Raw genomic sequence first — 57,671 nt, 5'->3', positions numbered from 1 at the left:
ATTTGTTCGGCTGGTGCATAACCAATAGTATAAAGTACAGTAGCTTGTCTTGCTAAACTGGTTTGCGTTACTTGTTTTGCTCCACCAAAGTCAATTAATACCAGTTTTCCATCAACTTTGCGACGAATAATATTTTCTGGTTTAATATCGCGGTGAATTACGTTATGAGAATGAATAAAGTTTAAAACTGGCAATAAATCGGTTAAAATTCCTCTAATTGCTGATTCGTCAAAAGTAGTAGAATTCACTTCCTCTAAAAGAGTTTGACCTTCAATAAATTCCTGCACTAAATATAAACTTGAACCTTGTTCAAAGAAAGCCAATAATCTGGGTATTTGCCAATGATTTTCTCCCAAATCGTACAAGCGGAATGCTTCTTCTCGAAATAATTTAGCTGCTTTAGCTCTTGCTGCACTTCCCTGTACTTGAGGAAAAAATTGCTTGATAACGCAAGGTGCATCCAATCTATCTACATCAACCGCAGCATAAGTTTTACTAAAACCACCTTCTCCTAATAAATTTGATACCCGATAACGGTTTCTCAAAAATTTACCAAAATTGCTGACTCCGCAACTGATACAATGTTTATTTCCCTCTACATTGAAGGGATTTGAGCAATTAGGTTCTTGGCAAATTAACACAATACTTAGGAAATGGGGAATGGGGAATGGGGAATGGGGAATGGGGAGTAGGAAATACCTATAATTAAAATCGGGATTTACAGTTTATTCTCAGATGGTTCTTCCTCTGTTACCCTCTTTGGAATTTGGTAATTTTTATGAAAAAACCGATACTTTGTTAGTAGTGCGAGCGTCCCGCTCGCTTATGCTTATTATGAATTGGTAGCGTCTTTTTTGCTGTTAGTGACGAGCAAGTTCGGTTCGCATTCCTTTAATCAATAAAAATTAATCAAATACACTCAGGAATGGCCGCAAGTGTCACAAAACTCGGATGGTGCCGTACACTCACCGTCTTATTACTAGGTTGATAATTAGTCTGTGTACTAGCACCCTACAAGAAAAATATGCCTTTTTGCTAAGTCCTAACACTATTAAATATCTTACCTTTGTTGAACGAATGGTTGATGATAAATAATGTGCAAGATTTAATGATTTACGCTTAACTATTCCCGGTCGCGATCGCCAGACAGCAAACGCAGCATCTATATAAAATCGAACCAGTTTCTATTAGTAAAAATATTGGTATTTAAAATTGGTATTTAAATATGATGAATCTGACAAAATTAAAAGTACAGCTATATATCAAATAAATATACTTTCAACACAAAATATTATAGTGAACCGTCGGCTTGTGTCAACAGTATTCGGAGATGGGTTTCGGGGATAGAAAGGGAGTAGGGAGTAAGTATAAAAATAATTTTGGTTGACTAATTACTTAATCCAAAATCCAAAATCTAAAATAATTTAGGCTGTATTCTTAAGATATGACCAACAACCGTGGAAAAGTCTATCTTGTGGGTGCTGGACCCGGAGATATAGAATATCTAACTGTGAAGGCTTATAGACTGCTGGCTCAAGCTGGAGTGTTAGTTTATGATGCTTTGGTTTCGGAGCAAATGCTAGAGTTGGTACCGGATGATTGTTTAAAAGTTTATGTTGGTAAACGTGGGGGTTTACCGAGTACTGCTCAAGAAGAAATTAATCATTTATTGATAAAATACTGCCAACAGGGTAAGCTTGTTATTCGGCTAAAATCTGGCGATCCTTTCATATTTGGTCGCTGTATTTCCGAAATTAAAGCCTTAAGCGCTGCTGGTTGCAATTTTGAAGCTGTTCCGGGGATTTCTTCGGCAATAGCTGCTCCAATGCTAGCAGGAATTCCTCTGACGGACGCTGTGATGAGTAGATGCTTCGCTGTATTTAGCGCTCATCAACCATCCGATCTCGATTGGGAAGCGCTTTCAAGGTTAGATACCCTAGTAATCTTAATGGGTGGACAACATCTCTCAGAGATTATACACCAATTAATGAAATATGGAAAAAATAAATTTACAACCATGACTCCGATCGCGATTATTCGTAAAGCCGGTACAGCCCAACAACAAGTATGGACTGGTACGCTTTCCACAATCGTAGAACAAGTAAAAACCGTGCGTTTATCACCCGCTGTAATTGTAATTGGCGAAGTGGTAAGATATGCCGGATTTTCTGAGAATATGTAGTTACAGGCTTACCGATTATCTTACGCTTTGGACTTTAAATCCATGACAGCTAATACATCATCCCAAATTTCTGCAACAATATCTCCGACTCTTCCTTTGAGTGGAAAAACTGTTCTGATTACTCGTTCGGTAGGACAATCGAGTCAATTTGCTCGGCTGATTGCAGATGCAGGTGCGAATGCAATAGAAATGGCTGCATTAGAAATTTGTCCCCCTTCAAGCTGGGACGCTTTAGATAATGCGATCGCAAATTTAGCGGAATTTGACTGGTTAATTTTTACGAGTAGCAACGGGATCAGTTACTTTTTTGAACGGTTAATGTTATTGGGTAAAGATGCTCGTACTTTAGCTAATCTGAAAATTGCTGTTGTTGGCGAGAAAACGGCAAAAATACTTGAAAATCATAACTTAAAACCTGACTTTATTCCGCCCAATTTTATTGCCGATTCTTTAATAGAACATTTTCCCGAACAGCTTGCTGGTCAAAAGATTTTATTTCCTAGGGTTGAAACTGGTGGAAGGGAAAATTTAGTTGAGGAATTTCAAAATCAAGGAGCAGAAATTACCGAAGTAGCAGCTTACCAATCTTGTTGTCCTGATAGTATTCCTCCTTCTGCTGAGTTAGCTTTGCAAAGTGGAACTGTTGATGTAATTGCTTTTGCTAGTTCCAAAACGGTGAAGTTTTTTACTCAATTAGCACAAAAAGTTTTTTCAGATAATTCCCAAGACAATCAATCATCTGTAGTATCAAGTTATCTCGAAGAAGTTTGTATTGCTTCTATCGGTCCTCAAACATCGATCGCTTGTCAAACTTATTTCGGAAGGGTGGATGTTGAAGCTTCAGAATACACCTTGGACGGTTTAACTCAAGCAATTATCGATTGGGCAACTAATTTAAGGTAATTGGAAATTGTTGATGGATAATAGATTATTACAAATCAACCAACATTCCTAATTTTCTCTAATTCATGAAACGTATAATTGGATTAACTGGTGGTATAGCGACAGGTAAAACAACTGTCGCTAATTATTTAGCTGATGCTTATGGTTTACCGATATTAGATGCAGATATTTACGCTAGAGAAGCTGTTGCGGTGAATTCGTCGCTATTACAGCAAATAGTCAAACGTTACGGAGACAAAATTTTACTTGCTGATGGCAGCCTCAACCGCGAAAAATTAGCTGAAATAATATTTAGTCAGCAACAAGAACGCTTATGGATAGATAGCTTGATTCATCCTTACGTCGGCGATCGCCTTTCTGTAGAAACAAAAAATATATCAGCAAAAACTCTAGTCTTAGTTGTGCCTTTATTATTTGAAGCAGATATGACAGACTTGGTAACAGAAATTTGGGTAGTAAGCTGTTCCGAACAACAGCAGTTAGAAAGATTGATGCAGCGAAATCAATTAACCCTCGAACAAGCACAAGCCAGAATTAGCAGTCAAATGCCTTTAAGTGAAAAAATCCACAAGGCTAACATTGTTTTAGATAATAGTTCAAGTTTAGAAACATTATTACAGCAAATTGATATTGCCATATTTCATCAGTGAGCAGTTGTTAACTGTTTCACCAATTCTGCGTGTTCTGGTGAATTTAAACCTTGTTGTAAAACATCGAGAACTTGTTTCATCTCTCCTACAAGTAGTGCTTCTTTAGCCAACCATAAACCAGGAAATACCTTACTTTTAATTACTCCAGCCGCGTCAGCTTCTAATGATACATATTCACCATCTTGTAAATAAAACCAATCAAGTTTGTTTTCAAAAACCTGCCAAACAATATATTCTAAAACTCCATTACGACGGTAAGCATTTTTCTTATCATGTAAATCATTAGATGCACTGCTAGCAGCTACTTCAGCAACTAACTCCGGCGCACCTTCAATGTAATCATCTTCACTAATTCGTGCTTGTCCGCCCAATTTTTCATCTATTAACAATACAACATCGGGTTGAGGTTCGTTATCCAAATCTAAACGGACTGTAGAATTATCGCCTAAAATTAAACCTGGAATCGTAACTTTATAAGTTCCCAGCCAAAGAATCAAGTTTCCATGAGGTTCCCCATGACTTCTTATACGTAAAGGTGATGCCATATAAACAATTCCTTCAATTAATTCCGCCTTCTTATTATCAGGCATTGCGGTATATCGTCGTTCAAATTCATGGCGAGTAAGTTTATCTCCACTTTCCAAAAGTGGAATTTTAGTTACATTCTTTCTCACAGAAATAGTCATTTTTAGTTACCAGTTATTAATTATTAATTCCTAACTCCTAACTCCCCCCATCACCCCATCACCCCATCACCCCATCTCCCTACCCAGCTTCCCCTCCTACTACTACATCTTTGATCCTCAAACTTGGGCCACCGCAACCTACAGGTAAACCGTTTTGTCCACCTTTACCACAACCACCAGATTCGTCCCAGTAAAAATCATCACCGATCGCTTCAATATCTTTCAAAGTTTGGAAAACGTTACCAGAAAGAGTCACATCTTTGACGGGTTCGGCAATTTCACCGTTTCTAATCATCCATGCTTCTCCAGCACCAAAAGTAAACATTTCCCCGTTGGTCATACCACCCAACCAGTTTTTTGCGTAAACTCCTTCTTTGATTCCAGAAAACAAGTCTTTTACGGGCGTTTTTCCTCTTTCGATCCAGGTGTTAGTCATCCGCACGATGGGGGAATAGTGATAATTAAGACAGCGGCAATTTCCGGTAGGGGTTTCGTCTAATTTGCCTGCGGTTTCGCGAGAATGTAAGCGTCCGACTAAAACTCCGTCTTTAATTAATTGAGTAGTAGTAGCTGGGGTACCTTCGTCATCGTAATAATAGCTACCGCGATGTCCAGTGGGTGCAGCACCATCAAAAATCTGCAAGTCTTCGGGCCCAAACCTTCTTCCTAGAGTCATTACTTCTAATAAATCTGGATTTTCATAAGCCATATCCGCTTCAGAAAGATGTCCGAAAGCTTCGTGAACGAATAAGCCGGTAAGAATCGGGTCAATGACTACGGTGTAAGTATTACCTTTGACAGGAGGTAACGACAAAGCAGCGATCGCTCTACTGGCTGCGCTGGTAACTTGTTCGTCTAAACTAGTTAAATCTTCAAAAGCTTTACGGGAACCTGTAGTTTCTCTACCAGTTTGTACGGTTTCACCATGTCTAGCAGTCGCAGCGAAACGCATTTCCATATCTACCCATGACTGTTCGATCAGCGTTCCTTCGGAAGTCGCAATGATGACTTTTTGAGCGCTATCACCATAACGCAACGAGGTTGTAGTAATGCGATGGTCTACACTTTTGATTAAATCAGCGTAATTATCGCACAACTGCTTTTTTTGACTCAAAGAGATATTTCTGGGGTCGGTACCCGTCAGCGGTAATTCACATACTGCTTGGATCGGAATGATAGGAGCTAATATAGTTTCCTCATCACCGACAATTCGTGCAGCTGCGATCGCTTCTTCAATACGGTCTTCAATAGTGGCAAGATGATTAAAGCTACTTAAACCCCATCCACCTTTATAACAAGCTCGAACCTGTCCCCCAACAGAAATACATTCGCTCAGCGTCTCTACCTTATCACCGCGTAATAAGATATCAGTTCCTTCCGCTTCCTCAAGCCGAATCATTAAATAATCAACTTTTTGGGAGTAACGAGCGATTAAGTCAATAAGTAAATTTTGAGTGTCAACTGTTAAAGTAGGCATTTTCTGGGAATAGTTAGGAGTTAAGAGTTAAGAACACCGGAGTTATTAATCAGTGTCATCAGTGTCATCCATTTAATCAGTGTTCGGAGTTAAGAATTATGAGTTCAATCTTAATAATTATTCCTAATGTCCCACGCCTCATGCCCAATTCTTAATCAAAAAGCATTTATAATATTTCAATCTTGAAAAATAAAAATTAACTTTTTTATCTTCAATGAGGTCAGTGAGTGAGGTAGTGACAATTGCAAGGAACTATATCTAAGTCAAATTCAAGTTTATCAAATTTATTTACCTTTATTAAACCGATTCTTCCGGTTGCAGGAGTATTCTTTGTTATATGTCTTGTACTAGTATTAAACCGTTATTTTAGCTTTTACGCATCTTTCGATCAAGGTATTTTTAATCAGGTTTTTTGGAATAATCTCCACGGTCGCTTTTTCCAAAGTTCGCTTTCTTCAAGTCTTTCTACTAATGTTGTCCACGCGAATGAAATTCCTACGGTTTATTACCATCGCTTAGGTCAGCATTTTACTCCGGCACTGTTACTTTGGCTACCTATATATGCGTTGTTTCCGAATGCGGCAACTTTGGCGGTGTTGCTGGTAACGTTGATAACGGCTGGGGGTTTGATGCTGTATGTCCTAGCGCGTCAATATTTAGAACCTCGATTAGCGGTGATGATTACTGGTAGCTATTACGCTGCAAATGCTGTGATTGGCCCGACGCTGGGTAATTTCCACGATATCAGTCAGATTCCGCTATTTATTTTTACTTTGCTGCTGGCGATGGAAAAGCGCTGGTGGTGGCTGTTTTGGCTGATGGCTGGATTAATTTTGATGGTGCGAGAAGATGCGGGGGTGGGATTATTTGGGGTTGGGGTTTACATGGTTCTGAGTAAACGCTTTCCTCGTGCTGGATTAGCAGTTTGTACCGTTAGTTTTGGGTATATGTTGCTGCTAACTAATTTAATTATGCCGCTGTTTTCTGAAGATATTTCCAAGCGGTTTATGTTGGAAAGATTCGGACAATATGTTGATGGTGAGGAAGCCACTACCTTAGATATTATTTGGGGAATAGTTAGCAATCCTCTAAGATTATTGATAGAACTTGTAACACCAGTAGACAGAACAATTAAGTATTTACTCGGTCAGTGGCTGCCTTTGGCGTTTATACCTGCGATCGCACCAGCTTCTTGGAGTATCGCCGGATTTCCGTTACTAAAATTGCTTTTAGGTAAGGGTGACTCGGTATTAGCGATTACCATTCGTTATGCATTAAGTGTAGTTCCCGGATTATTTTACGGTGCAATTATTTGGTGGTCAAAACATCCTAAAGCATTTAAACCGTCATTTCGTCGCTTTTGGATCGGTTGTATTTGTCTATCTTTATTGTTTAGCTTTACATCAAACCCAAATCGTACCTTTTACTTTCTCATACCCGATTCAATAAAGCCCTGGGTATATGTATCTCTACCGGAACAGTGGCATCATGTACGCAGCGGAATTCGTCCTTTATTAGCGCAAATCCCCCCAGATGCGAGCGTATCTGCAACCACTTATCTCGTAGCACACCTTTCAAGTCGTCGCGAAATTCTGCGTTTATCGATGTTGGAATTGCGAAACGACCGGCAAGAAGTGGTAAAAATGGATTATCTAATTGCCGATTTATGGCAGTTACAAAAGTATGCACCAGCTTTCCGCAGCGATCGCGAGTCATTAAAAGAATTAATAAATTTAGTTGATCAGATTACGAATAATCAAGAATATGGCATAATCGGCTTCAAAGATGGCGTAATTTTATTAAGAAAAGGCGTAAATTCTGAGAGTGAAGCGGTGAAAGATTGGTTGAGATTTGAGAAAGCACAGATGGGGAGATAATCTAAAATCTAAAATGGTATCAACTGAGTTAGTGAAACAATTACGCAGACTAAATCGCGTAGATAAACTTGAAATTATTCAAATTTTAGCTGCTGAGCTAGCAAACGAGGAAACAGATTTAATCAAATCTGGTGCATTATATCCAGTTTGGTCGCCTTATGATGCGGTAGAAGCTGCAAATATAATGTTAGAGGCTTTAAATACAGAAACTTCCCAAAATAATGAGTAATCCAGCAAGATATTCTTTTGTATCAAGTGATAACAGTTTGGGAGAAGCAAGTTTCAAGCCGTTTTTGCCACTGAGGTTAAACTATAAGGAAAAATCGCACGAAGTTATCGGACTTTTGGATACAGGAGCAATGGTAAATGTTCTTCCCTATCAAATTGGAGTCGAATTAGGAGCGGTTTGGGAAGAACAAACAACGGTGCTTCAGTTATCAGGTAACTTGGCTCAAATTGAAGCAAGAGTGTTAATTTTATCTGCTACAGTTGGACAATTCCCTGATGTTAGATTGGTGTTTGCTTGGACACAAGCTACTCAGATTCCTCTGCTTTTAGGACAAGCTAACTTTTTCATGGAATTTGATATTTGTTTTTATCGTTCTCAAAAGATATTTGAAGTGACTCTAAAAAAGATACTTTAAAAGAAGTACGTTATGACAGAAATATAGAGTTTAGAATTCTGCGACTCTTAATTTATTCTCAATCCCCAATGCCCTATTCCCAATTTATTTTGTCACCAAATTGTTATAACAAGCCAAAATTGAGTATAAATACTCCCGTAAAATTGAGCGATCGCACGTTTAATTATTTTAATTGGTTATAAATTAAACGGCGTTGCACAATTCAACAATGAATTATATTTATTTACATTTTGTATTAAACACGAAACCCATGTAGAGACGTAGCAGTGCTACCTCTCAAACAATGTGAAATCATAACTTCACCCAACTGATTCAGTAACGCCAATTAAACGATATCGTAAATATTTGGGAGTAAAACATGAAAATACTGGTACTAAGTTGGGAGTTTCCACCTCGTATTGTGGGGGGAATTGCCCGTCATGTAGGTGAATTATACCCGGAATTAGTAAAGTTAGGTCATTCGGTTTACTTGATTACACCCGAATTCGGTGAAGCACCACTTTATGAGGAGGTAGAAGGAATCAAAATACATCGGGTACCTGTAGCTCAGAGTCATGACTTTTTCCACTGGATAGTCAATATGAATCAAAGCATGGGAAAACAAGGTGGTAAGTTGATGTCGGAAGAAGGTCAGTTTGATTTAATTCACGCTCATGATTGGTTAGTGGGGGATGCTGCGATCGCGCTTAAGCATACTTTTAAAGTACCTCTAATTGCCACCATTCACGCTACCGAATCGGGACGACACAACGGAATTCACAACCAGACTCAAAGCTACATCCATCGTAAAGAAAACAAACTTGCTTTTGAAGCTTGGAGAGTTATTGTTTGTACCAATTATATGCGTCTGGAAATAGAGCGATCGCTACATAGTCCTTGGGATAAAATCGATGTAATTTATAACGGTATCCGTCCTGAAAAAAAGCAGCATCATCAACAGTTTCATAAGCAAGATTTTCGCCGTCAATTTGCTGAAGATTATGAAAAAATCGTTTATTATGTCGGTCGTATGACCTATGAAAAAGGTATATTTTTATTATTAAATGCCGCACCCAAAGTACTTTTAGAAATGGGAGGTAAAGTCAAGTTTGTGATCATCGGTGGTGGTAATACCGATCGACTTAAAAAGCAAGCTTGGGATTTGGGAATCTGGGATAGATGCTACTTTACCGGCTTTATGGCTGATGAATATTTAGATAAATTTCAAACAATCGCCGACTGTGCGGTTTTCCCCAGCCTTTACGAACCCTTTGGTATAGTTGCATTAGAGAGCTTTGCCGCTGGTGTACCAGTAGTAGTTTCTAATACGGGTGGTTTCCCAGAAGTAGTTCAACATACTAGAACAGGTGTTGTTACCTACGTTAATAATCCCGATTCTTTAGCATGGGGAATTTTAGAAGTATTGAAAAATCACGGTTATTGTCAGTGGTTAAAAGATAATGCTTACGAAGATTTAGAAAAGCGGTTTAATTGGGCGAAAATTGGCAAGCAAACTGAAAGAGTTTATCAGCAGGTTGTTAAAGAGAGGAAGTTGGTTAATTGGTAATTGGTAATTGGTAATTGGGGATGGGGAGACATTCTTAGAGAATGTTTAAAAAGTCTAATTTAATACTGAACCTGGCGGTTGAAACCGCGTCTACACAAGCTAAACCCGCCTTGCGCGGGTTCAAAATTCATCAGTCCACGAAGGTGGACTTTGCCTGTGTAGTAGCGGTTTTAACCGCCGGAAACTTTTAAAACTACTCCCTACTCCCTAACTCCTTTATCGCGTTAATATTATGTTGATAGCTAAAGAAATTTTAATCGTAAACAGCAAACAGTGAAAAATAGATAACTGTTCGCTGGTAAGTAGATAGGCGTAATTAAATATAAGATAAGACCTCACCACGCCACTTGCTACAACGCGGGGAACCCGCGCAACGCAGTGGCTTCTCAATCCCTCTCCTTATTAAGGGAGAGGGAAGCCGGACTAAGGGTAAGGTCTTATATTTCATTTGACCCACTTACTTAACTGTTCACTGATAATTGATAATTGATATTATGTCAGATGCAAAAAATGTTCTTGGAGAACAGCTTCAGGTTTGCTGTACTTCTCCGATGACTGGATATTACCGGAATGGAGTATGCGACACGGGAGCCGGTGATTTCGGCGCACATACTGTTTGTGCGGAAATGACTGAGGAATTTCTCGTCTATACGAAGTCGATGGGAAATGATTTGAGTACTCCAAGACCTATGTATGAGTTTCCTGGTTTAAAAGCTGGGGATAAATGGTGTTTATGTGCTTCTCGCTGGAAGGAAGCGATGGATGATGGAGTTGCACCGAAGGTAGTTTTATCGGCTACTCACGCATCTACATTAGAATATGCTTCTTTGGATGAATTGAAGCAACACGCTGCGGATGTAGATTAGATTTACCGGGACGTAGCAGTGCTACGTCTCTACATTAGTTACATACCGGGTGCGGGATATCAGTCATTTCGCGATCGATTTAGTAAGTTTCGCTTTATTGGGATGGATGTATATTTATTTTCTCTAACTAGAAATAAAAACCCGGCTTTTTCTCAATATAAATACCTAAATAACAATATTTGAGTTTTTATAGTTACGAAGAAATTTAGTTATTATTTTTTGTGATTTGCGATCGCTTAGACAATTTCTGCATCACTTAGGGTGCAAATTTTCGATATGCTTCTAGTGCATCTTGTTTGACTTGTTCTTTGACAATGGGAAACGTGGTGAGGATATATGCAAATTCTGCTTCGGTTAAACCGTAGAGATGAGCGATGATTCCGTCGAGTTCAGCACGGAGTTTTGCGCGATCGCTTTCGTCAGTGACTCCGTTGCTGTGGGATTCTAGTCCAACTTCTTGCGCTAGTTCGTCAAATTCTGGAGTAGTGCAGATGAGTTTGGCTGAGCGATCGACTATTTCAGAGAAGTATTTGTCTCCTTCGGTTAGTCGGGGGATGGGTAACTGTTTAACATAAAACATATTGCAATGTGCGGTTACTTTCTGTCGAATTACAAAATCGCAAGCAAAACTATTCAAAACAGCACAAGCAAATAGTAGTTCATTCTGGTTATTAAATTGTTCTGAGACAATTAGTGTATTACCAGCAAAAACATTAGGTGGAATGATACTAGAAATCATCGTGCGAATGTCTGTATTTCTAGCTACATCTCTAAAGCCAAGACGATAAAATTGATAATCTAATTTCTGATCTTCATCTTGACCATTCCTTCCTAATACAGCTTTCCTTCCTTCTTGTTCATCTACCCAATATCTTGGTTCAGCAAACTTGTGGGTAAACTGATGAACCATCTTACCTTCATAAAGTGGAAATCTTCCTTTTCCTGCTTGCTGTTTAAACAAATGACTATCGCTTGTCATATTGAACTCTTGTCTCAAAGTTAAGTTCCACTTATTTTCAATCTTTTCACCTAGCAATGGAAACTTAGTTAATTTTTTGGCAATGCTAATATCAATCTCATTTTTAAATTCCATTACTGATAAAGAGTCAGGAGAAAGCTTACGCACTAAATCAATATTGATTTTTAAGCTATCTTCTCTAGGGAATCTTTGAAGTTCTTGTACATCATGACGCATGAAAGCTGATGGAAATTCTGTTGTATTTCCACCTTTCGCAAAGGTAAGCACAACAAATTTAAAACGGCTATCAACTTCTTCAAAAATTGTCTTACGATTCTCAAAACAAAATAAACCTGTTATTTTAGTTTGGCTAAACAGCATTTCTCGCAGTTGTTTAGTTCCTAAGTCAGTATAAATACCGCTAGGAATAACAATTCCACATTCACCATTTAGACGTAAAAGATTAAAACACTGTTCAACAAATAAAAAATACAGATTTATTTTTCGTGCTACACTTTTACCATTTATTTCTGAACGTTGGTTTTTGTATTGCTCAGATTTCTTTAAGTAAACACTTACATGAGGATAACTACTGCAATATTCTAGCCAAGCTGTTCGTATTTCTGGGTCTTTTAGTAATTGTTCTCGCTGTTTTTCCCAAGATTTTATATCTAACTTATTTTTCTGAATTAAATTGTCATATTTGTAAAAAAATTCTTTTTCATCTGTTTGAAAGACTTCCCAAGGTGGATTGGTAATAATTGCATCAAATCCACCCCGTTCTAAAATCTTATCGAAATGATATCCCCAGTGAAAAGGCTTTAAAGCTGCAATATCATCAACAGTTAAATCTCGTTTTATCGGTTTACCAGCTAATTGGACTTCTTCATATTTTATTTTGAGCTTTTTACTAAACTCATCCAACAACAAAATATTTAGCTTCTTTTGCGATTCTTTATTAAGGTTATCAATAGATGCACGTAAGTTTAATAGTCTTTGGTCTTGATGTGTTCCATCATCTAAACTAGCAAATTCTTCTTTCCCATGAATAAAAGCGTGTTGCTTATACATTGAGATTGACTTGTTCTTTTCCTCTAAAATCGCTTGGTATGTATAATAGGAACTGGATTGAAATAAACTTAATTGCAAATCAGGATTTTCTTGCTTGTATCCCCGTGCTTTAGCTTTTGCAGTTAACTTAACTTGGTCAAAATTATCTGCATTAACTCCCATTAACCCAATTAATGAATTACCAGCCATAATATTAAAATCAATATTAGGTAAAGGTTCCAATTCATTCACATCATGAGCCGAAGAAACCAACGCTAAGAAAAGACGTAGTTTAGCAATTTCCGTTGCTTCCTCCATGATATCAACACCATAGAGATTATCTGTAACAATCCGCTTTTTAATATAATAAGCTAGGGATTTATGAATATTTTCGAGTTCTTTTAATTCATCCTTTGTATTTGCATCCCCAATTAATTTAATCGAACCGATCGCAGCACTATAAACTTGGATTAAAGTCTTCATCGCTGCAATCAAAAATGCTCCCGAACCGCACGCTGGATCGAGAATCGATAATTTTGGCAGAATCTCTTTAAACAATAAACGGTAAATATTTGGTTCTTTACTTAACAGCAGTTGGTTTATATCTTCAAATTGTTTGTGTTTATCGGAGATTGCTTCATTTACACGGTCTAAAATTAACTTGTGAATAGTGCGATCGCAAAGATATTCCGTAATTTGCGGTCGAGTATAATAAGCACCAAAAGCTTTTTGATTAATATATTTCTCAAAAATGTACCCTAAAACATCGGGGTTTATTTCATCATCTTTCCCTTCCGGTGTGTCATCCAAATTCCAAGAATAACGCGCAAATAATTCTAAAAGTTTTTCAAAAGCTTCGTCAGCAATTGTAATCTTATATTCTTGCTCAATTCTATGTTTTAAAAATAAACCACCATTGAGATACTTAACATTTCCTACTAATGTTTTTACCGAAGGGTCGCGGTCTATTTCTGGCTTTGCAAAAGTATCAAAGAATAAAACCTTGAGAAATTCTTTATAAAATAAGTTTTCCCCACGCTGCTGACTTGCAGTTAATTTATTTTGCAGATATTCAGAATCTCCATTAGGATTTTCGTTACACTTATCAATAAATCCTTTACGCTGAAGAAAATAAACAAACATCAAACGATTGAGAATTACAGAAGTATACCAACGTCTGTCACTTTCGTGATTAATCCCTTTCACATAACCCAAAAATCGCTTGTGTTCTTCTTGAAAGTCTTTATAAAACTGCTTTGTAACTCGCTCAACATCAAAAGCTTTTTGTAATCTCTGAGCAATTTGTACTACTGATATATCATCTTCATGTTCAGTAATATCAATTACTAAAGAACCCAACTTACTTAAAAATAAATCTCCCGGTTGACCTTGTACATACAAATGGTCGCGGATAAATTCTTTATTCCCTTCTCGCTTTACCCAATACCAAAGACTACGAGTACGTGTTTCATCGATAAAAATCAGTAGATTTTCCGCTTTTAATTTCGTAATCTCTTGATGAATCGCAGTACGAACTTTCGCGACTGGAATACTCCCATCTGTTGCTGTCACCTCAAAAACAGCGACACCGGACACCTCAGCGATGCATTTGTATTCAAAATGAGACGCGAAATTTTGCGTCTCTACACCCTCAATTTCTAGCGGGATAGGTTTTCTACGTGTCGGTTGCGACCAACCTAACTCCTCTATAAATAAATCATCGAATTTAAAATCACCTAATAAATCCCGCGTCCGTTGAAAATTGAGTGCCATGATATACTACCCTGTCAAAAAATAAGATAATTTTGTGTAGGAAAAATAAGCATAAAAAATCCGCCCATAGACCGGAGTCTTGGAGCTACAACCCTTGCAAAGCCAAGGTTTAGTTATATAGACGTAATAATACTGTTCCTGTGATAACCTTTAAAGAAACAAAAACGGCTCAGTGTTTTTACTTCCGTATTGATAACGCTGTGTGCGGTTATACACTGGTAGTGCTAGTATATTTCAGGATAAAATTTAGTGGTATAAAAATAACTTTTCCATCTAATTGCGATCGCACTAGTTGATCGCCTTTCAAAAGCTTGAATAGCAAGACATTCGCAGACTTGAGGTAATTACGTAGAAAAATAGACTCGGTAAAATAGAACCTAAGTGTTATAGAAAAATGGCGCAAAAATATTACAATTTATTGTTTTAAAATTAAGTATTATTTCTAGACAGGGAAAAGCGTTTTGGTTGGGGGGTAGTTGTGCGATCGCAAATATTTTGAGGTATATTCAATTTTTAAAAACCTTCTAATAACTTCGCAACTTGTTCGGGTGCTGGAAGCTGATTTTTGAGTTCTTGAGGAACTTTAGATAAAATTTGGTAAGTTGCAACACCGATAGGTTTATTTGATTCTTTCAAAGCATATTCAACAATGGTTTTATTCTTCGATTTACACAGAATAATTCCAATCGATGAATTTTCATCTGGTAACTTTACCTTGTCATCTAAAGCAGCTAAATAAAACTGCATTTTTCCTACATATTCAGGTAGAAACTTACCAATTTTTAACTCTATTGCTATCAAACATTTTAAAAGTCGATGATACAACAAAATATCAATGAAATATTCCTCATCACCAATTTCTAAGCGATATTGACTACCAACAAAAGTAAACATTCCACCCATTTCTTGTAAAAATGGTTCAACTCTTGCTAAAATTGCTTGTTCTAATTGTCGCTCGCTATGCTCATCAGCTAATTCCAAAAAGTCAAAAGTATATTCATCTTTAACTGCAAGTTTAGCTTGGTTCTGAATATCTTCTGAAACTGTTTGCTCAAAGTTATTTTGGTTAAGTAGTGTTTTCTCATAACTTTGATTTTCAATTTGATTAATCAAAACATTTTTTGTCCAGCCAAATTTACGAGTTGCACGAATATAAAATTCTCGTTCTAAACTATCTTTGCATTTTTCCATAATTACCAAATTATGAGTCCAAGCAATTTCTGCCACCAATGGTGACAGTTTTTCATCAGCATGGTACGTTAGATAAAAATCGCGCATTCTCCAGATATTACGAGTAGAAAACCCACTAATACCAGGAAACTCCGTTTGTAAATATGAAGCTAATTGCTCGACAACCGATTTTCCCCAAGTTTCTCCCTCTTGACGGGTAATGATTAACCTACCAATATCCCAATACAAGGCAATTAATTCTTTATTAACTGCTTTCAATGCTTCATATTGTGCTGTCCGAATACGTTGTTTGACTTCAGCTAGCAGTTGTCCGTAATTGCTTGCACCTAATTCAGTCATAGAATCTTTACTTTCCTTCAAATAATCCTAAAGAACAAATAATTTGAGGTTCTCGTTTCTCACTTTCTTCACTGACAATGCACAGTCTATCATCTAACCGCAAAGCTACTACTAATTCCGCCAGTTGTTGACTACTAATACCACTTCGTAAGCGCCGATTTAAATTATCGATCGCAGATTGTCTTAAGGGGTAACGATAAATATCATCTATGGCTTTTAATAACTCTTCCGTAACAAACAAAGTCCCCTTCATTTCCTGCGCGTAACTTTTTAATCGTTCGTAACTGCGGAATCTTGCACCCGATGGTCTACCTAATTGACCACCCATATTTTTTTCTTCTTCAGCTAGTAATTCGGCACCTTTTTTTACTAAATTATGATGTTGTTTATTCTTAGCTATTGCTGGTGTCGATGGATCGCAAGCTGCCATTTTCAAAATAGCTAATAACGACTGAGTAACACTATTACCATCCCGATCGACATAAATTAAAGAATCATTACCTTCAGTCGTTTTCATATACATTAATACCCCCTCCGGTTGTACTGGTTGGGGAGTATGAGAACGAGTTGAATAAACTACATTCGGCATTTCTTCAATAACTTTTTTCAAACCTGGATTATCATCGGTGGCTTTTTTCCAAATTTGAAATGCTTCCGATGTCAAATCAACTTCTGTATCCTCTTCTCCATCCAAAATACCCGATTTCTCATTATATAAATCGAGAATTACCTGTGCGTTATCATCCTCAAAAAATGCTTCGTCGGTTCCTACAACTTCAGAATTTTCCTGTAATCTTTGCTTGAGTCGTCCCCGTAAATTTATAATTCGTTCCACACCCTCCGCAGGAAGAAATGAATAACAAATGATTTTCTCCGCATTTTGTCCTATTCTATCAACCCGTCCAGCCCTTTGAATTAAGCGAATAATTGCCCAAGGTAAATCCCAATTAATGATAATTGCACAATCTTGTAAATTGTGTCCTTCGCTTAAAATATCAGTAGCAACTAAAACACGTAATTCACGATTTTTTAAAACCTGGTTCTGCTTACCATTACTAACAGGACTAAACCTTCCCGTAAGTTCCGTAGGGTCTTTTGATTGTCCCGTGACTCCTGCTATATTAGTAATATTATTTGCTTGTAAGTTATCTGTAATATAGCGTACAGAATCGGCAAATTGAGTGAAAACTAGTACCTTTTGATCGGGGTGTATATTCTGTAATAAATCTACCAAAGCTATCAATTTTTGGTCTTGATTTGGTTTCCATTCACCAACATTTTGCAGCACGTCAATTAAAGCTTTAGCATCATCGAATAAATCTTTCTTCAGCTTTTTGATATCAAATAAACTCGCACGTAACCATTTAAAACGGCGTTGATATCGGGTATTATATTCTTGGTAAATAAACTCTGCTTGTTGACGGAAAGCTTTTTCGGTCAATTTCTCTACTTTATCTTCTAAAGCAGTTTCATCAGCTTCATCTTCAGTTTCCACATCAAATAAACTTGCCGTAACTGAATCAGCATCTTCATCATTATTTCTCGTATCTAATAATTCCGCATCTTGAGTTCCAATGGGAATATCAAATCCTTTTTCTAAAGCGTATAAATAAATAAAGTTACGTAAAATATGACGTTCAATTGATTGAATAAAAGCAAAGCCGCTACTTTCCAAACGTTTAAATAAGTTAGTGCGTGAAAAGCCCATTAACCTCCGTCCACCCCGAAATAAACCATTAAGTTGTCTTTGTTCGGCTTCTGTTGGTGGTTGTTTCGGTTTACCTACATAGTTTCCTAATCCATAACGCGGTAGATTTAATTGATTAATTACTTCAACTACTGCTTGCGAATAAAGGCAAGAATATGGGTCATTAGCAGTATCTAAATTAAACTTTATCGTGCGCGGTAAACGGTTAGGAAAATAGGAACGTTCCTGATTAAAAAACTCTAAATATTTCCGTCCAAATTCATCAGTTTGAGCATAATTATCTTTAATAAACGAACGAGTCCGTCGTACCATATACCGCTTCATTAATTCTCGCCAATCATCGGTATGTTCGCTTTTTTCAAACGCAGCAAGAGACTTTACCGAACATTGATGCTTCCGAATAAATTCTAATTCTCCTAACGAACCACCACCCAATTGATTAATTAAAGCTTCCGGTCTAAATCCTAAATCTTCATCTTCGGGAACAAATAATCTTAATTGAGCAGAAAGGTCAAGATAAGTTTTATTATATGGTGTTGCCGAAAGTAAAATACACTTGCTTTCATTGGCTGTAATATATTCTGCGATCGCACAATATCTTTTACCTTCTCGATTGCGTAAATTATGACTTTCATCAATTAATACAACTCGATAGCGACGTAATTCTGGTAATAAATTTTGAACTTTACTAATCGACATAACTTTGGCATAAAGTCGATAATTATCAACATATTCTTGCCACATTGAAGTTAAATTTTTCGGGCAAATAATCAAGGTTTCAAGTAAACAATCTTCCTGCAATATTTTCGCTAATGCAGTTCCCACCAACGTTTTTCCTAACCCCACCACATCACCCACAATCACACCACCACGTCGAGTTACATGACGTGCTGCTAATTGCACGGCTGCTTTTTGGAAATCAAATAAATTGTTGAATTCACGAGGAATTCGGAACTCAGAAAGTCCTGCGATCGCTTCATGGGATAAATGATAAGCAATCTTCAAATAAATATGATAAGGAGGAATTAATTCTTCCCTGGCCCAACTATTATCAATTATCTCTCCTAATTCTTTAGAAATATCAATACAACCATAATCTTTCCACCTGTCATCAAACCACTTTTGCAACTTATTCGTAGCATCATGATCTAAAATATCAACATTTAATTCCCCTTGTTTTCTCAATCCTGCCAAAGTTAAATTACTACTACCTAAAAACCCAACTATGGGACTATTAGGGTCATGACGATGGACAAGATACAATTTAGCGTGGAGAGGATGAGCTAAGAATAATTTAATAACTAATTTCTGGGTTTTTAATTGACGACTTAAACGACGTAAACCCACTTCATCATCGTTTGTTGGCGCACCGATGGTAAGCTGTTGGCGAAATTCCTGTGCTATCTTCTTCTTTAAACGAATAATAGTGCTATTATCAAGCCTACCAGGAGTTGCACCAAGAGTAAAAGCCGTATGCACCTCATCGCTGGGTAAACCCTGCATTCCCACCAACAAGCGACAGCAAGAAGCTTCCTCACCTACATACTGCTGAATTAAATCATCAAGCTTGCGCCAACCTCTTAGGTTAAAATAACCCACGCAAAAATCAGCCCGATAGGAGACTTTGAGAGTGTCACGCAAAATTGGTAGCAGTTGTAAATCGATGTTGTCAAAGATACGTGGCATGATTTAGCAGCAAGTTGGGAGTTTTGATCCCTATTTATATTGCTCTATGAGTATAAGCTCGCTTGTAAAGCCTTTCAATGCGAACAAATGAACTATAAAGTGCCTGATTTAGCTCGCGCAAGTGGGCTTTGTTAGTGTAGTCCTAAGCAATTAAGCTTGTTCCCTTAAATTTATCGATGCTAGGTTGTAAGCTGATGTGCAGCTATAGCAACCGCCAAGTGGGTTAGGACGTAAAATAGATGAAGAAGTAATTAGTTTCTACATTTATATGGCAAACCCTTACAGTTATGATCTGCGACGAAAAGTAATTGAGGCAATTGAACTCGATGGGATGAAGCGTTGTGAAGCCAGCGAATTGTTTAACATTAGTCGTAATACAATTAATACATGGTTTCAACGTCGAAGAGAAACGGGCGACTATAATGCCAAAGTCAGGGTGGGTCGAGGGAATGGTCATAAAATCACCGACTGGAAGAAATTTCGAGCCTTCGTAGAAACCCACGGGGACAAAACTCAGGTAGAGATGGCTCAACTGTGGGAGGACGAGATTAGCGATCGCACCATCTCACGAGGACTGAAGAAAATCGGATTTACGCGAAAAAAAAGACTTATGGCTATCGCGAAAGAGATGAAGAAAAACGACAAGAGTTCCTCAAAAACCTCGCTACCGTCGAGCCTGAGTTGATTGTGTACGCTGACGAGTCTGGCATGGATGAGCGTGACGATTATGGTTATGGTTATAGTCAGATCGGGGAACGTTTTTATGATTTAAAGTCAGGTCGAAGAACGGGTCGAGTCAATATGATTGCAGCATTATGTTCGACTCAGTTGCTTGCACCGTTTACGATTGAAGGAGCTTGCAACCGTCAAATCTTCGAGACATGGCTAGAAACCTGCTTGATTCCATCATTAAAGCCAGGGCAGAAGCTAGTGATCGACAACGCCACCTTTCACAAAGGTGGGCGCATTGAACAATTAGTGCAGGCTGCTGATTGTGAGGTATTGTATCTGCCACCTTACTCTCCTGATTTGAACAAGATTGAGCGCTGCTGGTCTTGGTTAAAAAGTCGTATCCGAAAGCAACTCAAATACTTCCCTACTTTGCGGGAGGCAATGGAGTACGTCCTGAGCTTAGCGTCCTAAGCAACCTGGCGGTTGCTATAAATTGTACAATGCGTTAGCGAAGCGTGTCCGTAGGACATAACCGTGAAAACATTGTAGTGCGGTAGCGCAGCGTGTCCGTAAGGACATGCATCTTACGATCTTGTCTTATACAAATTAAATGCGTAACAAACAACTTAGTGTCACCCACCATCGGAGTTTTGTGACATTTGCGGCGATTCCTGATACTACGTGCAGCTATTACTCAAACTATTTCATAAGTGATTTCATAATCCTTATTTCTTCTTTTTGTGTCCTGACAATCTCCGTACAGAGATCCTTGATACGCGCATCTGTCAGCGATGCTTGCTGGCATACCAAAATAGCAGCAGCGTGATGTGGAATCATCGAGCGCAAAAATTGTTGGTTTCTTACTCCTGCTTGCGTTCGTACAAGAGTCCAGAACAATAATATCGATGCTGTTCCACCGATGAGAAGTAAGATGTTTAATTTCTTGTTCTTGTACATGGAACCCATTGCTAGCAGCATGATAAGTAGCATCGTCGATACCATCAGTCCTGACATATACACTTGGTTAAGGCTGATAAATAAGTTATCAAACTCGTTAACCCGCGAAAGCATAATGCCTATCATTACAACGTAAGAAATTATCAGTGCAATCAATAGGCTAATATAAGGCTTGTTGTTAGATTTGGATTCCATTTTATATATCTCCTTGTGAGTTTAAATCAGTTAACAGTTATAAACAAATACTATTTCGCCACATTATTGTTGAGGGGTAACACATTCGTAGTGAGAGCATCTTGCTCGCTATTTATAACCAGCGAGCGGGACGTATGTCCTAACGGACACGCTACGCGAATCTGCGCTTACGCACACGCACTACGAGAAACCCTGGAAAACTCATGTAGTTGAGTACTACTCACTATTTATTTGACTGTTTACTGTTCGCTCATAACTGGTAAGTGAAAAGCTTATGCAGCTACAGCAGCAATTTTGCGATATTGTTCTACACTATCGCGACAGGCTTTTGCACATTTCTTGCAATGTTCTGCATCATGCTTTTCGCATTCAGTGGCACAGGCTTCACAAATCTCTGCACAAGCACGCGCTAAGTGAGGAATGTAACGCGAACCACGCACCATATATGTTGCCGCAGTACGACAGATTTCTGCACAATCTAGACAGCTACGAGCGCATTGCACCATCTCTGACATACCCATGCAGGCTTCAGCACAGTGTTCGCATTCCACTACACAACGCATTGCGACATCAAAGCTAGATTGGTATTTTTCGTGAACTAAAAGCATAATTTTATTTCCTGTTTCAACATGGACGTTTACCTATTGATAGGTAATTGTTCCTTTGTTTCGCGTCTATCATTAGAGTTAAATAAAATTTCTGTCAAAAGAAATACTCCTATTTCATGCTGATTTCATATTTGTATGTATTTACGCTTTTATAGGTAATACAGCAATTTTATTCTTATCAAAATCTTGTTATGTTCAAATAAATTAATATTTCAACTATGAAAAATATATTTTAAAGATTAAAAAACATTTACAAAATTTAAATTTACAACCTTTTTTATGCCTCCAAAATCTAATAAAAAAACAAGATGAAGGCATAAGTTATAATCTATTTCTAGGTATTTTGCAGAATTTTCTTAAGCGCGATTAGTGGAGCTAAACGCCTTCGGCAAAACGCCACGAAATACCTGATTTTAAATTGAAAAGTCTTTAGCTACGAAAGCATTTGATATTAGAGTCGCCATAAGTAGGCTGTTAATGTTTAGCAACGTATTCCTCAAATATTTGTTTGAGTTTAGGGGAGCTACTACAGTCAAACCCTAGCTTCTCGGCAGTTTCAAAAGCTTCTTGCGGTGTCATTCCCTGATGTACTGCAATATTCATCAATGTCATTGCTCCGGCTCGCATTCCACTGGCACAATGAATGAGTGCGGGTTTGGGTAGTTGGTCTATTTGTTCTAATATTTGGTCGATAAGCTCATCGTTAACTGTATCTACCTCAAGAGGGATATTGGTGTATTCTAGACCAACGCTTTGGGCTTGTTGTTGTTCATCTTTCAGAAAGCCTTTTTCGTCAGGTGCGCGTAAATTTAATACGGACTTAAAACCTGACTTCGCTGCTTGCTGTAACTGTTCTGGTGTTACTTGTCCAGTTACCGTCACATCATCATTAATTTTTTTTGTGTTTTCCATCTAAACCTACCATTATCTACATTGGATGGTTCATTGGCTGCGCTTGTTAGGGATTAGAGTTTTCTTTCATCCCACCATTTTCTCCCATTCCCTGGTTCATCTGTTCCATCATTTGATTTATCTGTTTCATGTTCCCCATCATTTGTTGATGATGCTGATGCATTTGTTCGGGAGTCATATTTTTCATCATCTGCTGCATTTGTTCGGGAGTCATTTGCGCCATTCTCTGTTGCATTTGTCCCATATTTTCCTGCATTTTTCCCATCTAGACCTCCGGGGTACTCCCGTCACAGCGCAGCTTGACGGTGAGGGGGATAGGAGGGCTGCCCCTCGTGGGGGTCGAACCCCCCGAAATTAGCAAATCGGGGAATGCTGGTTCTCAACATACTTTTTAAGTTCCTCAATGGTTACACCTCCAGAAGATGCGACAAAATAAGCCCCGCTCCAAAATACGGGTTTGAAATATATCCGGTCTAAAACATCAGCAAAATCCTTGCGGATTAACCGACTAGAAACGGTTTTGAGATTGCCAACTAGCTTGCTCACCTCTACATCGGGCGGATAGTTAATCAGCAAATGAACGTGGTCAGGCTCACCGTTAAACTCTTTTAATTGGCTGCGCCACTTAGTACAAGTTGATTCAAATATTTCATGCAGGCGTGAAAGCATTGCTTTGTTGATTACCTTTTTGCGATATTTAGTAACAAGCACCAAGTGAATATTTAAGTCGTAAACAGTACGATAGCCTTTGTTTAAAGTCATGGCGGTAAGTGGTATAATACTTATATGCTACTCACCTACCAGTACAAACTCAATCCCACAAATGACCAAGCGGCAACTATGGCGCTCTGGGGTGAGTTGTTGCGGCGGCACTGGAACTATGCCCTTGGACAAAGGTTGGACTGGTTGCGCCGTACTCGCACGTCAATTGACCGTTGCAGTATAGTAAGTGAGCCAATTGGGGAGATACCAGAAAAAGTAGATTATTACACTCAATCATCGGGGTTAAAAACAACTAAAGAACTGTTTTCGGAATATAAAAGCATCTATGCTGATTGCCAACAGCAGAATTTAATGCGGTTAGACAAAGCATGGAAGAAGTGGCTTGTACCAGATGCCAAAGGCAAGAGGGGAGGCAAGCCGCGCTTTAAAAAACGAGGCGATATTTGCTCATTTACTTTCCCGCGAGTCAACTCTGCAAAAGCAGGAGCGCACTTAAATAGCAACTGCTTAAAGCTTTCAAAAATTGGTGAGATTAATCTAATACTGCACCGTCCTATCCCTGATGGTTTCAGCCTTAAGCAAGCCACAATCATTTGTAAAGCTGACGGCTGGTATGTCAGTTTTGCTTTAGAAGATGCGGCAGTCCCAGAACCGTTGCCCGTAGGTGAAATTAAGAGTAGCTGTGGCATAGATGTAGGGTTAGAGAAGTTTTTAACAACGTCAGACGGACAAAGTATTGAGATACAGACGCACTATCGCTCATGTCAAGCCACTTTAACCCGCGCACACAGACAACTTGCCCGTAAAGAAAAAGGGTCTAATAACTACAAAAAGCAGGCGCTGCTTGTAGCGCTTCATCACCTTCACGTCGCCCGTCAACGTAAAGAATTTCACTATGCTGTCAGTCATTGGCTGGCTCGAACTTATGACTTGATTGGATTTGAAAATTTGAGCATTAAAGGTTTGGCTCGTACCCGACTTGCCAAGTCGATAACGGACGCAGCATGGGGAAGCTTCCTTCAGATATTGCAAGCAGTAGCAGTAAAATGCGGCAAGCATACGGTTGGAATCGACCCCAGAGGGACAAGCATAGAGTGTTCGTCCTGCGGTGAAAGGGTGGAAAAAGACTTGAGCGATAGAGTTCATAGCTGTAGTTGTGGGTTAATTATCGACCGTGACTGGAATAGCGGAATTAATATATTGAATCGAGCTTTAAGGACGGTTGGACTACCGTTTTCTGGCTGTGGAGGTCAAGGGGATACCCAACCGTTGAAGCAGCAAGTCTCATTTGTAAATCTGAGAAGCCCCCGTCAGACCGCTAAAAGCGGTTGACGGTGGGAGTTGTCACTTCTCCCATCATTTCTCGATGCTGCTGGTGCATCTGCTCTGGGTTCATTTGTGTTTTTTGAACGAGAATAGTTGGTTTCTCCTGAGTTGTTTGAGCTTGGGTTGGGATTCCTGTACTCAAGCCAACTATCGTTAAACCCGCAAAAGCTACACTGGCAAGAGTTTTATTGCGTAAATTCATTTTCTTTATTTCCCTGTTAAAGTATTTCTATTAAGGTTACAGTCTCTAGCTGACTATAGAGTCAATTGATTAACGTGAAAAGTATATTAGTAATACTTTCTCTTCACCCTTCGGGTTCAGCAGTTTGCTTATGCCGGGGAACCCTTTCGGCAGTCGCTCATGGGGGAGACCCCCAAGACCGCGCTGCCTCACCACCGCAACTGCTTCACTAATATCATTTTTTCATCCATAAATGAAATCAGAATGAAATTTTGTTAGGTTTTTATAAATTGCAGTTTTAATATTCAGCTTGCGGTTTCGTCTACTTTTGAAAGTTACTTCGTCTTTAAATATCCATGTCTGAAAACAAAAGCGGAGCAAGGTAGTTTCAGCACAAAATTTCGCATCAAATATAAATTAAGATGGAAATGCAGTTCAATAATTTCAACTTACAGCAATGCAAGTTACTTATACAAACGATATCATCATTGCTGGCTTTCATGCTCTTTCTGAGCCACTGCGGATTAAAGTTTTGCAATTGCTTAGAAAACAAGAAATGTGTGTTTGTGACTTGTGCGATATTTTAGGGGTAAGTCAATCTAAGCTATCTTTTCATCTCAAAACTCTTAAAAAAGCTGGTTTAGTTTATGCTCGTCAGGAAGGACGCTGGATTTACTACAGCCTCAACTCGGCTCAGTTCGAGGTTTTAGAGCATTACCTCGCCCAATACCGTCTCATCAACCAAGTATTACCCGCACCTCCTTGTAAAGATTCTTAACAAACATATCAATTTTTTTTGATATGAATTCTAGATTGTGATATCGTTTACTTGATATATCAATTTTTTTTGAAATAATCATGTATATATTCCCTTAAAGCCAATTATGTAAGTAAATACCATGAAAGCAACAGCAAGGAAAATGGCTCTGATGTTGGGGGTATTGGTTTTGACAGCTAGTTGTACCAACACATCTAGCACTTCTAGCAAAACTCAGCCGCAGGAAAAAGCATCTGAGGTTATTAACTCCCAAGCACTTGGGACAATCAAAATTGATGGATCGAGTACGGTATATCCAATTACACAGGCTATAGCTAAAGAATTCCAAGAACAGAATCAAGCAGAAGTAAAAGTAGACGTTTCCGGTACTACAGGTGGCTTTGAAAGATTTTGTAAAGGAGAAACAGATATCAGTAACGCTTCACGTCCGATTCTGAAGCAGGAATTGAAAACCTGTACTGCTAATGGCGTAATATTTACCGAGCTACCTATAGCCTTTGATGCTTTGACTGTAGCGGTGAATCCTCAAAATACATGGGCAAAAGATATCACTATAGAGGAATTAAAGAAAATTTGGGAGCCATCAGCCCAAGGAAAGATTACCAACTGGAAGCAGGTACGTACTTCTTTTCCCGATCGACCATTGAATTTATATGGTGCTGGGGATAAGTCGGGTACTTATGACTACTTTACGGAAGCGGTAGTCGGTAAATCGGGTGATAGTCGCAACGACTATACAGCCAGTGAAGACGATGAGGTTCTAGTTTCTGGTGTCAGTAAAGACCCAAATGCATTAGGTTATTTCGGTTATGCGTATTACGAACAAAACCAAGATAAATTAAAAGCTTTGGGAATAGATAACGGTAAGGGAGCAGTATTACCTTCAAGAGAAACCGTTGAAAAAGTACAATATCAACCACTTTCTCGTCCTCTGTTTATCTATGTAAATATTAAGTCTGCTCAAAAGAAAGCAGGGGTGAGAGACTTTGTAAATTTCTATATCGAAAAAGCGCCGACAGTTGTAAGTTCTGTAGGGTATGTACCTTTATCCAAAGAAGCTTATTACCTAGATAACGTTCAGTTTACTAGAGGCAAAGCGGGAACGGTATTTGAGGGAGAAGCCCGACTGGATTTAACTATCGATGAAGTATTGCGGAAACGAGCCGAGTTTTAACAGTTAACCGTAGATATTTTAGGGTTTACAGATGAGTACGAATAATTCGCAAGCAAGTAAAGCACCAGTTAAAGCTGGGAGCAATCTGAGCTTTTTTGAAAAATATCTCACAGTTTGGGTATTTTTATGCATTATTGCCGGGATTGCGTTGGGAAGAACATTTCCTGGGATAGCAACGGCATTGGATGCTATGAGCGTGTTTCAGGTATCTATTCCTATCGCGGTGTGTTTATTTTTCATGATGTATCCCATCATGGTAAAAATTGACTTCAGCCAAGCTGTTCATGCTATCCGCGCTCCCAAGCCTGTAATTCTCACCTTAGTAATCAACTGGTTGATTAAACCATTTACGATGGTTGCGTTTGCTCAGTTTTTCTTAGGATGGTTATTTCGTCCTTTGATTGAGGGAAGTGAAATAATTCGCGGTAGCGAAGTTGCGCTGTCAAATTCCTACATTGCTGGTGCGATTTTGTTAGGAATTGCCCCTTGTACCGCAATGGTGTTGATGTGGGGATATCTTTCTTACAGCAACCAAGGACATACCTTGGTGATGGTAGCGGTGAATTCTCTGGCTATGCTGTTTTTATACGCACCCTTGGGTAGATGGTTGCTAGCAGCGAACAATTTAGCTGTTCCTTGGCAAACAATCGTGTTATCGGTGCTGATTTACGTGGGATTGCCCTTAGTAGCCGGGATATTCAGCCGTTATTGGATTATGAAAAATAAAGGTAGAGAATGGTTTGAGAGGCGATTTTTAAAGTATCTAACTCCAATTTCTATCACCGCTTTACTGTTAACTTTGGTACTATTGTTTGCATTTAAGGGCGAACTAATTGTTAAAAATCCCTTACACATCTTATTAATCGCCGTACCCCTATTTATCCAAACCAACTTCATCTTCTTAATTACATATGTAGCAGCGCTGAAGCTAGATTTATCTTACGAAGATGCCGCACCAGCAGCTTTAATTGGTGCTAGCAATCACTTTGAAGTTGCTATCGCTACGGCAGTAATGCTATTTGGTTTGAATTCCGGTGCAGCCTTGGCAACAGTAGTAGGGGTTTTGATTGAAGTACCAGTAATGTTGATGCTGGTTGAATTTTGTAAGCGTACTGCTGTTTGGTTTCCACGGGAACCAGAAAAGGCGACTCTACGCGACCCGCGCCCTCCTTTAGTTATACGGATGAATAACGATAGTTCAACGAGGTAAAACGACTGTCAGTCCGAGGATAGGGAGTTGTAAAAGAAACAGGCAAAAACTGGGGATATGAAGTCATTTCTCAAAGAAATTTCCCGCCGAGAAACATTGGCAGAAGCACTAGGAACCTTTATTTTAGTATTCGCTGGAACGGGCGCTGTAATGGTTGATTCCCTTAGTGGAGGTGCTATTAGCCATATTGGAATTAGTTTTGTGTTTGGCTCCGTAGTTGCTGCAATGATTTACTGCTTGGGACATATTAGCGGCGCACACTTTAACCCCGCTGTTACCTTGGCATTTTGGACAAGTGGCTTCTTTCCCAGATATCGAGTTGTTCCGTATATTGTGGCACAATCTATTGGTGCTGTAGCTGCTTCAGCTTTACTGCTAATTAGTTTGGGACGAGTTGCCAATTTAGGGGCAACTATACCCTTAGAAAACAATTGGTCGCAATCTTTTGTCTTAGAGATAATACTGACCTTTATTCTCATGCTGGTAATTTTTGGTTCTGGCTTAGACCGTCGCGCCCATATAGGTTTTGCAGGTTTAGCAATAGGTTTAACTGTAGGCTTGGAAGCAGCTTTTATGGGACCAATTACGGGTGCAAGCATGAATCCGGCTCGTTCTCTTGCTCCAGCGTTAGTAGGAGGAATTTGGCAATATCAGTGGGTATATTGGATTGCGCCAATTATTGGAGCGCAGTTAGCGGTAATAGTGTATTGGTATCTTTCTAACGGGTTTCGGGATGTTAGGTGACTGGTGATGCAAAAAATGTAATTTTTATTGCAAGAAATAGTAATTCCCCCATGACTCATTTATTAATTATTGGTGGCAGCGATGCAGGTATTAGTGCAGCTTTACGAGCGAAGGAATTAGATGCAACGGTTGATGTCACAATTGTTGTAGCTGATAGTTACCCTAATTTCAGTATTTGCGGTATTCCCTTTTATCTGAGTGGTGAAGTACCAGATTGGCGAAATTTAGCACACCGCACATCGGAGGAAATTACTCAAACGGGTATTAATTTATTACTCAACCACAAGGCTTTGAGTATTGATGCCGAACAAAAAAAGGTGAAAGTAGTAAACGCAGAAAATCAAGAAAAATGGTTGACTTACGATAAGTTAATCATTGGTACTGGTGCTGTACCCGTTCAGCCTACTATTGATGGATTAAATTTGCCCGGAGTGTTTTTGTTGCATTCGATGGCTGATAGTTTTGCAGTTTACCAACATTTAACTACTGAACAACCGCAATCGGCAGTAATTATCGGTGATGGATACATCGGTTTAGAAATGGCAGATGCTCTGAATCACCGAAGGATGAGCGTTACTGTAGTGGGACGTTCTCCCAGCGTAATGAGAACAGTTGATGCCAGTATTGGAAATTTGATTGCTGCTAAGTTAGGAAGTCGTAGAGTTGAGGTAGCTAGTAGCGTTGAAGTTAACGCGATTCAACAAGTTGGGCAGCAGTTAGTAGTATCAGGGACTAATAACTTCCATAAAAATACTGACATGGTAATTGTGGCGGTGGGAGTGCGACCATTAACCGATTTAGCTGAATCCGCAGGCTTGAAAACAGGCTTGCGCGGTGCAATTCAAGTTAATCGCAAGATGGAAACAAACGTCCCCAATATTTATGCAGCCGGAGACTGTGTAGAAACTTTGCACCGACTGATAAACGAATATATCTATCTTCCTTTAGGAACTACAGCACATAAACAAGGTCGAATTGCCGGAGAAAACGCGGTTGGTGGCGATCGCCAATTTGCTGGATCGTTAGGAACTCAGGTAGTAAAAATTTTTGACATGGCTGTTTCCCGCACTGGTTTGCGAGACTCGGAAGCCCAGAATGCAGGATTTAAGCCTTTAACTGTTGAATTTGAAACTTGGGACCACAAAGTTTATTACCCAGGAGCAAAGAAATTACACATTCTGGTTACGGGAGATTCCCAAACTGGAAGGCTTTTAGGCGCTCAAATTGCCGGACATTATCAAGGGGAGGTTGCCAAGCGGATTGACATTTTTGCGAGTGCGATATTCCACAACATGAAGGTGGAAGAAATCAGCGAACTCGACCTTAGTTATACACCACCCCTTTCTAGTCCTTGGGACCCCGTACAAATGGCTGCCCAAGCTTGGGTAAAACACCAGTCAAATCAATTCGCAATTACCAATTCGCAATTCGCAATTAAAATCAGTGGGAGCGGGAGAGCCAACTGATTGAAGACCACTAAACTTCGTTTCAGTGGGGGCTTGTAACCCCAAAATTAGGCAATTATCCAATTTGTGCCGGTAGTAGTAATTATCAATTGCGAATTGCGAATTGCGAATTGACAATTGTTTGGTCAAATCGTCTGTAGATTTCCGTTAATTCAATAATTATGACCGATTTCAATCATTCACCCAGAATATTATTTTTATACGGCTCGTTGCGAGAGCGTTCTTACAGTCGGCTTGCAGCAGAAGAAGCAGCCAGAATCATTCAGGGATTTGGTGCAGAAGTTAAGTTTTTTCATCCCCATGACTTACCGATTCGGGGTAGCGTACCTGAATCCCATCCCAAAGTCCAAGAATTACGGGAATTAAGTCAATGGTCAGAAGGTCAAGTTTGGTCATCTCCAGAAATGCACGGTAATCTGACTGGTATTATCAAGAATCAAATTGACTGGATTCCTTTAAATATAGGAGCAGTTAGACCAACTCAAGGAAGAACTTTGGCTGTAATGCAGGTCAGCGGTGGTTCTCAGTCTTTTAATGCCGTAAATTCGATGCGCCTTTTAGGACGTTGGATGCGAATGTTTACCATTCCCAATCAATCTTCCGTTGCTAAAGCTTACCAAGAGTTTAACGAAGACGGAACCATGAAAGATTCGCCTTATCGCGATCGCATTATTGATGTCATGGAAGAATTGTATAAATTTACTTTGCTGTTGCGTTCTGAAGCAGATTATCTGACCAACCGCTACAGCGAACGCAAAGAAGAAGCAATCAAAGCAGGTATCAGTGCGGATACTTGTCTGCCTAAATTTTAGTTTTTTCCACTTAACTGTTCATTAGTCTCACAATAGGTAATACCATGAAAAAAGTGATGTTTGTTTGTAAAAAGAATTCTCGTCGTTCCCAAATGGCGGAAGCATTCGCTCGTACTTTGGGTGAAGGAAAAATAGGCGTTACTAGTTCGGGTTTAGAATCGAGTTTTGTAGACCCCAAAACTGTAGAAATCATGTCTGAAATTGGTATTGATATCAGCAATCAAAAATCCAAACCTTTGAGTGATTTTAATCCAGAAGATTATGATGCCGTAATTTCTTTATGTGGTTGCGGTGTAAATTTACCACCAGAATGGGTGACAAGAGATATATTTGAAGACTGGCAATTAGATGACCCAGAAGGCGGAGATATTGAAACATATCGTCGTATCCGCGAGGAAGTTAAACAACGAGTAATAAAGTTAATTGAAACTTTGAGTTAGTTTCTCACAAGTTAAAAATAAGTGCAGAATGTTAATACTTCCAAATGCAGAAATTAATTGTGAGAAGAATGATAATCATGCTGAGGAGGGAGGGGAAGAGGCTAGGCTGTTGACTCTGTACCTTTTTGGAGGCTAAAAAATCATACACGATTTGTGTTTAAACTTTGGGTCAAAATCCTTATTCCATAAGCTTTATGCTGATTTAAGAGTTGCGTGAACTGAAAACGTGAAAATTCAATTAAAGTTAACAGCTTAGGAAGAGGCTGCCGTCGGCAGCCTCTTCCCTTCATAGGGCGATCTAGAAATAGTAATTCTTTGAAAATACTTCAGGTATTATTTATGCCAGTTATGTAAGTTCTGTTTTCATCTAGTTAGAACAACAGTCGCACACCACCTAATAAAAAAGAGTGTATTTAATTAACACTTTCCCCTTCTTTCCGCACTAAATCATTAGTATTATCAAGCTTGCACGTCCAGGAAGCTGCTAATTTCCGGTCAGATATAACTCCAATTATCGTTCTGGCTTTCTTTTGTCAACTACCCAATAAGTGTGATTCTTAGCAAGGGAATTAGAATATAACCTGAAAAATTTTGTCAGTGCTGAGAATCTTCTTGATTTCATCCTAATTTCATTTTGCAGTGCCACACTAGTAATCAAGTACTGAAAAGACACTAAATACCAAAGGTATTTTATCTAAAAACTATAAATATAATTTCTATTTTCCAGCTAATATTATTGATTAATATGGTCAAATCCTACCGCTCCCAACAATCTACAGCAATTCGTTGCATTTTTGGCACATTCTTGAGCCTATCGTTGCTGGCTCCCCTATCAGTAATGGCACACGCTGGACATGGAGACGAATTTCAAAGCGGAAGCGACGCAGCAGGTACACCTAGTTCAGTACAAGTTGATATCGATACCGCTAATCGATTAGGCATCAAAGTTGAACCTGCAAAAAAGCAACGGTTGGATATAGGAATAAAAACTACAGGACAAATTGAAACTTTACCAGACCAAAGAGTTGAGGTGACTGCACCCCTAACGAGCAAAGTAGTTGAACTACTGGTAAAACCAGGCAGTAAAGTTAAAAAAGGTCAAACTGTAGCGGTAATAGCTTCGCCTGAGTTAGTAGAGTTGCGCGTAGGTTCTCAAGAAAAACAAGCGGATGCACAAGGGGAATTACAGAAAGCACAAGCCGATTTGAAATTAGCCCAAGAAAATCTAGACCGTCAGCAAAAAATATCTGATGCTGAGATAGCACAGACGCGCAGCCAATTAGCAGCAGCAACTGCCCAATATAACCGCGACTTGGCATTAGTAAACCAGCGTGGAGTTCTCAAAGTAGCTCAAGAAAACCTCAAACGGCAGCGGCAAATAGCTGCGGCAAACGTAGCACAAACCACCATAGAAGTAGCAGTGGCTCAAGAACAATATGACCGAGATCGGGAATTAGTTGAAAAAGGTGCGTTGCCGAGACGACAAATGCTAGAATCTCAAGCTAAATTATCCAAAGCAAAAGCAGAACTTGCGAGAGCAAAAAGCAGTCCAGAAGTAGTTCAAGCGGAATCTGAAGTCAAAAAGGCTGAAGTTGACTTGCCACTGCGAGAATTACGAGATTCTCAATCCCGTGTAGCGGAAGTACAAACTCAACTTAAAAGAGCTATTGCCCGTCGAGATGTTTTAGAAGCACAAGCGCAACTCAAACGCGCACAGTCCGATGTCAAAGTTGCAAATTCACGAATCAATTCAAGTAATACTACTTACAACACTAGACTGCAACAGTTGGGAACCACTGCTAATGCTAAAGGGCTAATAACGATAACAGCACCCATTGATGGCATTGTTGCAGACCGCGAAGTTAACATCGGTCAATCTCTCCAAGATGCTGGTGGCAAGCTGATGACAATTATTAATGATAATCAAGTTTTTGCGACAGCGAATATCTATGAAAAAGATTTAGACAAAGTAAAAACTAACCAAAAGGTAATAGTAAAAGTTGCTTCGCTCCCTGACATTACTTTTGCAGGAAAGATTAGCCGCATTGGTTCGGTTGTGGAAGGAGAAACGCGAATTGTACCCGTCCAAGCGGAAATTAATAATCCGAACGGACAACTCAAACCCGGAATGTTTGCTGAATTGGAAGTACTTACAGACAAAACCGAGGCGGATATTTTGGTAATTCCCAATTCTGCGGTTGTAGATGTGAATGGGAAGAAAACAGTTTATGTGCAAAATGGAAATGCTTTCCAGCCTACGGAAGTCAGTTTAGGACAAACAACGGGGAATATGGTCGAAGTTAAGGCTGGTTTATTTGAGGGTGATATGATTGTCACACAGCGTGCGCCGCAGCTTTATGCTCAGTCTTTGCGGGGTGGAAGTGCTAAGGAAAAAGATAAGAAAGCAGGTACTCTTCACACCGAAGTAATGCAGAGTAACAGTAACAGTTTGCCTATACCCTTGTTGTTAATAACAGCAGCGGGAGGCTCGTTAATAACTATTTTAGGTGTTGTGGGTGGGAATTTCTTACGAAATCGTCGAAAGGGTTCCAGTTTTGTAGCAGTTGATGCTGCTTACGAAGAATCTACAAACTTTGAAACTGAAGCGGAGATTTATTTGGACGATCGCGAGCAGGTTGTTCTTGTCTCCGATCAACCAGAAAATAAAATTTAACTAATTCTGGGAAAAGCCGTGGGAATTTGTCAAATTGAGTAAGTAAGTCGGCATAAATAAACAGAAATTAACGCTTCGGGCGGCAAGCCACTCAGAAGTGAGTATCGCACCCCTCTATAATGGGAATATAAAAAGTAGCTTGGCAAAATAGTGAGGGATTTAAATTTGTGACACTCCAAGAATTAGAGCAACAACTTCTTGCCCTCAGTCCCGACGAAAAAGTACAAATCATACAGTTACTTGCTCAAAGTTTGGGTAGCAATTGGCAAGGAATTGAGAAAACACCCAGAGTCTGTGGTGGAGAAGCACGGATTGCAAAAACTCGTATTCCAGTTTGGGTACTACTGGAAGCTCGCCATCTCGGATATAGTGATGCTGACCTTTTAATCAGCTATCCAAGTATTACTGCTAAAGATTTAGCAAATGCTTGGGTGTATGCAAAAGCTCATCCCGATGAAATTGAATTGGCAATCGAGCGTAATGAGGTAGCCTAGTAGATGGCACGTTTCTACGCAGATGAGCAGTTTCCGTTTCCGGTTGTGGAGCATTTACGTAATTCGGGGCATGATGTTTTAACAGTTCGAGAAGCAGGAAAGGCTAACCAAAGCATACCAGATGATCAAGTGTTAGCGTTTGCCGTCAGCCAAGAAAGGGCAATCTTAACTATCAATAGAGATGATTTTATCAGTTTGCATCGTCGTGATGATAAGCATTTCGGCATTATTGTTTGTACCAACAATCGGAATTGGGAGCAGTTTGCAGCACGGATCGATAAGGCTGTAACAGCAGAAGAATCATTACAAGGGAAGCTAATTCGTGTGGTACGTCCGGTTACGTAGTTTATGGCGATCGCAATATCCTAAACCACCAATAAATTAACGCTTCGGGCATCAGCCACTCAGAAGTGAGTATCGCACTTTCCAATCAATTCAACAAATCGCACCCCAAACCCCACAACGAAAAAAACCTAACTGTCATTGCGATCTAAGGAAGCAATCCCAATATCTCTCATCACCAAGAAGTCAATGCGATGGAATTTGTAAAATTGACTACTACCTCACAAAAGAAAATAAATTTCATCTTGATTTCATCTTTGTCGTGGAGATTAGATATAGTGACCAATCGAGAATATTGAAATTTTATCTAATTAACAATGAGAAGTAAATTAATGCGATCGCTCAAATTAGGCTTTATAGTTCTAGCTAGTACAAGTTTATTATTTTTAGGTGCTTGTAGTAATCAAGCTTCTGATAGCAGCAATACAAATGGTAGTACTACTGAAACCGTAAGTAAAACTGATGCTGCAAGTCACAATAGTAAAAGCAACGGTGGACAAGTTGTTGAATCTGGAAAATATCATTTAGAGTTAGTACCTGAAAAAGAAGCTAATGCAACACATTTAGATTTATTCTTGCAAACAGGCGATAAACACGAAACAGTTCCAAATGCTAACGTTACGGCTGATATTCAGTCACCTGATGGAACGCAAAAGACAGTTCCTTTCACTTATGACGCGAGCGGCAAGCACTATACTGCTATGTTAGAAAATGGTGCAGTAGGTCAATACCAAGTAAAAGTTACAGCAGATGTTGGCAGTGAAAAAGTAAACGGTCGGTTTAATTTTAATCAGTAAGTCGATTACTTTCTTCCGGAAGATTACTTGATAATAAAACCGCAGAGACGCAGAGGACGCTGAGTAAGAGGGAAGAAGAGGAATTCGGAATAATTCCGATATGAACGAAAAAGACATAACGTTTTTTAAATAAAATTTGCAACCTGGAGAAAAAATGAAGCGTATTTTAACTGCACTTGCGATTACTTCAATTGCGATTACTGCTGGTTGTGCAAGCAAAGTTTCTAGTAGTCCGACAGTTAATAATAATACTACTGTCGCCGATGTTAATCCTCATGAAGGTCATAACATGGGTGGTTCTATGACTCCTGAAACAAAGGAAAATCCTCATGGGGGTCATGGTGGTCATTCTTCTGATTCTAAATTGGAAGCCGCAAATGCCACAACTAAATTAACTGTTCCGGATAAAATTAATGTTAATACACCTGTAGCTCTAGGGATTGATATCAAAGATCGACAAGGTAAGTCTATTGCTAATTTCGATAAATTCCAAGAAAAATTAATGCATCTGATTGTTGTCAGTGACGACTTTGAGTCTTTCAATCACATTCATCCGACATACAAAGGAAACGGACGCTTTGAGGTTCAAGCCGATTTTCCCAAACCAGGTGGTTATACACTATTTAGTGATTACAAAGTCGCTGGAAAAGCAGAACAAGTTTCAACTTTGACAGTCCAAGTTCCAGGTACAAATCCTAGTAAGCCAAAAATCGATTTAGCAACAAATAAAACCTTTGGTAATACTAAAGCTAACCTCAAATTATCTCAACCTAATATTAAAGCTGGACAAGAAGTACATTTAATTTTTAATTTATTAGATGCTAACAGCAACCAACCACCGAACGATTTACAAAATTACTTAGGAGAAAAAGGACATTTAGTTATCCTGAAACAATCAGCACCGCTAACTGAAGCAAACTATATTCATGCTCATGCATTGAGAGATACTCCCCCTGGTGAGATTCATTTCATCACTAGCTTTCCCCAACCGGGAAAATATAAAATGTGGGGTCAATTCAATCGTAACGGCAAAATTGTTACTGCTGATTATTGGGTAGATGTACAATAACAATCACGCAAAATCTAAATATTAGAAGAAAATCAGCGAAAAATTTCATCGAATTTTCATTTCACAGTGCCAGAATTGGAAAAGAAAGTTTAGTAGTAGCTCATTGTACTTATAGGAGCATCTCATTCAATGCCAACATCTGTAGAGATCAGCTCACAAAAGATAATGTTTATGCGAATCTCCAGCTATTTCCCAACTTCTGCACCAATTCTGAATTTTATTTCTACGTTAACGCTGAGTTTACTTTTACTCAACACTCCAACGTCTGTGTTAGCAGGTGCAGGTCACGACCACGGAAGCGGTGCATTTCAAAGTGGAAGTGAATCAAGCGGGCAAGTGGAAGTAGACGAGCAAACCGCGAAACGCTTGGGAATTAAAGTTGAATCTGTAAAACTTCAGCGTTTAGACATTGGCATTAAAACAACGGGTAAAATCGAAACTTTACCCAGTCAAAAGGTGGAGGTAACAACCCCAATTTCTGGAGCAAAGGTAGCTGAGTTGTTGGTGGAACCAGGTGCAAGGGTAACGAAAGGTCAACCTGTTGCTGTTTTAACTAGCCCTGACTTCGTGAATTTGCGGGTTGAATCCCAAGAGAAATTAGCACAAGGTCAAGCAGATTTACAACAAGCTTTAGCAGATTTAAAGCTAGCTCAACAAAATTATAGTCGCTATCAAAATATCGCGACAGCAGAAATAGCTCAAGCGCAAAGTCAAGTTGCATTTGCTCAAGAAAAATATAATAAAGACAATTTATTAGCTACTAATGGTGCTTTACCGCGTCGCACTGCTTTAGAGTCTCAAACTCAGTTAGCGCAAGCTAAAGCCGAACTCGCTAAAGCCAATCGTCGCGGAGATGTGATTGAAGCGGAAAATCAAGTTCAACGCGCTCAAGCGGCTGTCAAGATAGCAAAAGAGCGGATTAATCTTAGTAATACTACTTATCAAACTCGATTAGCTCAATTAGGAGCTATTGCTAATAAAAAGGGATTGGTTACGGTGACGGCTCCTATTCGCGGTCAAGTTACTGACAGGCAAGTCACTATCGGTCAATCATTTCAAGATGCGGGTAGCAAGTTGATGACCATAGCTAATGACAGCGAGGTTTTTGCTACAGCAAATATTTATGAGAAAGATTTAGATAAAGTAAAAATCGGTCAACCAGTGAATGTAAAGGTTGCTAGCGTACCCAATCAAATTTTTACAGGTAGGATTAAGCGCATTGGTTCCGTAGTAGAAGGAGAAACCCAAGTAGTACCCGTACAAGCTGAAGTTAATAATACCAACGGGCAACTTAAACCAGGAATGTTTGCTGAGTTGGAAGTAGTTACGGATAAGACACCTGGGTTAGTTTTGGCAATTCCTACTTCTGCTGTGGTGGATGTCAATGGCAAAAAAATCATCTACGTCAAAAATGGTAACGCTTTTCAATCTCTTGAAGCTGAATTTGGTCAAACTTCTGGAAATTTAATCGAAGTTACCAGCGGTTTATTTGAGGGGGATGCAGTAGTTACCCAGCGTGCTACGCAACTTTACGCTCAGTCTTTACGGGGTGGTAATAAAAAAGAAGACGAACACTCGGAAGATGAAGGTTCGCAATTGCAAGAAACTAATACTAATAACTTTCCCCTACCTTTATGGTTAATGGCTAGCTTGGGAGGAACTGTAGTTGCTGGTGGTGCTTTTGCAATAGGTATCTGGTCTGGTCGTCGCAGCCAAAACCACATGGTTGCAGCTTATGCTGGAGGGTTGGGTAATGAATTTATTACACCACCGGAGTTAGAAGAAATTCAATATCAAAATCCTAATCAAATTGAAAATAATCATCACGAATCAAAAACTCAAATTAGTCACATAGAATCGGATTCATAAACTGCAATCATGATCGATAACATTCTCAAGTGGTCAATTGTACAACGGTGGCTGGTGGTAATCGGGGCAATGATTGTCATGATGTTAGGAGTTTACAACCTAACTCAAATGCCTTTGGATGTTTTTCCGAACTTTGCTCCACCTCAAGTAGAAATTCAAACCGAAGCACCAGGACTGGCACCTGAAGAGGTAGAATCTTTAGTAACTTTACCAATTGAAAGTGCTGTAAATGGAACTCCTGGTGTAGAAACTGTGCGTTCTTCCTCTGGGGTGGGAATTTCTGTCGTCAGAATTATATTTAATTGGGGAACCGATATTTACCAAGCGCGTCAGTTAGTTACCGAAAGATTGCAGCAAGCGTCGCAAAAACTGCCTGAAAATATTGAGCCACCCCAAATTTCGCCGATTAGTTCCCCCATCGGAACAATACTTACCTATGCTTTTACGATCGATGCGGAAGCAGGGAAAACCAAAACTGACATGATGGATGTAAGGCGGTTTATTGACTTAGTTGTCACCAATCGTCTCCTCGCAGTTCCTGGTATTTCTCAATTAATTACTTATGGGGGAGATATCCGCCAATATCAAGTTTTAGTTGACCCCGCCAAATTGCAAGCTTTTAATGTCTCTTTAGAAGATGTCACCACAGCCGCGAGAAAAGCTAATAATAATGCAGCTGGTGGATTTTTAATTGACCCAGACCAAGAATTATTAATTCGCGGTATCGGTAGAATTACTGCAATTGAAGATTTACAGAAATCAGTTGTTACTGCCCGTGATGGTACTCCTGTATTATTAAGAGATATCGCCGATGTCCAAATTGGTGCAGCACTAAAGCGGGGTGATGGTAGTTTTAATACTCAGCCTGCGGTTGTAGTGTTGATTGATAAACAACCCCAAGCTGATACTCCTACTGTCAGTCGGGCTGTAGAAGCGGCGATGGAAGAACTCAAGCCCAGCTTACCAGCCAATGTGAAGTATACGGTTACTTTTCGCCAGCAAAGCTTTATTGATGATGCTATACAAAATGTTACGAGTTCTCTCAGAGATGGCACGATAATTGTTTCAATTATTTTGCTGATGTTCTTAATGAACTGGCGTACTGCCGTAATTACTCTTAGTGCTATTCCTTTGTCGGTGTTAATTGGGATGATGATTCTCAATTTCTTTGGTCAAGGAATTAATACTATGACCTTGGGAGGATTGGTAGTAGCTATCGGTTCGGTAGTTGACGATTCTATTGTTGATATGGAAAATTGCTACCGAGGATTACAACAAAACCAGCAAGCGGAAAATCCCGTACATCCTTTTCAGGTGGTGTACGACACTTCTGTAGAAGTACGAACCAGCGTAATTTTTTCCACAGTAATTATTGTCGTAGTTTTCGCGCCAATTTTTACTTTAAGTGGAGTCGAAGGTCGGATTTTTGCACCGATGGGTTGGGCATATTTAGTATCAATTTTATCGTCCACTCTAGTTGCAATGACTTTATCTCCGGCATTGTGTGCCATACTGCTAGCCAACCAGAGACTACCAGATGATGAAACTTGGGTAAGTCGTTGGTCGCAAAAATTATACCGTCCGCTGTTGAATTTTTCGATCAAACGTCCCAGTGTGGTGATTTTGACAGCAGTTGCAGCTTTTGTGGCATCAATGCTAATTTTTTCGAGTTTGGGACGAGTGTTTTTGCCGGAATTTCAGGAACGTACTTTAGTAAATTCCATGTTGCTTTACCCCGGTACATCTTTGGAAGTGACCAACCAAGCCGGAAACGCAATTGAATCAGCACTCAAAGATGACCCCCGCATTGCATCAGTGCAAATGCGTTCCGGACGCGCTCCCGGAGATGCGGACGCTGCACCTGTCAACTTAGCGCACCTTGATATCGAGATTAGCGATATAGGGATGAAAGATCGGGAAGCAACAGTAGAAAAAGTTAGGGAAGAATTTGCTAAAATACCCGGTTCAGTAGCGACTATTGGAGGTTTTATTTCTCACCGCATGGATGAAATTTTGTCCGGTGTCAGAAGTGCGATCGCTGTAAAAATATTCGGTTCTGAACTTGAAGAGTTACGCAGCTTGGGGAAAGAAGTAGAAGCTGTCATGAAAGATATTCCTGGTTTGGTAGATTTGCAGCTAGAACCGCAAATACCCATAAAACAGGTGCAAATTCAGTTTGACCGCGATGCTGCGGCTCGTTACGGTATTTCTGTGGGTGATTTATCGGAAATCACCGAAACCGCGCTTAATGGTCGCGTAGTATCCCAGGTATTGGAAAAACAGCAGCTTTTTGATTTGTTGGTGTGGTTAAAACCAGAAGCACGCAACAATTTAGACACCATTAGCAACCTACTTGTCGATACTCCTAACGGACAGAAAATACCTTTAGCAGCAGTCGCAAAAATTGACTACGGAACTGGTCCCAATACCATTAACCGAGAAAACGTTTCCCGTTTAATTGTTGTTTCTGCAAACGTTTCTGGTAGAGATTTGGGTTCTGTGGTGGATGAAATTCGTGCCAAAGTTAAAGCACAAGTACAAGTACCATCTGGCTACTTTATTCAGTATGGCGGACAGTTTGAATCGGAACAACGGGCTTCCCAAAATTTCCTGATATTTGGCAGTTTATCAATGGTTGTAATTGCTGTTTTAATGTATTTCGCTGTTAAATCAGTACCAGCAACCTTGATCATTATGAGTAACTTACCTTTAGCATTGGTTGGAGGAGTTTTGTCTGTAGCTTTGGGTGGTGGTATCCTTTCAGTCGCATCAATGGTCGGATTTATTACTTTGTTTGGTGTCGCGACACGTAACGGTTTACTTTTAGTAGAAAACTATAACAGCAAGTTTGCAATGGGGATGCCTTTACGGGAAGTGATTTCGCGAGGTTCAATTGAAAGACTTGTTGCTATTTTAATGACAGCTTTGACATCTGCATTAGGTATGGTTCCGTTAGTAATTGGGACTGGTGCGGGTAAAGAAATTTTGCAACCTTTAGCGATAGTTGTATTAGGTGGCTTATTTACTTCTACAGCTTTAACTTTGTTGGTACTTCCAGCTTTGTATATTAAATTCGGCAAGTATTTGATACCCAAACAAAAATCATCCGCAGTTCAAGTCAAAATCGCTTCAGAGATTACCGCGAATGATGATTTCAGTCTTCTCAATAATAGTAAAAGGAGATAAGTTTAAAAAATATATAAATTACTACTTTGCGTTCCTCCGCGAATTCCTCCGTGTTCCTTTGCGTTAATAACTTATATTCTTCAAACTGAAAAATCAAGGAGTAAAAACAATGAAATCATTCAAATTAGGTGCGGTTATTCTAGGTAGTATAGGACTAATTTTTTTAGGTGCTTGTAGTAGTAATCAACCAGCAAATTCAGAAGATTCAGCAGCAAGTAAAACGGAACCTGTAGCACAAACAACACCGATTCCAACAGAAACAGTAGCACAAAAAAAAGAAGGCGAACATGGACGTGGTGGTCAAATTATCGAATCGGGTGAATATCATTTAGAATTTGTCGCAGCACCAAGTGAGAATGGAACCAATATCGATTTCTTCTTAGAGAAAGGTGAAAAACACGAAACCGTCAGCGATGCCAAAATAACGGCTCAAGTTCAGTTACCTAGTGGAGAACAAAAAACAATTCCGATCAAATATGAAGCGAGTGAAAACCATTACCACGGTAAACTTTCAGAAACAGCACCTGGAGAATACAAAGTAGCGATTATTTCTGAAGTGAATGGTGAAAAAGTGAATGGTCGCTTTAATTTCAAAAGATAATTCTGTATTAGTTTAGGACTTATACAGAATAAAAGATGCTTAAATAAGAGTTTGGGGTATTTAACTCGTTAGGGAGAAGCTACATTCTTACTAGTTTATTAGTAAGAAAGACTTCTCTTATCTTTTGTACTAAATTAAGTATTAGAATAGTTATATAAAAGTCGAAAATCTTACTTAACATCAATAGGAATCTTGACAATATACTAGTCACTCTTTAATAGGATTAATTGTCAGGAATTAAATATAAATATTAGCAATCATATTCAATAATAAAAATAAATATTCAGTTATCTTAAAATTTCATCGAAATTTCATTTCAGTTTGGCAAACTATTAAATATAACCATGATTCACGAATGCAATTGTAAAAGTGAATTGACTTAATTTATAACTGAGAAAGTGAAATGAAAAAAATATTAATTTCTGCTGCCGCTATCTTAACTATAGCCGTACCAATTGGTAATGCTATTGCACAACCAACAAAAGTAACTAGTAATTTTGCTCGGATTACCAATTTTTCAGAGTTTCCTAAAGGTATTCGCCATATGAGTACTCTTAGACATACCTTAAAAATCACAATTTCTGAACAAAGTAATGGTGTGTCAAAAATTATGATTGAAGCCCCTGATAATATAAAACTAAATGATAATATTGATGTTTCCAACCAATCGGGAGAAAAAATCAATGCTGAGATTAATATTGATGATAAGAAAAAAGCCACATTAACATTTTCCGAACCCGTACCTCCCGGAACAAAGCTGACTATAGAAATGAACAAAGTTAGAAAATTACGTGCCACCAGAGGCGAAATGCTGTATAAAGTGTTTGCAAATTTTGTGGATTCCAATCAAGCAGTACCTGTAGGTATAGCTCGACTGCGCGTTAATTAAGAATTTGACTTATTCAAAAAGGCGATCGCTAGTTATGAAAGTTTTACTGGTAGAAGATGAACCAGATTTGGGTGCATCAATTCAACAGAAATTGAGCAAAGAAAGATATATTGTTGACTGGGTTGCGGATGGAGATGAAGCTTGGAGTTGTTTGCAAGATAACCCGGATAAATACACATTGGCAATCTTTGACTGGTTATTGCCGGGATTATCTGGTTTAGAATTATGCAAGTATTTACGGCTGCGGAACAACCCATTACCCGTACTGATATTAACGGCTAGAGATAGCATGGAAGATAAAGTGACTGGTTTGGATGCAGGTGCGGATGATTACTTGATAAAACCATTTGGGATGGAAGAATTGCTGGCAAGATTGCGGGCTTTACAAAGGCGCGTACCACAGTTTCAGTCCCAGCATTTGGAAGTAGGTAGCATCGTTTTAGATTACGGTAATTTCGCAGTTACTTGTCGGTATCCCAATGGCGAAATCAAGGCAATTACTCTCACAAAAAAGGAGTTTAACTTACTCGAATACTTGATGAAACATCCTGGCGTAATTGTTACTCGCGACCAAATTTTGAATCATTTGTATACATTTGATACGGAACGAGTGAGTAATGTAGTAGCCGCTCAAATGCGGCTTTTGCGACGCAAATTGTCGAAGTATGGTTGGGATAGTTTGATCGAAACTATTCCCTGTATGGGTTATCGCTTTAATCCCGCCAATGCAGATTAGAGTATTTAATAAAACTCGGTGGCGATTGGCAGCTTGGTATGGAGCAGCTATGGGTTTATTTTTGAGCCTGTGCGGTATCGCTATCTACCAAGTAATGATTCGTGCTTACCTGGTTTCTATCGATCGCGAATTGGAAGCTGTGACGGGTACTTTATATAGCGTTATTGAACCGACTTTACAGCAACCCAAACGCTTAGAGCCGATTTTTCAAGTGGTTTTACCCAATTTGTGCGTACCCGACTCCGATTGTTCGACTACTAAAATCCCCAACCATATTCAACGTCTTCATTCTCAACACGGTATTTTTAGTACTTTTTATCAAGATAAAATATATTACGTTCGTTTTATCGATACTTCGGGAAAATTGATTGCTGTAGCTGGCTTTGATCCAGAAGAATTACCTCAGAGCGTACAAACGAAAGGATGGCAAACACTCAAAGACGGGCGAGGAATTCGTTATAGTCAAAAGTCGTTGTCAATGCATACCCAAAATAATCAACTTTGGGGCTATATACAAGTAGGGCGCAGTCTTAAAGAATTAGATAATCGTTTGGCAGCTTTTAAATTGATTTTGGCATTTGGATTTCCAATTACAATACTATTAGTAGGTGGTTCTAGTTGGTGGTTGGCGGGTTTGGCAATGCGTCCGATTAATCGGTCATACAAACAAATGCAGCAGTTTACCTCCGATGTCTCCCATGAATTGCGGACTCCCCTAGCAGCAGTTAATGCCAAGGTAGAAACTGTACTCGAAAGTTCTGAACTGTCCGAACAACAAGCGCGAGATGTTCTAACATCGGTAAAACGTCAAAATCTGCGATTGGTTGAATTAGTGCAAGATTTACTGTTACTTTCCCGACTGGAACAGCAAACTCTCATGCCCAAAAAGCAACCTTGCTCTCTTAATATTTTGATTGAGGATTTAATAGAAGAATTTTCAGCCTTAGCAAATGCATCTTCTTTGCAATTAGAATATTCGATTTTATCTCATCAACCTTTGTACGTTATGGGAGATGAAGACCAACTGTTACGCCTACTTTCTAATTTAATTGCCAATGCCATTCAATACACTCCTACTAGTGGCAATATAAATCTTATTTTGAAAAAAAACAACGGCGATGCAGTTATAGAAGTAATTGATACAGGTATTGGAATTTCACCTCAAGAGCAACAGGTAATTTTTGACCGCTTCTATCGCGTAAATAGTTCTCGCTCTCGTCGTAGTGGTGGTTCGGGTTTGGGATTGGCGATCGCTCAAGTTATTGCTCAAGCGCACGGAGGTAAAATACAGGTACAAAGTCAATTGGGTAAAGGTAGTACTTTTAGCGTTCGTCTACCTTTGAAAGTTATCCCCGCATCACATCTCTGAAGATCTCGTTACTACTGCTTACTATGCTTCAAGGCGAGAGCAATTAGGAGATGAAGACGATCCCGAAGAAGGAGAAGATTTCGAGAACCACGCCCGTCACCGACAACAAATACTGTTGCGGGTTGACAAATCAGCCGTTAGCGTCCAGGTTATTCCGTATTTGGCAATTATTGCCGTAGTTGCTGTCTTGACTCTGCCCAAATCGTTACAGGGACTTCAGCCCATTGATGGTTTGGTAATGGCGATTGTTTATTTCGCCTATTTAGGACAGGCGGTTTTTCACGGTCGTCAGCAAGGTCGAGGGATACAGTGGACTAAAAAAGAAATGTTTTTGAAAAGTCCAATTGCCACTGTTATCTAAGCCAATAAATTATATAAGATTGTTACAACCAGAAATATATTCTCTCGCGAGCTTATAAATGTAGCGGGCGATCGCCACCGTCGGGCGCAACCTGATATTGCAAGAAATTTCATCTTGATTTCATTTTGAGATGCAATACTTATAAATGGAGCATGAAATTACTTGCTACCATTTGTATTTTTCAAAATTAATTCAATTTGATGTTGACTCTCTACCTAACTAGAGAGTTTAAAATTAAGTCGAGTTTTAATCTTAATAAAAAAATTATTATGAGGTTTTATTAATGTTTAAATCTAATTCCAAATTGTTTCTTTCTCTAATCGCGGGTGTTACTATTGCAGGAGTAGCAGGGACATTTTTTTGGTTTGGGGGAGTGGGAAACAATACCCAAACCGTTGCTAGCGACTCAAAAGCAATCGCTATGAACAGCGTGTGGGATAAGGAAACAGAGCCATCATATTCGGGAGTAAAAGAAGTTACGGTTTATCGCAGTCCGAACTGTGGCTGTTGTGGTGAATGGGTGAAACATATGCAAAAGCACGGTTTTAAAATTATAGATATTAAAACCGACAATATGGAAGCAATCAAGCAGAAATATAACGTACCTCAAAACTTAGCATCCTGTCACACCGCAGTTATTGACGGTTACGTGATGGAAGGACATATCCCTGCTGATGATATTAAACGTTTTGTTGCTTCCAAACCCAAGCAAGCAGGATTAGCAGTACCCGCAATGCCTTTAGGAACCCCAGGAATGGAAGCAGCAAAGAAACAACCGTTTGCGATCGCATCTTTTAATAAAGACGGCGAAATCAAGATTTTCAAAGAATATCAAACTTACTAAGAAAGTTAGAAGTAGTAGAGAGCCCCGCACTGCTACGTCTCCATATCTGCACGATTAGCATTGAGAATTTAATCAAATGGTATGAGAAGTTAAATTCAAGAGTAATTAGAAAGGGTCAACAACCCAGGTCTGAAGACACTGGGCTTCTAGCCTAGCCCTCAAGACAATAGTTGACCAGACTAAGTATTTCGCATACTACGTTATTGGCAAGAGTTCAAGACCTACCAAGGAATGCGTAGCTAGTTCCTTGCTCTAGAACCGATTGATTAAATAGGTTTATTGGGTTAAGCCAGTGTCATCGGAAAGTACAGACCAATAACATTGTCGTTCGCGCAGCGTGTCCTCTTAGGACAAGCTAACATTACCCGAAAGGAGGGACTTATGTCCAAAACACTCGTATTAGATACAGAAAAAAGACCATTAGACCCAATACATAGCGCACAAGCGCGACAATTATTGCGAAACAAAAAAGCAGCAATTTTTAGACGTTTCCCGTTCACTATTATTTTGAAAGAATCATACCCAGATTCAGAAGTTTCACCACTGCGATTAAAAGTTGACCCCGGTGCAAAACATACAGGGATTGCATTGGTCAACGATTTGACGGGAGTTGTTGTTTTTGCTGCTGAATTAAAGCATAGAGGCAATAAAATTCGGGATGCAATAATATCCAGAAGACAATTAAGACGTAGTAGACGCGCTAGAAAAACTAGATATCGTCCACATCGATTTTTAAACAGAACTCGATCAGATGGTTGGCTGGCTCCAAGCTTACAGAGTCGAATTGAAAATATTAAAACTTGGGTTGAGAAGTTGCGTAAATTCGCACCAATTCAAGCTATTAGTCAAGAGCTAGTACGCTTTGATATGCAGCTAATGTCTAACCCAGATATTCAAGGCAAAGAATACCAACAAGGCACTTTGGCTGGTTACGAAACCAGAGAATATTTACTTGAAAAGTGGAGTAGACAGTGTGCTTACTGTGACGCTAAAGATGTTCCTTTCCAGATAGAACATATTCATCCAAGAGCTAAAGGAGGTAGTAATTCCATTACAAATCTGGCATTAAGTTGCGAAAAATGTAACACCAAAAAAGGGACTAAAGACGTTAAAGACTTTCTCAAAAAAGACCCTTCCCGATTAGAGAAAATCTTGAAACTTTGCTTACGACCATCTTCTGATGCAGCAGCAGTAAACACAACTCGATGGGCATTGTTTAACGCTTTGAAAGTAACCGGATTACCAGTAGAAACAGGTTCAGGAGGTTTAACAAAGTTTAATCGTAGTCAGCAAAACCTAAATAAAACACACTGGATTGATGCGGCTTGTGTTGGTCAATCAACCCCTATTCTTAACATTAAAGGAGTAAATCCGTTGATAATTACTGCTAACGGTCACGGTTCTAGGCAATCATGCAGGACGGACAAGTTTGGTTTTCCTTCTAGATATGTTCCAAGATTCAAATTTGTCAAAGGTTTTCAAACTGGAGATATTGTAAAAGCCGTTGTGATAACAGGTAAAAAAGTTGGTGAATATATTGGCAGAATTGCAGTCAGGACTTCTGGCAGTTTCAATATCTCGACTAATAATGGATTAGTTCAAGGGATTAGTCACAAATATTGTTCAGCAATTCACAAAAAGGATGGTTATGGTTATACAAACTAAAAAAAACACGGCGATTAAAATCGCTCGTGTCGCTTCCCTAGGAAGGGCTAAAGCCGCTGAGTTTCTCGCTTTCCGGGTGTTTCTTATGAAAAAAATTAATCGCCGTCAGTTTCTCGCTCTAGCTAGTGCAGGTGCTGGTGGTGCTATCGTTACCAGTTGCATGACAAGTAATTCTTCTCAAAGCTCACAAAAAGTTTCGTTAAAAGAGGCAATTGATTTACCCAAATTACACAAAAGTACTAATGGTTTATTATCCGTAAGTTTAGAAGCTAGTTATCGTCCCGTTAAATTGGGAGATAAACAGGCATATCTATTAGCTTACAACGGACAAGTACCCGCGCCGCGCTTGGAAGCTAATCCAGGGGATAAAGTGCAGATTCGTTTTACTAATAACCTTTCAAATCCAACAAATCTACATCAGCACGGACTGCATATTCCACCTACGGGAAATGCCGATAATGTTTTTCTCAATATTAAACCTGGAGAAAGTTTCAACTACGAATTTACCATTCCTAAAAATCATCCGGCTGGTACTTTCTGGTATCATCCCCATCGTCACGGTTTAGTTGCAGACCAATTGTTTGGAGGTTTGGCTGGTTTATTTGTAGTGCGGGGTGATTTGGATGAAATTCCCGAAATTAAAGCATCTATTGAAGAATTTTTGGTATTACAAGATTTCGCTCTCGACGGTGAAGGAAAAATGATTGATTCTTCGGCTCATATGTCGTTGATGTCGGGAAGAGAAGGTAATTTAATCGCAGTTAACGGTAAAACCAACCCCAGTTTTTCAATTCCTGCAAATGGGTTATTACGTTGGAGAATTGTCAATGCTTCACCTTCTCGGTTTTATAAACTTTCTTTAGAAAATCATCCTTTTTATCTGATTGCTACTGATGGAGGTGCATTAGCCGAACCTGTAGAAACAAACGAATTGTTACTTACTCCAGGACAAAGAGTAGAAGTATTAATAAAAGGTGATAAAGAACCCGGACAATATCGCTTGCTCAATTTGCCTTACAATCGCGGTGCAATGGGCATGATGGGTGGTGGTGGTATGATGGGCGGTAGAGGTATGATGGGCGGAAATGATAATAACGACACATCACCAGTTTTAGCAACTCTTAATTACGATTCTCCTGTAGAAACAGTTTCTTTACCAACTAAACTTTTGTCAGTACCAACTTTACCCGAACCCAAACAAGTGCGTAGCTTTACATTTAATCACGGTATGCGTCCGGGTGTGGGTATGGCTTTTCTGATTAACGGTAAGTCTTATGAACATCAGCGAATCGATACGCAAGTTAAGTTAAATACAGTAGAAGATTGGGAAATTGTGAACACGGGGACGATGGATCATCCTTTTCATCTCCATGTAAATCACTTCCAAGTTATTAGTCGTAACGGAACTCCAGAACCTTACCGCGCTTGGAGAGATACAGTTTTAGTACGTAAAGGGGAAACCGTTCGGATTCGGATTCCTTTCCGCGATTTTACAGGCAAAACAGTTTATCACTGTCATATTCTTGACCATGAAGATTTAGGGATGATGGGAAATTTGGAGATTGTAAACTAGTTGTATGTCAAATCATCAAAATCTTACCCGTAACCGTAGTTGGTTAAATTTACCCGAATTAAATATTGCTATTTTTGCATTTCTGCTTAACTTTCTTTGGGAAGTTCAGCAAATGCCATTTTTTCAGCTTTCCGATTTATCTTGTTGGGAAAGAACAAGAAACTGTACTTTAGCTACTTTTGGTGATGTTTTAATTGCACTTACTGGCTTTTGGACTGTGGCATTTTTTTCTAAATCTCGTTACTGGTTTCGTCAGCCAAAATGGTGGCAGTTAAGTATTTTTATTTTAGTGAGTCTTGTAATTACAGTTATTTTTGAAAGACTAGCTACTGGAGTGCTTAACAGATGGGAATACGCTGATATTATGCCGATACTTCCGGTATTAGATACGGGATTAACGCCTATTCTTCAGTGGATAATTATGCCTTTGATAATAGTTTGGTTTGTTAAGAGGCAAGTTTCATAAAGATATTTATTAAACAGTATTTTATATTAGCAATATGATTTAAAAGAGACAAATTACGAATTCTTAAAATAATCTTTTTCATCTATTGGAGGAAATGAAAAAAATAATGTCCTAAGTGAAAAAACTTGAATTTAAAATAACTTTTTATTAGTATACCTGTTACTTAATTGCCGCCTTACCAGTTTGACTTCAGTACCACAATTCCCTAAAATTTGGAATACTCAAATAGAATAAACTTCTATGTTCCTAAGAAATTAAATTGTTGCTCCTCCAAGGATGAAGAGTGTTCCTTTGAAGGAGCAAGTCGTCTATCTGCTTCAACACATCACTCAATTGAGTGTGAGTTACGCACTTTTTTTCTCTCCCTTCGCACAGAAAAGAACAGGACAAATGCTAGGAGGATAAAGGCGATCGCCGAAGCATAGTCTCTTGGCAGCGATAAACCACCATCTTTAATTGGTTTGGTCAGAAAATCTCCAAAGGTGGCTCCGAAGGGTCGCGTAAATATAAATGCGAGCCAAAATAGAAAGACATCGCTCAAATTTGATATATAGTGCAGGGCAATGACAACACCAATGACGCTTCCTGTAACTAGTGCGCCCTGAATATAGCTTAATCCTAAGTTGCTTGTCAGAAAGTCACCAAAAGCCGTTCCTAAACTATTAGAAAACACGATCGCTAGCCAATAGGTGGTTTCTGCGTCTTTCCTAACAATCGGATAAACGCTTAGATCCCGGTCTCGGTAGTACCAGATAGCAAGAACGCTCAAAAGACCAGCTACCAGAATTAGCGACCCCACTGCGTAACCCAGCCCCAGAGATCGATCCATCAGGTCTGAAACTTCAGTTCCGGCTGTGGTTGTAGCGATAATAGCCGCCCAATAAAGGGCTGGACGATATCTGTCGGATTGAATTTGAAAAAACAGCAGAATAGCCAGGATGGCGAACGTTACAGCAAAGGCTACGTAATAACCCAGTCCGAGAGACATTGATATATAGTCACCTGCCGTCTCACCGAGTGTCGTGGCGATGATCTTCATGATCCAGAAGAAAATCGTGACTTTTGCAACTTTATTCATTTTTTTATTAATACTTATTGTCGGTTTTTATACTTTATCTGGACTTACAGCTTTATCGTATAGAAGAAAAGTCAAGAACTTGGCAAGATGGGAATATGAATAATACTTTTTATGTCGTTACTAAATCCGGGTATGCATCTAGATTTTTAAAGGTAGCGCTGCGGAGATATTTACAGGGTTTCGGTTATCAAATAATTTATTAGTTTCACTTTTTTTACTATTCACTCTTAAAGTCTTTAAATTCAACATTAACTGATACAGTAGAGGCAACTTATTTTATTTTTAATATTTTTGATATATTTCATCAGATTCTTTCCAAGTTCTTAACTATTTATATCTACAGTTAAATCATCAAGGAAAAGAAGGACAGATTACATCATGAATACAACAAAAAGAATCGCTTTAGCAGCAGCTTTAGTGACTACTTTAGGATTTGCTGGATTCGCTCGCAACGTGTCTGCAAAACAAACCGAGTCGCCCTCCGTACAAACTAATACTAGTATGACTCAAACTAGTGATGGTGACGGTGAAGCGAACGATGCTACTGAAGCACCTGAAAATAAGCAACAAGTTGGTCAAAGCGTAGCAGTAAATAATAGTGAAAAAACTGAAATAGCTGAAGCCAGCGACGGTGATGGTGAAACAAATGACGATGCAGAAGAAAAACAAGAAGCTGCTAAATATCAATCTTTAGCAAAAATTACTTCTCAACAAGCTCAGCAAGCGGCAGAAACTGCTTTAGGAGGAAAGGCTAAAAAAGTGGAATTAGAAAACGAAGATGGCAATTTAGTTTATAAGGTAGATATTGGAAACAAAGAAGTAATGGTTGATGCGGGTAACGCAAAGATTCTAGAAACCGAAAATCAAAACCAAGAAGCGAACGATGCAGCAGAAGCCAATCGACCTCGCAGCAGTATTCAAGTTCCCGATAATGAAAATCAAAAGCAATAGTCTGTAACTAGAGTCCGTCACAGATAATTTTTCTCACTCACACCAATTAACGGGTCTTGAGATAAGTAATTTATTTATTTCTTGTTCTCAAAACCCTTTCTTAATTCTTGTTTTTATATCCATCTCAGTTTTAACTAACGGTGAAAATCTCTGACATCTTAATATCACGTATCTACAAAGAAATTGATCTGATAATTTCTTATTACGCTCAACATAACTTACCAGCTTTTGTAAAACTCGAAGTTGATAGCTATTCTGAATTTAGTTTGATTACACCATTAGATACGGTATTGATAGCAGTTAATAATCCAAATCAACTGATACAGTATTTTGGCAGGGAAGAGGTAATGTTTAAAAATTTACTCGACCCTTTCACCTTAGCAAATCAATTATCGGAGAAAAAAGCAGATTTCAATAGAGCTTTGCTGAAAGCTAATCCCGGTACTGCAATCGTAGCGATTAAATATTGGACTAATATCCACTGTTGTACACTTTTAGATCCAATATTTGTTCACAAACTATAATCTATATTTCGCTCTCCAACTGTTAGATATAGATAAGAGTTCCTGGCAAGCAAGGCAAGCATCACAGTATTGTTTTGAAAAAATAAAGTAGGAGAAATATATAATATATTATGCAAAAAATATTAAGCAGAGTTCCAGAAGTGACAATTTATTTCTGGATTGTCAAGATTCTAGCAACGACGGTAGGTGAAACTGCGGCAGATTTTCTATCAGTAACCCTGAACCTTGGTTTAACCCTAACATCTTATCTTATGAGCGGTGTATTAGTGATTTTGCTTTTGAATCAGTTTAGGCTTAAGCAGTATGTTCCAGTAAGTTACTGGATTGTAGTCGTTTTTATGAGTATCACTGGCACGCTGATTACTGATAGTTTGGTAGATAATCTTGGAGTTAGCTTAGTAACGACAACTATCGCTTTTAGTGTTGTCTTGCTGGTAGTTTTTGCGCTTTGGTATTCAAAAGAAAAGACATTAGCTATGCACTCCATCAACACAAATAAAAGAGAGCTTTTCTACTGGATGGCTATTTTCTTTACGTTTGCTTTAGGTACGGCAACGGGAGACCTTTTAGCAGAGGCTTTGAAGCTAGGCTATGCACAATCAGCACTAGTATTCGGCAGTTTAATTGCAATAATAACTGCTTGTTATTATTACTTCAAGATGAATGGAGTTTTAGCATTTTGGTTAGCTTACATTTTGACTCGTCCGCTCGGAGCATCTATCGGTGATTTACTATCTCAACCTGCTAAAAATGGTGGCTATGGTTTAGGTACAACCGGAACTAGTATACTTTTTCTTTGTATAATCGTGAGTTTGGTTATTTACTTAAGTTTTAAAAAGAAACCAGCTTCTTAGCGCAATCGTTGCTGCCATATATGCTTTTGTAACTGCTATTGAAGCTATTGGTTTATGGTATGAAAAATCTTGTGCAAAATTGTTAGTATTAGCTTTAGTCGGTATCAGTATACCACCGGAAATTTTTGAGTTAATTAAAAAATTTAGCTTTTTAAAATTAATCGTATTTTTCATAAATTTAACTATACTTTGGTATTTATGGAATCACATTAGCAAACATCGCAAACAAAATATTCATTAAATGAAATCTATTCAAGGTAAGTAGGTAAACGTACAGTAAAATAACTACCAACATTTAATTGACTACTAACAGTAATCGAACCCCCATGATTCTGCACAATTGCTTGAGAAATTGCTAAACCTAAACCAGAACCACCTGACTCATAAGAACGAGCTTGATCGGAACGCCAAAAACGCTCAAAAATTAGCTGTAAATTTTCTGGTGCAATACCTACACCTGTATCTCTAACTATTACTTGAACAAAACAAGCAATCCGCGTAGCTGTAACTTTGACTTTTCCACTAGAATCAGTATAGTAAATCGCATTTTGAATAATATTACCTAACGCTCGACTCAATTGTTTTGCATCTCCAAGCAATAACAAATTATTTTTATTTTCTACTTGTAAATCTATGTTTTTAACTTGTGCTTGAGGTTGATATAATTGGATTAAATTAGATATAATACTAGTCAAATTAACAGTTTTTTGTTCATTATCGGTAACTTTATCAGTGCGGCTTAAAAGCAATAAATCCTCAGTTAACTGAGTCATTTGATTAGTAGCGCTGGCAATAGCGGTAAATTTTTCTCGATCAATATTTCTCATTCCTTGGGGATACTTTAAAGCAACTGCGGTATTACTTTTAATTGCCATTAAAGGATTGCGTAACTCATGACTTGCGTCAGCGGTAAATTGCTTGAGACGTTTAAAACTTTCTTCAATTGGCTGCATTGCTTGACGGTTGAGCCATAATCCCCCAATTCCACTTAAAATTAAAGCGAAAACAACACCAGAAACCAAGCCCAAATCTAATTTTTGGATAGTTTCATTAAATTCTTCTAGAGATTGACTGACTCTGACATAACCAATTTTTTGTTGAATTTGATTATCTAGTATCGGTAAAGTTACTGCTTTAATTCCTCTTTCTTCATCTGTTTGAACGTCTACGATTGTATTTGGATTCAAAGGTAAATTTACGATATATTTACCCTGCTGTTTGAGTAAATTACCTTGCGTATCAAACCACTGTAAACCACCTTTACGAGCAGCCAAATCTCTGACTTGCCAATGTTCATCAATTTCTAATTTTCCGGTTTTTAACTCTGCATCTACAGTCACACCTTGTCCTAAAGCAACAAGCTTATCTGTGAATTGCCGATTAAAACTGCGAACAAAAACAACTCGCACAACAATAGAAAATCCTGCGAGAATAGCTGCAAATACAATTAAGTTAGATAAAAGTAGGCGATCGCGAATTTTTTTAAACATAATTTTCAAGGAATTTATAATACCTAATTCCTGTTTTAATAATCAATTGCATTCAGACGATAACCCATACCATAAACTGTTTCAATCAAATTATCCGAACTCCCTGCGGCTCTAAGTTTACTACGTAAATTAGTAATATGAGTTTTAACTGTTCCTTCTCCAGAACATTTATCAATTTCCCAAAGTTTATCAAGAATCGCCGCACGAGTTAAAACTTGTTGAGGATGACGCAAAAAGTATTCTAAAATTAAGTATTCTTTAGGCGTTAAAATTATCGGATTATCCGCATAAATAACTTCGTTCTTATTGGGTTCGAGTTGCAGTTTCCCGTGAGTTAAAATTGATGATTTAACTTCTGGAGTTCTCCGGGATAAAGCGCGAATACGTGCAGCTAATTCTTCTAATTCAAACGGTTTTATTAGATAATCATCTGCTCCTGCATCGAGTCCAATTACTTTATCGCTGGTAGTATCTTTTGCTGTTAGCATCAAAATCAAAGCATTGGATTTTTTTGCCCGCAATCTTTTGCAAAGACTAATACCATCCAAGCGCGGTAACATCAAATCTAATAATATTAAGTCATACTCAGTTGATTGAGCATAATCCCATCCTTCTATTCCATCAGCAGCAATATCAACTGCATGATGTTGGTGTCTTAAATCCTCAGCTAGCGGTTTAGCTATTCGACTATCATCTTCCACAATTAGGATTTTCATGGTTTCAGCTTTTACCTTCTTGTCAACAAAATCAAGCATATTAGTTTATGGTAAAACAATTTTATAGTGTTGAATTCAGTTTGTTTTTCACAATAAAGCTTAAATGTCAAGAAGTTAGGAAGATTTATATCTACATTTTGTAAATTTTCATAAAATGATCATAAAAATAAAACAAATATGATTTAGAATCCATTCTTTAGCCGCTTCGCATACTTCAGTTTTAATCGAATGTTTTAGTCTCGATAAATTTCATTTTCAACAATAATTTAATTGGAAGGTGAAACAACATGAGCATTAATCACTAAAATGATTTTTTACTGTTTTGGTACAAACTATAAACCAAAAAAACTGTTAGCATTCCGGTAAATATCCAGATGCAAACTATAATTATTGTGATAAATTTGCTGTTTGGTATATTCTCAATTACTTTTGCCTTTTGGCGAGATTCATCCATTACAGTTTTAGGTATTAACTTCAAAAGTAAAAAAATTCCTAACGGTATCAATACCAAATCATCCAAATAACCCAGTATAGGAATTACATCCGGAATCAAATCAATCGGACTAAGTAGATAAGCAACTACACAGATAGCAAGAAATTTAGCATACCAAGGTGTTCTTGGGTCTTTGCTGGCGTAATAAAGAGCAGAGGTTTCTTGTTTAAGCTTTCTAACTCTTTGTTTCCAATTTTGGAATATGCTATTTTTTTTCATCGGTCAAAGAATTATAAGTAAGGATAAATTATTAAAACTCCCATTGCTCTCCATTCCCCTTCAGTCTTTTTTACTGACTAAGTTTTTTTCGCAAACTGATTCCCTACGGAACTTAACGTACAGAAAAATGTAGTTATTCTTACTTCACAATATCAGGTATTACAATGACTACTCTGAACTAATATTTAGATTTCTTAAGCTTTTAATCAGCAAGAGGATAGAGAATTTGATTGACACATTCAGAGGGCTAATTACTTACTATATGACCCAAATGTTAATAATTTTTTATTACCCATTACGAATTACCAATTACCTATCCTCACAGATATGATAAGTTTTAAGCGAACACGATCTCACTTTAGTTTTCATCTTGATTTCATAAATTTATGTCAATCTATTTTTAGAGTGAAGTTTGTTACAGTCAACGAATTACTTTGTTATGAGAGTGTTATTAGTAGAAGACGAACCGGATTTAGGTGCAGCCATTAAGCGAGTTTTACAAGCGCAAAAATATTTAGTTGACTGGGTTATGGATGGAAATGAAGCATGGGGATATTTAGAAGATCGATGGACGGAATATACCATCGGTATTTTTGATTGGCTGCTCCCTGGAATGTCAGGATTGGAACTGTGTAAAAAATTGCGTCAAAATCAAAATGCGATGCCAGTTTTAATGC

54 protein-coding genes (2 of these 54 cut by a window edge) are annotated in these 57,671 nt (G+C 38.6%); 38 read left to right on the top strand and 16 right to left on the bottom strand.

Features of this window, described 5'->3' with window-relative positions; all coding sequences use genetic code 11:
* A protein-coding gene (locus VB797_RS07120; RefSeq protein WP_323236963.1) for a bifunctional serine/threonine-protein kinase/formylglycine-generating enzyme family protein crosses the window boundary here: on the bottom strand, positions 1–641 show its 5' end (the start). Its footprint begins 1,150 nt before the window's first position; only the first 641 of its 1,791 coding nucleotides appear in the window; its start codon is at positions 639–641; the stop codon falls past the left edge of the window.
* An 803-nt stretch (positions 642–1,444) separates the two neighbouring features.
* On the opposite strand from VB797_RS07120, the gene cobA reads away from it, so the two are divergent.
* The 3 genes from cobA (at position 1,445) to coaE (ending at position 3,735) form a co-directional block, all read left to right on the top strand.
* The gene (gene cobA, locus VB797_RS07115) at positions 1,445–2,182 is read left to right on the top strand and encodes a uroporphyrinogen-III C-methyltransferase (protein WP_323236962.1); all 738 of its coding nucleotides are present in this window, start codon (positions 1,445–1,447) and stop codon (positions 2,180–2,182) included.
* A gap of 42 nt (positions 2,183–2,224) precedes the next feature.
* Entirely contained in the window at positions 2,225–3,085 is an 861-nt protein-coding gene (locus tag VB797_RS07110) for a uroporphyrinogen-III synthase (RefSeq protein ID WP_323236961.1), read from the top strand.
* 65 nt (positions 3,086–3,150) lie between these two features.
* Positions 3,151–3,735 carry a dephospho-CoA kinase gene (gene coaE, locus VB797_RS07105; protein WP_323236960.1) on the top strand — a complete coding sequence of 195 codons (585 nt, stop codon included), beginning with the start codon at positions 3,151–3,153 and terminating at the stop codon, positions 3,733–3,735.
* Here the strand turns inward: coaE and VB797_RS07100 are convergent.
* Positions 3,729–4,421: a Uma2 family endonuclease gene (locus VB797_RS07100; protein ID WP_323236959.1), complete on the bottom strand. Its 693-nt coding sequence runs from the start codon at positions 4,419–4,421 to the stop codon at positions 3,729–3,731. The genes coaE and VB797_RS07100 overlap by 7 nt on opposite strands.
* A 79-nt stretch (positions 4,422–4,500) precedes the next feature.
* Positions 4,501–5,898: a TldD/PmbA family protein gene (locus tag VB797_RS07095; protein WP_323236958.1), complete on the bottom strand. Its 1,398-nt coding sequence runs from the start codon at positions 5,896–5,898 to the stop codon at positions 4,501–4,503.
* A gap of 242 nt (positions 5,899–6,140) precedes the next feature.
* Between VB797_RS07095 and VB797_RS07090 the strand changes: the two genes are divergently transcribed.
* The 5 genes from VB797_RS07090 (at position 6,141) to VB797_RS07070 (ending at position 10,831) form a co-directional block, all read left to right on the top strand.
* Positions 6,141–7,775, top strand: coding sequence for a DUF2079 domain-containing protein (locus tag VB797_RS07090; protein WP_416350845.1), 1,635 nt, complete (start codon positions 6,141–6,143; stop codon positions 7,773–7,775).
* A gap of 13 nt (positions 7,776–7,788) precedes the next feature.
* Positions 7,789–8,004, top strand: a complete 216-nt coding sequence (locus tag VB797_RS07085; protein WP_323236957.1) for a hypothetical protein — start codon at positions 7,789–7,791, stop codon at positions 8,002–8,004.
* Complete coding sequence (locus tag VB797_RS07080) at positions 7,997–8,419, top strand: hypothetical protein (RefSeq protein ID WP_323236956.1); 423 nt, start codon at positions 7,997–7,999, stop codon at positions 8,417–8,419. The genes VB797_RS07085 and VB797_RS07080 overlap by 8 nt, the downstream gene beginning before the upstream one ends.
* Before the next feature lie 358 nt (positions 8,420–8,777).
* Positions 8,778–9,965: a glycosyltransferase family 4 protein gene (locus VB797_RS07075; RefSeq protein WP_323236955.1), complete on the top strand. Its 1,188-nt coding sequence runs from the start codon at positions 8,778–8,780 to the stop codon at positions 9,963–9,965.
* A gap of 494 nt (positions 9,966–10,459) precedes the next feature.
* Entirely contained in the window at positions 10,460–10,831 is a 372-nt protein-coding gene (locus tag VB797_RS07070; RefSeq protein ID WP_323236954.1) for a DUF2237 domain-containing protein, read from the top strand.
* 256 nt (positions 10,832–11,087) lie between these two features.
* On the opposite strand, the gene VB797_RS07065 is transcribed toward VB797_RS07070, so the two are convergent.
* From VB797_RS07065 to VB797_RS07055, 3 genes are all read right to left on the bottom strand, one after another.
* Positions 11,088–14,612, bottom strand: coding sequence for an Eco57I restriction-modification methylase domain-containing protein (locus VB797_RS07065; RefSeq protein ID WP_323236953.1), 3,525 nt, complete (start codon positions 14,610–14,612; stop codon positions 11,088–11,090).
* A 513-nt stretch (positions 14,613–15,125) separates the two neighbouring features.
* Positions 15,126–16,142, bottom strand: coding sequence for a PDDEXK nuclease domain-containing protein (locus VB797_RS07060; RefSeq protein ID WP_323236952.1), 1,017 nt, complete (start codon positions 16,140–16,142; stop codon positions 15,126–15,128).
* 7 nt (positions 16,143–16,149) lie between these two features.
* A complete protein-coding gene (locus VB797_RS07055; protein ID WP_323236951.1) occupies positions 16,150–19,536 on the bottom strand; it encodes a helicase-related protein in 3,387 nt (1,128 codons plus the stop codon).
* 268 nt (positions 19,537–19,804) lie between these two features.
* Here VB797_RS07055 and VB797_RS07050 point away from each other — a divergent pair.
* Positions 19,805–20,679 (top strand): IS630 family transposase gene (locus tag VB797_RS07050; protein ID WP_323236950.1). Its coding sequence is split into 2 segments (ribosomal slippage): positions 19,805–20,134 and positions 20,137–20,679, totalling 873 coding nucleotides; the frame shifts between segments, so codons are not numbered across the junction.
* A 228-nt stretch (positions 20,680–20,907) separates the two neighbouring features.
* Here the strand turns inward: VB797_RS07050 and VB797_RS07045 are convergent.
* The 5 genes from VB797_RS07045 to tnpA form a co-directional block, all read right to left on the bottom strand.
* Positions 20,908–21,360 (bottom strand): DUF305 domain-containing protein, encoded by a 453-nt coding sequence (locus tag VB797_RS07045; RefSeq protein WP_323236949.1) that lies wholly within the window; start codon positions 21,358–21,360, stop codon positions 20,908–20,910.
* A 272-nt stretch (positions 21,361–21,632) separates the two neighbouring features.
* Positions 21,633–21,968: a four-helix bundle copper-binding protein gene (locus VB797_RS07040; protein WP_323236948.1), complete on the bottom strand. Its 336-nt coding sequence runs from the start codon at positions 21,966–21,968 to the stop codon at positions 21,633–21,635.
* Between the two features lie 474 nt (positions 21,969–22,442).
* Positions 22,443–22,880 carry a protein tyrosine phosphatase family protein gene (locus tag VB797_RS07035; protein ID WP_323236947.1) on the bottom strand — a complete coding sequence of 146 codons (438 nt, stop codon included), beginning with the start codon at positions 22,878–22,880 and terminating at the stop codon, positions 22,443–22,445.
* A gap of 46 nt (positions 22,881–22,926) precedes the next feature.
* Positions 22,927–23,145: a hypothetical protein gene (locus tag VB797_RS07030; RefSeq protein ID WP_323236946.1), complete on the bottom strand. Its 219-nt coding sequence runs from the start codon at positions 23,143–23,145 to the stop codon at positions 22,927–22,929.
* An 89-nt stretch (positions 23,146–23,234) separates the two neighbouring features.
* A complete protein-coding gene (gene tnpA, locus VB797_RS07025; RefSeq protein ID WP_323236945.1) occupies positions 23,235–23,642 on the bottom strand; it encodes an IS200/IS605 family transposase in 408 nt (135 codons plus the stop codon).
* Between the two features lie 24 nt (positions 23,643–23,666).
* Here tnpA and VB797_RS07020 point away from each other — a divergent pair, with 24 nt between their 5' ends.
* A complete protein-coding gene (locus VB797_RS07020) occupies positions 23,667–24,935 on the top strand; it encodes a transposase (protein ID WP_323236944.1) in 1,269 nt (422 codons plus the stop codon).
* On the opposite strand, the gene VB797_RS07015 is transcribed toward VB797_RS07020, so the two are convergent.
* On the bottom strand, positions 24,922–25,131 hold the full coding sequence (locus VB797_RS07015) for a hypothetical protein (RefSeq protein WP_323236943.1): 210 nt from the start codon (positions 25,129–25,131) through the stop codon (positions 24,922–24,924). The two genes, VB797_RS07020 and VB797_RS07015, sit on opposite strands and share 14 nt — an antisense overlap.
* A gap of 436 nt (positions 25,132–25,567) precedes the next feature.
* Here VB797_RS07015 and VB797_RS07010 point away from each other — a divergent pair, with 436 nt between their 5' ends.
* From VB797_RS07010 to VB797_RS06900, 23 genes are all read left to right on the top strand, one after another.
* Positions 25,568–25,888, top strand: coding sequence for a metalloregulator ArsR/SmtB family transcription factor (locus VB797_RS07010; RefSeq protein ID WP_323236942.1), 321 nt, complete (start codon positions 25,568–25,570; stop codon positions 25,886–25,888).
* A 121-nt stretch (positions 25,889–26,009) separates the two neighbouring features.
* Entirely contained in the window at positions 26,010–27,062 is a 1,053-nt protein-coding gene (locus VB797_RS07005) for a PstS family phosphate ABC transporter substrate-binding protein (protein ID WP_323236941.1), read from the top strand.
* Between the two features lie 31 nt (positions 27,063–27,093).
* A complete protein-coding gene (arsB, locus tag VB797_RS07000; protein ID WP_323236940.1) occupies positions 27,094–28,272 on the top strand; it encodes an ACR3 family arsenite efflux transporter in 1,179 nt (392 codons plus the stop codon).
* 57 nt (positions 28,273–28,329) lie between these two features.
* On the top strand, positions 28,330–29,016 hold the full coding sequence (locus VB797_RS06995; protein ID WP_323236939.1) for an MIP/aquaporin family protein: 687 nt from the start codon (positions 28,330–28,332) through the stop codon (positions 29,014–29,016).
* A 50-nt stretch (positions 29,017–29,066) separates the two neighbouring features.
* Positions 29,067–30,482 carry an FAD-dependent oxidoreductase gene (locus tag VB797_RS06990; RefSeq protein WP_323236938.1) on the top strand — a complete coding sequence of 472 codons (1,416 nt, stop codon included), beginning with the start codon at positions 29,067–29,069 and terminating at the stop codon, positions 30,480–30,482.
* 161 nt (positions 30,483–30,643) lie between these two features.
* The gene (arsH, locus tag VB797_RS06985) at positions 30,644–31,294 is read left to right on the top strand and encodes an arsenical resistance protein ArsH (protein ID WP_323236937.1); all 651 of its coding nucleotides are present in this window, start codon (positions 30,644–30,646) and stop codon (positions 31,292–31,294) included.
* Positions 31,295–31,350: 56 nt separating this feature from the next.
* Positions 31,351–31,734 carry an arsenate reductase, glutathione/glutaredoxin type gene (gene arsC, locus VB797_RS06980; protein ID WP_323236936.1) on the top strand — a complete coding sequence of 128 codons (384 nt, stop codon included), beginning with the start codon at positions 31,351–31,353 and terminating at the stop codon, positions 31,732–31,734.
* 745 nt (positions 31,735–32,479) lie between these two features.
* Positions 32,480–34,408 (top strand): efflux RND transporter periplasmic adaptor subunit, encoded by a 1,929-nt coding sequence (locus tag VB797_RS06975; protein WP_323236935.1) that lies wholly within the window; start codon positions 32,480–32,482, stop codon positions 34,406–34,408.
* 167 nt (positions 34,409–34,575) lie between these two features.
* Positions 34,576–34,902, top strand: a complete 327-nt coding sequence (locus VB797_RS06970; RefSeq protein WP_323236934.1) for a DUF433 domain-containing protein — start codon at positions 34,576–34,578, stop codon at positions 34,900–34,902.
* A gap of 3 nt (positions 34,903–34,905) precedes the next feature.
* Positions 34,906–35,247 carry a DUF5615 family PIN-like protein gene (locus tag VB797_RS06965; protein WP_323236933.1) on the top strand — a complete coding sequence of 114 codons (342 nt, stop codon included), beginning with the start codon at positions 34,906–34,908 and terminating at the stop codon, positions 35,245–35,247.
* A gap of 329 nt (positions 35,248–35,576) precedes the next feature.
* Positions 35,577–36,041, top strand: coding sequence for a hypothetical protein (locus tag VB797_RS06960; RefSeq protein ID WP_323236996.1), 465 nt, complete (start codon positions 35,577–35,579; stop codon positions 36,039–36,041).
* 154 nt (positions 36,042–36,195) lie between these two features.
* Positions 36,196–37,110, top strand: coding sequence for a hypothetical protein (locus tag VB797_RS06955; protein WP_323236932.1), 915 nt, complete (start codon positions 36,196–36,198; stop codon positions 37,108–37,110).
* Positions 37,111–37,281: 171 nt separating this feature from the next.
* Positions 37,282–38,979, top strand: a complete 1,698-nt coding sequence (locus tag VB797_RS06950; RefSeq protein ID WP_323236931.1) for an efflux RND transporter periplasmic adaptor subunit — start codon at positions 37,282–37,284, stop codon at positions 38,977–38,979.
* A gap of 9 nt (positions 38,980–38,988) precedes the next feature.
* Complete coding sequence (locus VB797_RS06945) at positions 38,989–42,165, top strand: efflux RND transporter permease subunit (protein ID WP_323236930.1); 3,177 nt, start codon at positions 38,989–38,991, stop codon at positions 42,163–42,165.
* A gap of 109 nt (positions 42,166–42,274) precedes the next feature.
* Positions 42,275–42,766 (top strand): hypothetical protein, encoded by a 492-nt coding sequence (locus VB797_RS06940; protein ID WP_323236929.1) that lies wholly within the window; start codon positions 42,275–42,277, stop codon positions 42,764–42,766.
* 403 nt (positions 42,767–43,169) lie between these two features.
* Entirely contained in the window at positions 43,170–43,655 is a 486-nt protein-coding gene (locus VB797_RS06935; RefSeq protein ID WP_323236928.1) for a DUF2808 domain-containing protein, read from the top strand.
* Positions 43,656–43,689: 34 nt separating this feature from the next.
* Complete coding sequence (gene rppA, locus VB797_RS06930) at positions 43,690–44,391, top strand: two-component system response regulator RppA (protein ID WP_323236927.1); 702 nt, start codon at positions 43,690–43,692, stop codon at positions 44,389–44,391.
* Entirely contained in the window at positions 44,381–45,760 is a 1,380-nt protein-coding gene (rppB, locus tag VB797_RS06925; RefSeq protein ID WP_323236926.1) for a two-component system sensor histidine kinase RppB, read from the top strand. The genes rppA (VB797_RS06930) and rppB overlap by 11 nt, the downstream gene beginning before the upstream one ends.
* Positions 45,761–45,875: 115 nt before the next feature.
* Complete coding sequence (locus tag VB797_RS06920; protein WP_323236925.1) at positions 45,876–46,121, top strand: hypothetical protein; 246 nt, start codon at positions 45,876–45,878, stop codon at positions 46,119–46,121.
* 283 nt (positions 46,122–46,404) lie between these two features.
* Positions 46,405–46,965 carry a DUF411 domain-containing protein gene (locus VB797_RS06915; protein WP_323236924.1) on the top strand — a complete coding sequence of 187 codons (561 nt, stop codon included), beginning with the start codon at positions 46,405–46,407 and terminating at the stop codon, positions 46,963–46,965.
* Between the two features lie 381 nt (positions 46,966–47,346).
* Positions 47,347–48,630, top strand: a complete 1,284-nt coding sequence (gene iscB, locus VB797_RS06910) for an RNA-guided endonuclease IscB (RefSeq protein ID WP_323236923.1) — start codon at positions 47,347–47,349, stop codon at positions 48,628–48,630.
* Positions 48,614–50,203: a multicopper oxidase family protein gene (locus VB797_RS06905; RefSeq protein ID WP_323236922.1), complete on the top strand. Its 1,590-nt coding sequence runs from the start codon at positions 48,614–48,616 to the stop codon at positions 50,201–50,203. Before iscB ends, VB797_RS06905 begins: the two co-directional genes overlap by 17 nt.
* 4 nt (positions 50,204–50,207) lie before the next feature.
* The gene (locus VB797_RS06900) at positions 50,208–50,669 is read left to right on the top strand and encodes a hypothetical protein (RefSeq protein WP_323236921.1); all 462 of its coding nucleotides are present in this window, start codon (positions 50,208–50,210) and stop codon (positions 50,667–50,669) included.
* Positions 50,670–50,994: 325 nt separating this feature from the next.
* Here the strand turns inward: VB797_RS06900 and VB797_RS06895 are convergent, their stop codons facing one another.
* Positions 50,995–51,708 carry a hypothetical protein gene (locus tag VB797_RS06895; RefSeq protein WP_323236995.1) on the bottom strand — a complete coding sequence of 238 codons (714 nt, stop codon included), beginning with the start codon at positions 51,706–51,708 and terminating at the stop codon, positions 50,995–50,997.
* 417 nt (positions 51,709–52,125) lie between these two features.
* Between VB797_RS06895 and VB797_RS06890 the strand changes: the two genes are divergently transcribed.
* The 4 genes from VB797_RS06890 to VB797_RS06875 all read left to right on the top strand — a co-directional run bounded on the left by VB797_RS06890 (position 52,126) and on the right by VB797_RS06875 (position 54,317).
* Positions 52,126–52,698: a PepSY domain-containing protein gene (locus tag VB797_RS06890; protein WP_323236920.1), complete on the top strand. Its 573-nt coding sequence runs from the start codon at positions 52,126–52,128 to the stop codon at positions 52,696–52,698.
* 140 nt (positions 52,699–52,838) lie between these two features.
* Positions 52,839–53,222 carry a hypothetical protein gene (locus tag VB797_RS06885; RefSeq protein ID WP_323236919.1) on the top strand — a complete coding sequence of 128 codons (384 nt, stop codon included), beginning with the start codon at positions 52,839–52,841 and terminating at the stop codon, positions 53,220–53,222.
* A 110-nt stretch (positions 53,223–53,332) separates the two neighbouring features.
* A complete protein-coding gene (locus tag VB797_RS06880) occupies positions 53,333–54,076 on the top strand; it encodes a hypothetical protein (RefSeq protein ID WP_323236918.1) in 744 nt (247 codons plus the stop codon).
* Between the two features lie 4 nt (positions 54,077–54,080).
* Complete coding sequence (locus VB797_RS06875; protein WP_323236994.1) at positions 54,081–54,317, top strand: DUF2127 domain-containing protein; 237 nt, start codon at positions 54,081–54,083, stop codon at positions 54,315–54,317.
* A gap of 7 nt (positions 54,318–54,324) precedes the next feature.
* On the opposite strand, the gene VB797_RS06870 is transcribed toward VB797_RS06875, so the two are convergent.
* The 3 genes from VB797_RS06870 to VB797_RS06860 all read right to left on the bottom strand — a co-directional run bounded on the left by VB797_RS06870 (position 54,325) and on the right by VB797_RS06860 (position 56,994).
* On the bottom strand, positions 54,325–55,566 hold the full coding sequence (locus tag VB797_RS06870; protein WP_323236917.1) for a HAMP domain-containing sensor histidine kinase: 1,242 nt from the start codon (positions 55,564–55,566) through the stop codon (positions 54,325–54,327).
* A 35-nt stretch (positions 55,567–55,601) separates the two neighbouring features.
* Positions 55,602–56,282, bottom strand: coding sequence for a response regulator transcription factor (locus VB797_RS06865; RefSeq protein ID WP_323236993.1), 681 nt, complete (start codon positions 56,280–56,282; stop codon positions 55,602–55,604).
* Between the two features lie 301 nt (positions 56,283–56,583).
* A complete protein-coding gene (locus tag VB797_RS06860) occupies positions 56,584–56,994 on the bottom strand; it encodes a YkvA family protein (RefSeq protein ID WP_323236916.1) in 411 nt (136 codons plus the stop codon).
* A gap of 439 nt (positions 56,995–57,433) precedes the next feature.
* Between VB797_RS06860 and rppA (VB797_RS06855) the strand changes: the two genes are divergently transcribed.
* Positions 57,434–57,671 carry the 5' portion of a two-component system response regulator RppA gene (rppA, locus tag VB797_RS06855; RefSeq protein ID WP_323236915.1) on the top strand. Its footprint extends 458 nt past the window's final position, so only the first 238 of its 696 coding nucleotides appear in the window; it begins with the start codon at positions 57,434–57,436; the stop codon falls past the right edge of the window.

Source organism: Rivularia sp. UHCC 0363, from assembly GCF_034931125.1.
Lineage (GTDB): Bacteria > Cyanobacteriota > Cyanobacteriia > Cyanobacteriales > Nostocaceae > Rivularia.
The sequence above is the reverse complement of the archived record's forward strand: the minus strand, read 5'-3'. Positions and strand labels throughout refer to the sequence as shown.

What these genes read in the sequence shown, in the direction of transcription:
- cobA (WP_323236962.1), top strand. Translation starts at nt 1,445, where the DNA reads ATGACCAACAACCGTGGAAAAGTCTATCTTGTGGGTGCTGGACCCGGA.
- VB797_RS07110 (WP_323236961.1), top strand. Translation starts at nt 2,225, where the DNA reads ATGACAGCTAATACATCATCCCAAATTTCTGCAACAATATCTCCGACT.
- coaE (WP_323236960.1), top strand. Translation starts at nt 3,151, where the DNA reads ATGAAACGTATAATTGGATTAACTGGTGGTATAGCGACAGGTAAAACA.
- VB797_RS07100 (WP_323236959.1), bottom strand. Translation starts at nt 4,421, where the DNA reads ATGACTATTTCTGTGAGAAAGAATGTAACTAAAATTCCACTTTTGGAA.
- VB797_RS07095 (WP_323236958.1), bottom strand. Translation starts at nt 5,898, where the DNA reads ATGCCTACTTTAACAGTTGACACTCAAAATTTACTTATTGACTTAATC.
- VB797_RS07085 (WP_323236957.1), top strand. Translation starts at nt 7,789, where the DNA reads ATGGTATCAACTGAGTTAGTGAAACAATTACGCAGACTAAATCGCGTA.
- VB797_RS07080 (WP_323236956.1), top strand. Translation starts at nt 7,997, where the DNA reads ATGAGTAATCCAGCAAGATATTCTTTTGTATCAAGTGATAACAGTTTG.
- VB797_RS07075 (WP_323236955.1), top strand. Translation starts at nt 8,778, where the DNA reads ATGAAAATACTGGTACTAAGTTGGGAGTTTCCACCTCGTATTGTGGGG.
- VB797_RS07070 (WP_323236954.1), top strand. Translation starts at nt 10,460, where the DNA reads ATGTCAGATGCAAAAAATGTTCTTGGAGAACAGCTTCAGGTTTGCTGT.
- VB797_RS07065 (WP_323236953.1), bottom strand. Translation starts at nt 14,612, where the DNA reads ATGGCACTCAATTTTCAACGGACGCGGGATTTATTAGGTGATTTTAAA.
- VB797_RS07060 (WP_323236952.1), bottom strand. Translation starts at nt 16,142, where the DNA reads ATGACTGAATTAGGTGCAAGCAATTACGGACAACTGCTAGCTGAAGTC.
- VB797_RS07055 (WP_323236951.1), bottom strand. Translation starts at nt 19,536, where the DNA reads ATGCCACGTATCTTTGACAACATCGATTTACAACTGCTACCAATTTTG.
- VB797_RS07045 (WP_323236949.1), bottom strand. Translation starts at nt 21,360, where the DNA reads ATGGAATCCAAATCTAACAACAAGCCTTATATTAGCCTATTGATTGCA.
- VB797_RS07040 (WP_323236948.1), bottom strand. Translation starts at nt 21,968, where the DNA reads ATGCTTTTAGTTCACGAAAAATACCAATCTAGCTTTGATGTCGCAATG.
- VB797_RS07035 (WP_323236947.1), bottom strand. Translation starts at nt 22,880, where the DNA reads ATGGAAAACACAAAAAAAATTAATGATGATGTGACGGTAACTGGACAA.
- VB797_RS07030 (WP_323236946.1), bottom strand. Translation starts at nt 23,145, where the DNA reads ATGGGAAAAATGCAGGAAAATATGGGACAAATGCAACAGAGAATGGCG.
- tnpA (WP_323236945.1), bottom strand. Translation starts at nt 23,642, where the DNA reads ATGACTTTAAACAAAGGCTATCGTACTGTTTACGACTTAAATATTCAC.
- VB797_RS07020 (WP_323236944.1), top strand. Translation starts at nt 23,667, where the DNA reads ATGCTACTCACCTACCAGTACAAACTCAATCCCACAAATGACCAAGCG.
- VB797_RS07015 (WP_323236943.1), bottom strand. Translation starts at nt 25,131, where the DNA reads ATGAATTTACGCAATAAAACTCTTGCCAGTGTAGCTTTTGCGGGTTTA.
- VB797_RS07010 (WP_323236942.1), top strand. Translation starts at nt 25,568, where the DNA reads ATGCAAGTTACTTATACAAACGATATCATCATTGCTGGCTTTCATGCT.
- VB797_RS07005 (WP_323236941.1), top strand. Translation starts at nt 26,010, where the DNA reads ATGAAAGCAACAGCAAGGAAAATGGCTCTGATGTTGGGGGTATTGGTT.
- arsB (WP_323236940.1), top strand. Translation starts at nt 27,094, where the DNA reads ATGAGTACGAATAATTCGCAAGCAAGTAAAGCACCAGTTAAAGCTGGG.
- VB797_RS06995 (WP_323236939.1), top strand. Translation starts at nt 28,330, where the DNA reads ATGAAGTCATTTCTCAAAGAAATTTCCCGCCGAGAAACATTGGCAGAA.
- VB797_RS06990 (WP_323236938.1), top strand. Translation starts at nt 29,067, where the DNA reads ATGACTCATTTATTAATTATTGGTGGCAGCGATGCAGGTATTAGTGCA.
- arsH (WP_323236937.1), top strand. Translation starts at nt 30,644, where the DNA reads ATGACCGATTTCAATCATTCACCCAGAATATTATTTTTATACGGCTCG.
- arsC (WP_323236936.1), top strand. Translation starts at nt 31,351, where the DNA reads ATGTTTGTTTGTAAAAAGAATTCTCGTCGTTCCCAAATGGCGGAAGCA.
- VB797_RS06975 (WP_323236935.1), top strand. Translation starts at nt 32,480, where the DNA reads ATGGTCAAATCCTACCGCTCCCAACAATCTACAGCAATTCGTTGCATT.
- VB797_RS06965 (WP_323236933.1), top strand. Translation starts at nt 34,906, where the DNA reads ATGGCACGTTTCTACGCAGATGAGCAGTTTCCGTTTCCGGTTGTGGAG.
- VB797_RS06960 (WP_323236996.1), top strand. Translation starts at nt 35,577, where the DNA reads ATGCGATCGCTCAAATTAGGCTTTATAGTTCTAGCTAGTACAAGTTTA.
- VB797_RS06955 (WP_323236932.1), top strand. Translation starts at nt 36,196, where the DNA reads ATGAAGCGTATTTTAACTGCACTTGCGATTACTTCAATTGCGATTACT.
- VB797_RS06950 (WP_323236931.1), top strand. Translation starts at nt 37,282, where the DNA reads ATGCGAATCTCCAGCTATTTCCCAACTTCTGCACCAATTCTGAATTTT.
- VB797_RS06945 (WP_323236930.1), top strand. Translation starts at nt 38,989, where the DNA reads ATGATCGATAACATTCTCAAGTGGTCAATTGTACAACGGTGGCTGGTG.
- VB797_RS06940 (WP_323236929.1), top strand. Translation starts at nt 42,275, where the DNA reads ATGAAATCATTCAAATTAGGTGCGGTTATTCTAGGTAGTATAGGACTA.
- VB797_RS06935 (WP_323236928.1), top strand. Translation starts at nt 43,170, where the DNA reads ATGAAAAAAATATTAATTTCTGCTGCCGCTATCTTAACTATAGCCGTA.
- rppA (WP_323236927.1), top strand. Translation starts at nt 43,690, where the DNA reads ATGAAAGTTTTACTGGTAGAAGATGAACCAGATTTGGGTGCATCAATT.
- rppB (WP_323236926.1), top strand. Translation starts at nt 44,381, where the DNA reads ATGCAGATTAGAGTATTTAATAAAACTCGGTGGCGATTGGCAGCTTGG.
- VB797_RS06915 (WP_323236924.1), top strand. Translation starts at nt 46,405, where the DNA reads ATGTTTAAATCTAATTCCAAATTGTTTCTTTCTCTAATCGCGGGTGTT.
- iscB (WP_323236923.1), top strand. Translation starts at nt 47,347, where the DNA reads ATGTCCAAAACACTCGTATTAGATACAGAAAAAAGACCATTAGACCCA.
- VB797_RS06905 (WP_323236922.1), top strand. Translation starts at nt 48,614, where the DNA reads ATGGTTATACAAACTAAAAAAAACACGGCGATTAAAATCGCTCGTGTC.
- VB797_RS06900 (WP_323236921.1), top strand. Translation starts at nt 50,208, where the DNA reads ATGTCAAATCATCAAAATCTTACCCGTAACCGTAGTTGGTTAAATTTA.
- VB797_RS06895 (WP_323236995.1), bottom strand. Translation starts at nt 51,708, where the DNA reads ATGAAGATCATCGCCACGACACTCGGTGAGACGGCAGGTGACTATATA.
- VB797_RS06890 (WP_323236920.1), top strand. Translation starts at nt 52,126, where the DNA reads ATGAATACAACAAAAAGAATCGCTTTAGCAGCAGCTTTAGTGACTACT.
- VB797_RS06880 (WP_323236918.1), top strand. Translation starts at nt 53,333, where the DNA reads ATGCAAAAAATATTAAGCAGAGTTCCAGAAGTGACAATTTATTTCTGG.
- VB797_RS06870 (WP_323236917.1), bottom strand. Translation starts at nt 55,566, where the DNA reads ATGTTTAAAAAAATTCGCGATCGCCTACTTTTATCTAACTTAATTGTA.
- VB797_RS06865 (WP_323236993.1), bottom strand. Translation starts at nt 56,282, where the DNA reads ATGAAAATCCTAATTGTGGAAGATGATAGTCGAATAGCTAAACCGCTA.
- VB797_RS06860 (WP_323236916.1), bottom strand. Translation starts at nt 56,994, where the DNA reads ATGAAAAAAAATAGCATATTCCAAAATTGGAAACAAAGAGTTAGAAAG.